The organism is Calothrix sp. CBUCES-K 9914 (genome assembly GCF_059640475.1).
On sequence record NZ_JBXXZH010000046.1, the window covers coordinates 1 to 46,760 of the forward strand.

The 46,760-nt window shown below is 39.4% G+C and carries 43 protein-coding genes and 1 tRNA gene; 22 read left to right on the plus strand and 22 right to left on the minus strand.

Annotation, left to right across the window (positions count from 1 at the left end; all coding sequences use genetic code 11):
* Window positions 1-182: 182 nt before the first annotated feature.
* From AC2JBO_RS12995 to AC2JBO_RS13005, 3 genes are all read right to left on the minus strand, one after another.
* Window positions 183-2,144 (minus strand): ATP-binding protein, encoded by a 1,962-nt coding sequence (locus AC2JBO_RS12995; protein WP_496954075.1) that lies wholly within the window; start codon window positions 2,142-2,144, stop codon window positions 183-185.
* Window positions 2,145-2,283: 139 nt separating this feature from the next.
* Window positions 2,284-3,486 carry an FAD-dependent monooxygenase gene (locus AC2JBO_RS13000; protein WP_496954076.1) on the minus strand — a complete coding sequence of 401 codons (1,203 nt, stop codon included), beginning with the start codon at window positions 3,484-3,486 and terminating at the stop codon, window positions 2,284-2,286.
* Between the two features lie 71 nt (window positions 3,487-3,557).
* Entirely contained in the window at window positions 3,558-4,022 is a 465-nt protein-coding gene (locus tag AC2JBO_RS13005; protein ID WP_496954077.1) for a DUF2141 domain-containing protein, read from the minus strand.
* A 259-nt stretch (window positions 4,023-4,281) separates the two neighbouring features.
* Between AC2JBO_RS13005 and AC2JBO_RS13010 the strand changes: the two genes are divergently transcribed.
* The 5 genes from AC2JBO_RS13010 to AC2JBO_RS13030 all read left to right on the plus strand — a co-directional run bounded on the left by AC2JBO_RS13010 (window position 4,282) and on the right by AC2JBO_RS13030 (window position 9,707).
* Window positions 4,282-4,443 (plus strand): hypothetical protein, encoded by a 162-nt coding sequence (locus AC2JBO_RS13010; RefSeq protein ID WP_496954078.1) that lies wholly within the window; start codon window positions 4,282-4,284, stop codon window positions 4,441-4,443.
* A gap of 98 nt (window positions 4,444-4,541) precedes the next feature.
* Window positions 4,542-5,780 carry an LL-diaminopimelate aminotransferase gene (locus tag AC2JBO_RS13015; protein WP_496954079.1) on the plus strand — a complete coding sequence of 413 codons (1,239 nt, stop codon included), beginning with the start codon at window positions 4,542-4,544 and terminating at the stop codon, window positions 5,778-5,780.
* 101 nt (window positions 5,781-5,881) lie between these two features.
* A complete protein-coding gene (locus AC2JBO_RS13020) occupies window positions 5,882-6,148 on the plus strand; it encodes an HMA2 domain-containing protein (protein ID WP_496954080.1) in 267 nt (88 codons plus the stop codon).
* Window positions 6,149-6,524: 376 nt separating this feature from the next.
* The gene (locus AC2JBO_RS13025) at window positions 6,525-7,760 is read left to right on the plus strand and encodes a site-2 protease family protein (protein ID WP_496954081.1); all 1,236 of its coding nucleotides are present in this window, start codon (window positions 6,525-6,527) and stop codon (window positions 7,758-7,760) included.
* Between the two features lie 15 nt (window positions 7,761-7,775).
* A complete protein-coding gene (locus tag AC2JBO_RS13030) occupies window positions 7,776-9,707 on the plus strand; it encodes a tetratricopeptide repeat protein (RefSeq protein WP_496954082.1) in 1,932 nt (643 codons plus the stop codon).
* 62 nt (window positions 9,708-9,769) lie between these two features.
* Here AC2JBO_RS13030 and AC2JBO_RS13035 read toward each other — a convergent pair whose 3' ends face one another.
* From AC2JBO_RS13035 to AC2JBO_RS13060, 6 genes are all read right to left on the minus strand, one after another.
* On the minus strand, window positions 9,770-10,546 hold the full coding sequence (locus tag AC2JBO_RS13035; protein ID WP_496954083.1) for a trypsin-like peptidase domain-containing protein: 777 nt from the start codon (window positions 10,544-10,546) through the stop codon (window positions 9,770-9,772).
* Window positions 10,547-10,581: 35 nt separating this feature from the next.
* Entirely contained in the window at window positions 10,582-11,841 is a 1,260-nt protein-coding gene (locus tag AC2JBO_RS13040) for a M28 family peptidase (protein WP_496954084.1), read from the minus strand.
* Between the two features lie 145 nt (window positions 11,842-11,986).
* Entirely contained in the window at window positions 11,987-13,225 is a 1,239-nt protein-coding gene (locus AC2JBO_RS13045) for a sensor histidine kinase (RefSeq protein ID WP_496954085.1), read from the minus strand.
* Window positions 13,226-13,422: 197 nt separating this feature from the next.
* Entirely contained in the window at window positions 13,423-13,698 is a 276-nt protein-coding gene (locus tag AC2JBO_RS13050) for a hypothetical protein (RefSeq protein WP_496954086.1), read from the minus strand.
* Between the two features lie 361 nt (window positions 13,699-14,059).
* Window positions 14,060-14,872, minus strand: coding sequence for a MinD/ParA family ATP-binding protein (locus AC2JBO_RS13055; RefSeq protein ID WP_496954087.1), 813 nt, complete (start codon window positions 14,870-14,872; stop codon window positions 14,060-14,062).
* A gap of 12 nt (window positions 14,873-14,884) precedes the next feature.
* On the minus strand, window positions 14,885-15,940 hold the full coding sequence (locus AC2JBO_RS13060; RefSeq protein ID WP_496954088.1) for a Tll0287-like domain-containing protein: 1,056 nt from the start codon (window positions 15,938-15,940) through the stop codon (window positions 14,885-14,887).
* A gap of 392 nt (window positions 15,941-16,332) precedes the next feature.
* Here AC2JBO_RS13060 and AC2JBO_RS13065 point away from each other — a divergent pair, with 392 nt between their 5' ends.
* The 6 genes from AC2JBO_RS13065 to AC2JBO_RS13090 all read left to right on the plus strand — a co-directional run bounded on the left by AC2JBO_RS13065 (window position 16,333) and on the right by AC2JBO_RS13090 (window position 24,889).
* The gene (locus tag AC2JBO_RS13065; protein ID WP_496954089.1) at window positions 16,333-16,806 is read left to right on the plus strand and encodes a hypothetical protein; all 474 of its coding nucleotides are present in this window, start codon (window positions 16,333-16,335) and stop codon (window positions 16,804-16,806) included.
* 24 nt (window positions 16,807-16,830) lie between these two features.
* Complete coding sequence (locus tag AC2JBO_RS13070) at window positions 16,831-18,198, plus strand: hypothetical protein (protein WP_496954090.1); 1,368 nt, start codon at window positions 16,831-16,833, stop codon at window positions 18,196-18,198.
* A 12-nt stretch (window positions 18,199-18,210) separates the two neighbouring features.
* Complete coding sequence (locus AC2JBO_RS13075) at window positions 18,211-19,638, plus strand: vWA domain-containing protein (protein ID WP_496954091.1); 1,428 nt, start codon at window positions 18,211-18,213, stop codon at window positions 19,636-19,638.
* Between the two features lie 119 nt (window positions 19,639-19,757).
* Window positions 19,758-20,903, plus strand: a complete 1,146-nt coding sequence (locus AC2JBO_RS13080; RefSeq protein WP_496954092.1) for an ATP-binding protein — start codon at window positions 19,758-19,760, stop codon at window positions 20,901-20,903.
* A gap of 333 nt (window positions 20,904-21,236) precedes the next feature.
* A complete protein-coding gene (locus AC2JBO_RS13085) occupies window positions 21,237-24,056 on the plus strand; it encodes a DUF5682 family protein (protein WP_496954093.1) in 2,820 nt (939 codons plus the stop codon).
* 65 nt (window positions 24,057-24,121) lie between these two features.
* Window positions 24,122-24,889: a gamma-glutamyltransferase gene (locus tag AC2JBO_RS13090; RefSeq protein WP_496954094.1), complete on the plus strand. Its 768-nt coding sequence runs from the start codon at window positions 24,122-24,124 to the stop codon at window positions 24,887-24,889.
* Between the two features lie 124 nt (window positions 24,890-25,013).
* On the opposite strand, the gene AC2JBO_RS13095 is transcribed toward AC2JBO_RS13090, so the two are convergent.
* From AC2JBO_RS13095 to AC2JBO_RS13125, 7 genes are all read right to left on the minus strand, one after another.
* A complete protein-coding gene (locus AC2JBO_RS13095; protein WP_496954095.1) occupies window positions 25,014-25,391 on the minus strand; it encodes a cupin domain-containing protein in 378 nt (125 codons plus the stop codon).
* Complete coding sequence (locus AC2JBO_RS13100; RefSeq protein ID WP_496954096.1) at window positions 25,345-25,653, minus strand: element excision factor XisH family protein; 309 nt, start codon at window positions 25,651-25,653, stop codon at window positions 25,345-25,347. Before AC2JBO_RS13100 ends, AC2JBO_RS13095 begins: the two co-directional genes overlap by 47 nt.
* Window positions 25,654-25,732: 79 nt before the next feature.
* Window positions 25,733-26,059 carry a hypothetical protein gene (locus tag AC2JBO_RS13105; RefSeq protein ID WP_496954097.1) on the minus strand — a complete coding sequence of 109 codons (327 nt, stop codon included), beginning with the start codon at window positions 26,057-26,059 and terminating at the stop codon, window positions 25,733-25,735.
* 237 nt (window positions 26,060-26,296) lie between these two features.
* Window positions 26,297-26,464: a hypothetical protein gene (locus tag AC2JBO_RS13110; protein WP_496954098.1), complete on the minus strand. Its 168-nt coding sequence runs from the start codon at window positions 26,462-26,464 to the stop codon at window positions 26,297-26,299.
* Window positions 26,461-27,762, minus strand: coding sequence for an NAD(P)/FAD-dependent oxidoreductase (locus AC2JBO_RS13115; protein WP_496954099.1), 1,302 nt, complete (start codon window positions 27,760-27,762; stop codon window positions 26,461-26,463). Before AC2JBO_RS13115 ends, AC2JBO_RS13110 begins: the two co-directional genes overlap by 4 nt.
* 225 nt (window positions 27,763-27,987) lie before the next feature.
* A complete protein-coding gene (locus AC2JBO_RS13120; protein WP_496954100.1) occupies window positions 27,988-28,449 on the minus strand; it encodes a MarR family winged helix-turn-helix transcriptional regulator in 462 nt (153 codons plus the stop codon).
* 153 nt (window positions 28,450-28,602) lie between these two features.
* On the minus strand, window positions 28,603-29,106 hold the full coding sequence (locus tag AC2JBO_RS13125) for a 2TM domain-containing protein (protein WP_496954101.1): 504 nt from the start codon (window positions 29,104-29,106) through the stop codon (window positions 28,603-28,605).
* Between the two features lie 227 nt (window positions 29,107-29,333).
* Here AC2JBO_RS13125 and AC2JBO_RS13130 point away from each other — a divergent pair, with 227 nt between their 5' ends.
* The 4 genes from AC2JBO_RS13130 to AC2JBO_RS13145 all read left to right on the plus strand — a co-directional run bounded on the left by AC2JBO_RS13130 (window position 29,334) and on the right by AC2JBO_RS13145 (window position 33,094).
* Window positions 29,334-29,567: a hypothetical protein gene (locus AC2JBO_RS13130; protein ID WP_496954102.1), complete on the plus strand. Its 234-nt coding sequence runs from the start codon at window positions 29,334-29,336 to the stop codon at window positions 29,565-29,567.
* A 491-nt stretch (window positions 29,568-30,058) separates the two neighbouring features.
* Entirely contained in the window at window positions 30,059-30,211 is a 153-nt protein-coding gene (locus AC2JBO_RS13135) for a hypothetical protein (protein WP_496954103.1), read from the plus strand.
* Between the two features lie 610 nt (window positions 30,212-30,821).
* Window positions 30,822-31,808, plus strand: coding sequence for an RNA polymerase sigma factor, RpoD/SigA family (locus AC2JBO_RS13140; RefSeq protein WP_496954104.1), 987 nt, complete (start codon window positions 30,822-30,824; stop codon window positions 31,806-31,808).
* 554 nt (window positions 31,809-32,362) lie between these two features.
* A complete protein-coding gene (locus AC2JBO_RS13145; protein ID WP_496954105.1) occupies window positions 32,363-33,094 on the plus strand; it encodes a hypothetical protein in 732 nt (243 codons plus the stop codon).
* Between the two features lie 97 nt (window positions 33,095-33,191).
* Here AC2JBO_RS13145 and AC2JBO_RS13150 read toward each other — a convergent pair whose 3' ends face one another.
* Window positions 33,192-33,776: a thioredoxin family protein gene (locus tag AC2JBO_RS13150; protein ID WP_496954106.1), complete on the minus strand. Its 585-nt coding sequence runs from the start codon at window positions 33,774-33,776 to the stop codon at window positions 33,192-33,194.
* An 85-nt stretch (window positions 33,777-33,861) separates the two neighbouring features.
* Here AC2JBO_RS13150 and AC2JBO_RS13155 point away from each other — a divergent pair, with 85 nt between their 5' ends.
* The 3 genes from AC2JBO_RS13155 (at window position 33,862) to AC2JBO_RS13165 (ending at window position 37,366) form a co-directional block, all read left to right on the plus strand.
* Window positions 33,862-34,266 (plus strand): NIL domain-containing protein, encoded by a 405-nt coding sequence (locus AC2JBO_RS13155; protein WP_496954107.1) that lies wholly within the window; start codon window positions 33,862-33,864, stop codon window positions 34,264-34,266.
* Window positions 34,267-34,352: 86 nt separating this feature from the next.
* Window positions 34,353-35,723 carry an MATE family efflux transporter gene (locus AC2JBO_RS13160; RefSeq protein ID WP_496954108.1) on the plus strand — a complete coding sequence of 457 codons (1,371 nt, stop codon included), beginning with the start codon at window positions 34,353-34,355 and terminating at the stop codon, window positions 35,721-35,723.
* Between the two features lie 626 nt (window positions 35,724-36,349).
* On the plus strand, window positions 36,350-37,366 hold the full coding sequence (locus AC2JBO_RS13165; protein ID WP_496954109.1) for a CHAD domain-containing protein: 1,017 nt from the start codon (window positions 36,350-36,352) through the stop codon (window positions 37,364-37,366).
* A gap of 538 nt (window positions 37,367-37,904) precedes the next feature.
* On the opposite strand, the gene AC2JBO_RS13170 is transcribed toward AC2JBO_RS13165, so the two are convergent.
* Window positions 37,905-38,705, minus strand: a complete 801-nt coding sequence (locus AC2JBO_RS13170; RefSeq protein ID WP_496954110.1) for a tetratricopeptide repeat protein — start codon at window positions 38,703-38,705, stop codon at window positions 37,905-37,907.
* Window positions 38,706-38,800: 95 nt separating this feature from the next.
* Window positions 38,801-39,919 (minus strand): Holliday junction branch migration DNA helicase RuvB, encoded by a 1,119-nt coding sequence (gene ruvB / locus AC2JBO_RS13175; protein WP_496954111.1) that lies wholly within the window; start codon window positions 39,917-39,919, stop codon window positions 38,801-38,803.
* Window positions 39,920-40,047: 128 nt separating this feature from the next.
* On the opposite strand from ruvB, the gene hisF reads away from it, so the two are divergent.
* From hisF to AC2JBO_RS13190, 3 genes are all read left to right on the plus strand, one after another.
* Window positions 40,048-40,821 (plus strand): imidazole glycerol phosphate synthase subunit HisF, encoded by a 774-nt coding sequence (gene hisF, locus AC2JBO_RS13180; protein ID WP_496954112.1) that lies wholly within the window; start codon window positions 40,048-40,050, stop codon window positions 40,819-40,821.
* Between the two features lie 96 nt (window positions 40,822-40,917).
* Complete coding sequence (locus tag AC2JBO_RS13185; protein ID WP_096684664.1) at window positions 40,918-41,106, plus strand: hypothetical protein; 189 nt, start codon at window positions 40,918-40,920, stop codon at window positions 41,104-41,106.
* 163 nt (window positions 41,107-41,269) lie between these two features.
* Window positions 41,270-41,342: transfer RNA gene (locus tag AC2JBO_RS13190), tRNA-Ala, on the plus strand.
* Between the two features lie 394 nt (window positions 41,343-41,736).
* Here AC2JBO_RS13190 and AC2JBO_RS13195 read toward each other — a convergent pair.
* Window positions 41,737-42,837, minus strand: a complete 1,101-nt coding sequence (locus AC2JBO_RS13195) for an AI-2E family transporter (RefSeq protein ID WP_496954113.1) — start codon at window positions 42,835-42,837, stop codon at window positions 41,737-41,739.
* Window positions 42,838-42,995: 158 nt separating this feature from the next.
* Window positions 42,996-43,187: a hypothetical protein gene (locus tag AC2JBO_RS13200; protein ID WP_496954114.1), complete on the minus strand. Its 192-nt coding sequence runs from the start codon at window positions 43,185-43,187 to the stop codon at window positions 42,996-42,998.
* 280 nt (window positions 43,188-43,467) lie between these two features.
* Between AC2JBO_RS13200 and ftsH the strand changes: the two genes are divergently transcribed.
* Complete coding sequence (ftsH, locus tag AC2JBO_RS13205) at window positions 43,468-45,408, plus strand: ATP-dependent zinc metalloprotease FtsH (RefSeq protein WP_496954115.1); 1,941 nt, start codon at window positions 43,468-43,470, stop codon at window positions 45,406-45,408.
* A 215-nt stretch (window positions 45,409-45,623) separates the two neighbouring features.
* Here the strand turns inward: ftsH and AC2JBO_RS13210 are convergent, their stop codons facing one another.
* Window positions 45,624-46,571, minus strand: a complete 948-nt coding sequence (locus tag AC2JBO_RS13210; RefSeq protein ID WP_496954116.1) for an aldo/keto reductase — start codon at window positions 46,569-46,571, stop codon at window positions 45,624-45,626.
* Between the last annotated feature and the right edge of the window lie 189 nt (window positions 46,572-46,760).

Consider the following 46,760-nt stretch of genomic DNA (forward strand, 5'->3'; position numbering starts at 1 on the left):
ATGTAGATGTTCGGACTTTTTACCGCAATCCGGGCATACTGCGCTTTTAGTCTTTTTACTTACTGATAAAATTAAGACGGAACCCTCTTGTAGACTTGATTCTACCACTACGTCAGATAAATTTAATAGTTGAGTAAGGACTCTTTTCATAATTAATTTTACTTAAACGCTGAATAAATATTCTAATATTTTAGCACGTTAAGTACGCAAGAGCCGGAATTCTGAGGCGCCGGCTGTTTATCCTCAATTGACAGTGCAGTTAAAGCAATAATCGGAATTTGAGAAAGTTCGGGCACTTCTCGTATACGCTGTATAGCAGTCAAACCATCAAGTTGTGGCATTTGGACATCCATAATGATTAGCTGAGGTTTATACAGTTTCGCTAGCTGAATAGCTTCTAAGCCATCGCACACAACTATTGTTTGATAAGCTACTTTTATGAGAAATTCACTTATTAACTCAGCGTTTGTAGCATTATCATCTACAATTAAAATTAAGGGTCGATTTAAAGATATATTTGAATCAACATTACTGGTATTCTCAACCACGATATTGGGGATTAGAGGTTGGATAGAATCATTAGTGTTTAAATTATGAGTATTAATATAAGGTAGGATAACAGTGAACGAACTTCCCTTACCTACTTCGCTAGAAACTGTAACGATACCATCATGCATGTGCGTGATTTTTTGTACTAAAGCTAACCCCAAACCTGTGCCAGAGTATTTGCGAGACAGCGAACTCTCAATCTGCATGAATGGTTGAAACAATTTACTCAGATTACTATCATCTATTCCAATACCAGTATCATCAACTCTAAAATAAATTTGTTTTTTTAATTTATCAGTATCAACAACAAGCTTGACGCTTCCACCATTTAATGTAAATTTTACAGCATTGCTTAAAAGATTGATTAAAACCTGGCGTATACGTAGTTCATCAATCCAAATTTTATCTATATTTGGAGCGATTTTGAACGATAAATCAATTCTTTTCTGACTTGCTTGCTGTTTAATAAAACACCAAATCGAACTACATAAAGTATTGATATTTACTAAACTTTTATTTATTTCTAGCTGACCAGACTCAATCTTTGCTAAATCTAAGATATCATTAATTAATTCTAAAAGGTGCTGCCCACATGTCTTAATACTTGATACTGCCTTTTTTTGTTTTATCGTCAAAGGCGCATAAACTTCATCGAGCAAACCTTCTGATAAACCTAAAACTGCATTTAGAGGTGTACGTAGCTCGTGACCCATATTTGCAAGAAACTCGTCTTTCATACGAGTCGCGCGAGCTAACTCCTCTGTTCTTAGCTCTAATTTTTGCAAAGCTATTTCTAAACACCTGTGAGTACTTATATCTTTCACAGCAGCTACAGCAAAAATTTTACCGTTGTAGTTAATTTGCGCTCCTCTAACTTCACCATCAAATGCGCTACCATCTTTACGCATACCAGTAACTGTATTATAGTATTTTTGTCCCGTCTTGACCATCTCAATGAACTCAGCAAAAACACCATGCGAACTCTCATGTATATACTGAGTCATCGGAGTAGCAAGTAATTCCTCGTATGAACAACCATGCATTTTACAGCTTGCAAGATTTGCTTCAACAAGGCGCCTTGCTTCTATGTAATATACAAATATACCATCACTTACAGTATTACAAATACTCTGCATAATCATACTGTAATTTTCTTGTTCGAGCAAAATATCTTTTAAAGCTGGAATAATACTTGTTTTACTAATTAACCCCTCTATTTCTGCATTTTCATCTAGTATCAGCAGATAATCAGTTTGATGATCAAATTTATCTAATATACAACTAACATTTTTGATTTGCGCGCGTGACAGTGTTACCAAAGGTTGAGTTACCGTATCTGCAACCCTTACAAATTCTAAATTTTTCCCTGCTGCTATTAAATTAACTATATCTATATCTGTTAATAGCCCTATAGGAATGGAGTTATTTAAAACTACTGCATTAACGTGCGTTTGTTTCGGCGCATCTTGATATATAAAACTAATAGCCTCTGCAACAGATACATCAGAAGCGACTGAAGGACAAAATTCGATTACCTTGTCTAATAACATCGGCAGATGATTAGACCGTATTGCCGACAAAAATTCAGCGTACATCCTGATAAAATACTTTTTAGTAGGTAATACAAATAAGAATTTTAACCTATTTTTTCTAGATTCACTGTGTAATTAAAAGTATTTCTGTTACATTGCCTTGCGATTGATATCAAATATCCAAAATGAGTACAGGGTTACGTTACACTTTTAAACTAACTTGAGTAACACCGACACGCATCTCATGCTGACGTTTTACCCAGTCGCGGCGAATTTTTCGACGCAACAAGCGGGCGCCCATAAACATGATTGGACGTAAAAAACTATACTTCCGCAAAATTTCTGCTTGGTCTGCTTCTTCAGATTGTAATTGCTGCGCGCGAATAATTTCTGGTTCCCGTTCGGCTTGAATGTTAGTAAGTGCTGCATCAATGTTGGCACCTGTAGCTTTTGCTTGTAATAACGGTACAAGATGATTAGCAGTGACAATGACATCACGTAATGCAACATTTATACCTTGCGCGCGGATAGGTGACATTGGATGTGCAGCATCACCTAAGAGTATTACACCAGGTGCGTACCAAGAAGGACAACGACCAATAACAACAGATAGTTTGATTGGTCTAGAGATAGTATCTGCATGGGTTAAAATATGTTCAGCCATCCAAGATGGGGCGACTGAAGCAAATATAGGTGCCCATTGTTCAGGATTTTGATCGATTGAGTCGGATGAAAACAATATCCAAGACAAATGTAGCTTACCTTCTTCGGCGCCGTGAAAAAGACCAAAGCTTCTATCTCCGTTGGAAACGGCGTAAAATATATTCTCGGATACAAATTTCGGACTATCGGCAAGTTTAAACCAGAGAATATCTATATCTTTGGGTTGTTTCTCTAGATGCAAACCCGCGCGTTGACGTATAACAGAGTTACGACCATCTGCCCCAATTGTAATATCAGCAAAAATATCTCTACCATCTCCAAGCTTGACACCTGCAACCCGGTTATCAACCCGCAATAAATCTTTAACTGGAACTCCTTGAATAAACTCAAACTCTGAATATGTTTGAGCTTGTTCAATTAAAGCTGTAAGTAAAGGTGGTTGTGATACTAATGTACATGGTGGAAAGTTAGGCTCCATCGGTTCAGCAACACGAAAAAGTGTTTTTTTGCCTAATATCACTTCCCAAGCATCAAATGAGCGGTGTGGTATTTGCTGTAGTATCTCAGATAAACCCATTTGTTTGAGGGCGTCTAAACCACTTGGCATTAACCCTTCACCGCGAAATACTCGATGAAAGTCTGTAGCTGCTTCGACTAACGACACAGTAATGCCACGTTTGACTAAAAGTAAAGCCAGCGTGGCGCCAGTTGGACCTGCCCCTACAATTACGACTTGCGGCATTACTGCACCTCCTTTTTTGATCTATTATATTCCGGGTGGTAATATAATTTGCTCTGCGTGGATAATCTGAATCAACCACCAAGTAAATATTGCAATTGAATTTGGATATTTGTGTTTAGTCCTGCAACAAATACAGTCGAATCACCGAATTTGGGTGGACCAAAACGTATGACTGGGTTGTTGGAAAAACCAAAACCTCCTGTGGGGATGCCAAGAGGATTGCGCTTGAGGGCGCCATTACCAATGGTATCATGAATTACGGTAACAGCATAAGTTCCTGCTTTCAAATTAGCAAAAGTAACTGTTTGAGAAGTTTCTGTAACTTTTACACATTGGGAAACCACCGCAAATTTGCCATTATCAGGAAACCCTTTACTATTGGCAAAAACATTTAGACAAATCTGTCCTTTTAGACTTTTGATTCCATCAACACGCACTGATAATTTCCCATTAAAGCTAGCTAAAGCTTGAGGTACTAAAATTGAACTGGCAATTACAGTAGAGATTAAAACTACCACTTTTAAGTATTTCTTCATTACTTATACCAATAGAGTTAAAATAAATTTCACGGCTTACGTGTATAAAACAGGACAGAAAGCTAAGTTACATTAACATTGTGAATAACTTACATGCACGCTATAATTTGTACTACAAAGCCTGGTTTTCTGTTAATATAAGAGAAAACTGTAACAAAACGTGCAAATTATGTCATTAGCATCCACTGGTCAACCATTAATAATTATGACATAACGTGGGTTAAGTATAGCAGGCAGCCGTATCACTGTTTACGATGTTATGGATTTTCTAAAAGCTAGCTACTCACCAAAATTGATTCGTGATAAGTTTAATCTTACAGACGAACAAATTAACGCAGGGAAGAAAAAAATCGCGAACACTTTGCTCAAATTGCTACTACACGTCACAAACCCAGAACAGAAGCGCTCTGGGCAAAACTAGAAAAGCTATTCTGCTTTGAACATACTAAAAAGTTGATAAGCATAGGATTGCGAAGCGCGGTAAACTAAGTTTCTTAGGTGTCTTAGCTATCCAACGAAATGGCAACAATCAACGATAACTACCTCAAACTCAAAGCTGGGTATCTGTTTCCAGAAATCGCGCGTCGGGTGAATGCGTTTGCACAAGCAAATGAGTCAGCTAAAATTATACGGTTAGGAATTGGTGACGTTACGGAACCCTTACCTGAAGCTTGTCGAACTGCGATGATAAAGGCAGTTGAGGACATGGGGAACCGAGAAGATTTTAAAGGGTATGGTCCAGAACAGGGGTATGCTTGGTTACGAGAAAAAATTGCCCAGCACGACTTCCAAGCGCGCAGGTGTGATGTTGACGCTTCGGAGATATTTATTTCCGACGGTTCTAAATGTGACTGCGGTAATATTCTAGATATCTTCGGGAATAACAATACTATCGCGGTGACAGACCCTGTATACCCTGTATATGTGGATACAAACGTCATGGCAGGACATACGGGGGATGTGAATGAAAAAGGTGAATATGACGGTTTAGTGTATTTACCTATTTCTGCTGATAATAACTTTACTGCCCAAATACCTTCGCAGAAAGTTGATTTAATTTACCTTTGTTTTCCTAATAATCCTACAGGCGCCACTGCGAGTAAGGAACACCTAAAAGCTTGGGTTGAGTATGCGCTCAGGAACGGTTCGATAATTTTCTTTGATGCAGCTTACGAAGCGTTTATTAGCGACCCGAATATTCCTCATTCTATCTACGAAATTGAAGGCGCCCGTGACTGTGCCATAGAATTTCGGTCTTTCTCTAAAAATGCTGGTTTTACTGGAACTCGATGTGCTTTGACAGTTGTACCCAAAACGCTAATAGGAAAAGCTGCCGACGGTTCCGATGTGGAAATATGGAAACTGTGGAACAGGCGCCAGTCTACCAAATTTAATGGAGTTTCCTATATAGTGCAACGCGGCGCCGAGGCAGTTTACTCAGATGAGGGTAAAGCGCAAACCAAAGCTTTGATAGACTTCTACATGGAAAATGCCCTTATCATCCGTGAGAAACTTACCGAAGCTGGCATTTCTGTATACGGTGGTGTAAATGCCCCTTACGTTTGGGTCAAAACACCAAATAACTTATCTAGCTGGGACTTCTTCGACAAACTGCTGCACACCTGTAACGTTGTCGGAACACCTGGCTCAGGTTTTGGCGCCGCAGGTGAAGGGTACTTCCGAATTTCTGCATTTAATAGCCGCGCGAATGTAGAGGAAGCAATGAAACGTATTACCGAACGTTTTAAAGTCTCATAATTTTAACTGATGTAACAGACCAATTATCTGTTACATCTACTCATTGTTAAACGCATTATTATTTAATTAAGCGCATTAATATAGCAATCAGCAAAATTATCATGTCTCAACATCACACACAAGTAGTAAGTAGCACTCCTGGACGAACCAGATTTAGAATATATTCTGAAGATCGTAACCAAGAAGAAATGGAGCGTATTGTTGAAAATTTACAGGCGCCACCTTTTGTTGATAGTGTCGAGTACAACGATAAAACAGGCAGTATCCTTGTTCATCATGATACCAGTGAGGAAGCACTTCAGGCAATTAAGGATATCATGCAAAACTTAGGCATTACTTTTAATGATGTTACAGGCGCCAGTGAGTAGTGACTAGATGGATATCTTATAGATAAGCCCGAATAATAATCAAAAAAATACTTATGTACTGTGCATAAACTTAAAAACACTCCATATAAGTTAGTAGAAGGCTAATTCAAGTCTTCTATCAATTTACAATCTAGGAGATTAAATTTATGAAGACTACAGATAAACCAGAGCTAAAGCAGATGAAGAAATTTGTCATCCGTGAAGCTGAAACTCTTAAAACAACGCGACCATCAACTTACGGTAGTTGCTGTTGCCGAGTCTGTTAATTATAAAAACATCTGACTCACGTTTGATTTGTTTATACATTGATTTTTGCAATTTTATATAAAATCGCTACTTTAACAGTAGCGGTTTTCACTAATTTGGAAGAATATTAATGAGATGTACGAGCGATTCTCTGGTTGCGGTTTACCCGTTTAGCAGGCAAATTGATGGTGAAGAAGTTGTTATCGGGCGTTTAGAAACAAATTCTTTTTTAATATTACCATTTGATGCTGTAGAAATACTAGATTATTTGGCATTGGGAAAGACAGTTGGCGAAAGTCAATTAATTTATCAAGAAAAGTATGGTGAGTTGCCTGATATTGAGGATTTACTCCATATCCTTGAAAGTAAAGGTTTTGTAAAGATTTTATTTGAATCGGAAGCAAACTATAATGTTTTAACATCTACACTCAAACCATCAGCATATCCGACTGCAAAAATAAATTACCACTTTGCTAACTTTCCTCAATCACTTGCTCAAAAATTATTTAGCCGTCCAGTTTTAATTGGTTGTTGTATTCTCTGCGCTTTAACACTTCTTGTTATTTTTAAAGACCCTACGCTTATTCCCAGTTGGGAAGCTTATTATTTTCCTGAAAATACTACCTTAATGATTGTAGGGTTAGCTGTTATCGATTGTATAGTAATATTTCTACATGAAATGGCTCACTTGGTAGCAGCGCGCGCACTTGGTGTTTCTTGTCGCATAGGTATTAGTAACCGTATGTGGATGCTAGTTGCGGAAACAGACATGACTGGTATTTGGAGCGTTAACAGAAAGCAGCGTTATCTTCCATTTCTAGCTGGCCCGCTTTTAGATATAGTATTTGCAGCTATTATTACACTCGTATTGTTTGCTCAAAAACATGGCTGGATTATTATGTCTTCAGTAGTTTATCAACTGAGTCGCGCGGTGTTATTAAACTACTTGTTAGGTTTGTTATGGCAGTGTTATTTCTTCATGCGTACAGATTTATATTATGTGATTGCTAATTTCTTACGCTGTAAAAACTTGATGAAAGATACTGAAGTATTTATTCGTAATCAAGTCAGTTGGCTAATTCGTAGAGTGCGTCGAGTTGACCAATCTCATATCCCTGCAAAAGAAAGAGTTGTAATTCGCTTATATGCTGTTTTATGGTTAGTAGGGAGAACTATAGCACTGGCATCTTTAATTTTTATTACATTGCCTTTAATGTGGCACTACTGCATAAAACTATTTGTAGTTTTAAATGCTGGTTTTTTCGCTAATCCTTACGCATTTATTGACGCACTTTTTCTAATATCACTTGCTTGCGTACCTCAATTAATTGGTCTTGGACTTTGGATTCGTAGTTTTCGTGCATAAAATAGGTAAAATTGTATGATTTTAAGTATTGACTCGATTAACAAGACTCAACACTTGCTTCAAGAAGTTGGTCAGGTAATAGTATTGAAAGCAGCGTCAGGTGAACGCCGTTATCAATTCTTACAGCAATGTCTTCAAGAAGCTCATGATGTTGTTGGAACGAAAGCTTTATTGTTGAATTGCGATAGAATTGGCGGTCCTTGGGCTGGCTTAAATGATTTATTAACCGCTATAATTCCCCAAGTTCAAGTACAAGCACCTGATTTAATTGTAAAGTATGATTACGAGTTAACTAGAGTTTTGCCAGCATTACGGCGTACTATATCCGCGCGTTATCCAAACTTAACAGATATTGCTATCGAACAAGAGCAAATTCGCAATTACCCCGCAGACCGAGCATTGCGGGTTATCCACGGTATTATTGATTTTCTTACTGCTTGGTTTGAACGTTGCCAAACTTCAAAATTGATTATTGCTTGCGATAACTATGATTTATCTAGTGGTTTGCTAAGAATATTTTTTGCTCAATTGATGCGTCGTCGCGCGCAAAAGTTGAACTTAACTTTGATAGTTACAGTTTCTCCCACTATAACAACTGTAGCACTAAAAGATGTTATCGGTAAGTTTAATCAAGATTGTTTGCAACACGTTAGCCTTAATTTACCCATTACTGAAGAATCAGAAATTTCTGGACAAATGGCAATAGCTGTTGAGCTTGAAGAACAGTTGAAGAATGACCTAATTGAGCAAGAGATTCATTTACCAAGATTGATTAAATATTTACTCGATACTAACGAGCCTTTCAAAGCTTTGAAATATCAAATTAAAGCAGCCACAATCTATAATAGAAAAGGTTTTTATGAAGAAGGGTTAAGTTTTGCTCTGGATGCATTAGTACAGTTAGAGCGTTATTGTCCTCAAGACTTGGAAAAACGCTGGTTAATTGATTCAATGTTATACACTAGCTACGTCGCGTTGGATAAACCTCTGAAAGCATTAGATGTAATGGAACAAGCCATGCAGCGAACAAATAACCCTGACAATTTATTTAGGGGCTGTTTTATGATGGCAATGTTATACATTCGTGAGTTGAAAGAAAGAGATATTGAAGCAGCAGAATTATACATAGAACGGGGTTTAAAAGAATTAGCTTGTAGCAATATGCCATCCGACTTAAAAATTTTTCATACAAGTTTTAATCGTAATGGCTTGGCATTAATTCGTTACCGTCAAGGTAGATACCAAGAAGCTATCGACCTTTGTCAGTGGTGTTATGAGCAAGTTAACACTTTTATTCAGCCAGACGAACATCTCCTTTATCGCTCGGTCTTACTTTTTAATATTGCTCAAGTTTATGATTTTACTGGCAATTATACAGAAGCTATTAATTACTTTACTGCTGCAATGGCAATTGACCCAAATTACTCTGAATATTACAACTTACGAGGTAACTTACATTTTAAGATGGGTCAAAAAGAAAATGCTTTATCTGATTATCTAAAAGCCATTGAGTTAAGCGCACCTTATCCAGAAGTTTGGGCAAATGTTGGGCAGTGTTATCGGCATTTAGGTGAATTTCAAAAAGCAGTAGATGCTTATTCCTATGCTCTTGATTTGCAGCCTAATGAATTCTCGGTATTAGTAGCACGTGCCCAAGTATTAGAAATGTTAGGTGAAGTCAATAAATCGTTAGCAGATTATAGTACAGCGTTAGCTATTGATAGCAATCAGCCATTTGTTCTTGCAAATCGTGCTATCCTCCACTACGAAGCTGGGCGCCATCAAGAAGCCTTAGATGATTTAAATCAAGCGATTGCACTATCACCTGAAACTGCCGACTTGTATCAAAATCGAGCAATTGCTTTTACTGCTTTAGCAAAAGATTCAGAGGCAGCACAAGACTTAGAGACTTATTTGCAACTTACGTCTATGACTCAACTATTTTGAAAATATATACAGGCGGGGGGACAGGCGAGACACCTATCCTACGATTTAAATTATTTGTTACATTAACTTGCTTGTGATATTAATTGGTTTGCTATTTGCTGTGCTTGGTTGATGGGGATGGCAAAACCTAAACCTTGGGCGCCTTGAATTATTGCGGTGTTGATACCAATAACTTGTCCGCGTTGGTTTAAAAGTGGTCCCCCAGAGTTGCCTGGGTTAATAGCAGCATCGGTTTGGATGAAGTTCACATTACGACCACGGGCGCCGATATCACGACTAGTTCGACCAGTACCGCTAACAATTCCAACTGTAACAGTATTATCTAAACCTAGTGGGTTGCCTATTGCTATTGCCCACTCACCCGGTTTAAGTCTGTCTGAGTTACCTATGTTAACAACAGGTAAATTTGAAGCTTGAATTTCTATAACTGCTACATCCATACGTCGGTCTTCTCCCAAGACTCGACCTGGATATCGGCGCCCATCTTTAAGAGTTACCGTTACTCGGTCGGCGCCATCGACTACATGAGCATTCGTAAGAATTAAGCCATCACGTCTAAATATAAACCCGGAACCTGTACCGCGCGCTACTCGTGTACTGTCAAAGCTATTTGAACTAGTAAAAGTGCGTGAAGAATCAATACGTACAACGGCGGGTCCAGTTCGCTCAACTGCAGCAGCAATAAAATTATCATCACCTGCAACTGGAAGCGCTGAAGTGTCGGCGTAAGGCTGTTGTGTTAAAGCTGGAACAACTTGCGGCCCAGCAAAAGCAGCTATTGCTCCAAATGTCAATAAAGTAATGGTAGCTATTGTACTTTTATTAGCAGTAAAAGACATTGCAAGTATCCTAGTGTGAGTAAGTAAGTAAAGTATTAATTAGTAACTAAGCGTTTGAAAATATCCAAACCAGCCTGAGTAGTTTCATCAAGCAATTTTGGATCAACGGTTTTATCATTCGGTGTATGGTAGTTTGGCTCCATACCTCGATAGAAAAACAGAATAGGTACACCTTTGGCAGCAAAAGGAGCATGGTCACTGGCGCCGTTTGCGTAGCTGGCGCCAAATAACTCAGCTTTCGGTTCAACAACTTGTGCTATTTTGGTTAATTCTGAACTACCACCAACTAGCAATTTGTCGTTTACTCCAACCATATCAAAGTTCATCATGCCTTTTAGTTCGCTAAGGAACTGTGGAGTTGCATTCTCAACAAAAGCGCGCGAACCATGCAACCCGTCTTCCTCTCCATCAAAAGCAATAAACCAAGCTTGACGCGCGAGCGGTGTTCCAGACACTTTGCGCGCAATATCAAGCACGACTGCTGTTCCCGAAGCATTATCATTTGCTCCTGGGGCACCTTCCACTGAGTCAAAATGACCACCCAGTATGACTTTGGGTTGCGTAACACCTTCTTGATAAGCGATGACATTACGCCCTGCTAGCTCTATATTTCGACCATTTGCATCTAGGTTGACATTTAGCGGTGCCGTTTGTGTACGTGCAATTAATTTATCACCATCATCACCCGATATTCCCAAAACAGGTATTTTTGATTCTTGGGTCAGCGTACCGTAAGAAAGGCTACCCGGTTTGTTATTGACTATAATTACCCCAACTGCACCAGCATTGACTGCATTGCTAACTTTTTCGCTAAACCGAATTTCTCCACGTTTAACTATTGCAATTGCTCTTAGTACGTTAACTCTAGCAAAATCGCTTGTACGTCCAAAGTTGGGTACTGATACCAATCTACCTGATAGCTTACCAGGCGCCGAACCTTTAAACGCACTTGCTTTGATAGTTGTCCCATCTACCGTTAAACTGGAACCTGCATCTCTAAATTTTGTATAGGTAAAATTTTGAATCCTGGTTCTGTAACCAGCTTTGCGATACTGTTGCTCTATATAAGCGCTTGCCTTCTCGTTAGTTGGAGTACCAGCAACGCGCGGCCCGATGTTAATTAAATTTTGTACATCTGTATAAGCTTGATTATAAGTTTGATTTTGAGTTCTTTGTTTAACTGCTGGTTGCTGTGCCGTTGTAACGTTTTGAACCGCACAAGCAGCAGGTGTCAGTAATAATGTTGTTGTCAGTACAACCTTTAGCCATGATTTTTTTTGTGGTTTTACGGACATAGAGAGTTGTCAGTGCTTGTTATACATATAGTGTGTAAGTTAAATATGACAAAAAAATGTCAGCATCTGTTTTAAGATAATCGTAGGGTGCGTGACGCTACTAGTCCTATAACTACGTTGAAATTTTTTCGTAGCGTCACGCACCCTACAAAAGTGGTAATTGAATCTGAAAAGTTGATCCCTGTCCTAAAACGCTATTTACACTTATGTGTCCTTGGTGTGCTTGTACTATTTGTTTAACAATAGCTAACCCTAAGCCAAATCCTCCTGAGTTTCTTGTCCGTGCTTTATCTACGCGGTAAAATCGCTCGAATATATGTGGCAAGTCTTCGCTTGGAATACCAACACCATCATCTTTAACTTGAATAACGGCGCCGTGTTTTTGAAGTAATAGTCTTAACTCTACACTTTTATCAGTGGGAGTATATTTAAAAGCATTATCGAGCAGGTTAATAACAGCTTGTTTGAGCAAATCAGCATCAGCTTTTATATATACAGGCTTTTCTGGAAGTTGCACGGTAAAATTAGAATGGTTTGTTTGCTGCTGATATTCAAAAGCCAGTGTTTTTAGTAGTTCGACAAGGTTTACATTCGGTAATGTTGCTAAATTAAGGGCGCCTTCGTGTCGTGATAAGAATAGTAAATTACCAACTAAGCTACTCATCGACTTGGCTGTTTTTGTGATATTCTCTAACCTAAATCGCTGTTCGGTTTCATCGTATGGTGGCATCAGCGCTACTTGTGCATTACTTAACATAGCAGCAATAGGCGCCCGCAGTTCATGAGAAGCATCGGCGGTAAAACGCTGTAATTGGTCGTAAGCTCGACGAGTTGGTTGCATTGCCAGTCCTCCAAGGAACCAACCTGTTATTCCAATAATGATAAAAGTTATGGGTAAACCGATAGCCAGAAATAACCTATACAAGTTTAGCGTCTCTTCAAGCGAAGTTAATGGGGTGGCTACCTGTACATACCCGATGACTATATATTTATCTTGATATTTATTTTGGCGAACAGTTAATGTGACTTCTCTTAGACGCTGCTTTGTTTGAGCTATATATATAGTTTTAAAACCTGGAGATGCAGTTAATATCAGGTCGGATGCGGCGCCTCGGTACTGAATTAATTGACGCTGGTTATTATACAATCGTATATAAGTTAAATCTCCATTAGTGGGTAGAGGGTTCTCCAGATTATCTTGATTGGCGCCGTTGTCAAGCGGTTTATTGACAAGATTCTTTGCTCTATTGAATAAACTATCATCAAATGCTTTTAGCTGCTGCTGAACCCCAAAATAATAAGCAACCCCAGCAAAGACAACAAGGATACTCCCCATTGACAGAGCGAATAAGTAAGCTAAGTTGCGACGACTGCGAGTAAACATAGTCTATTCAAAATATTGGCTATTATATAGAAATATGTTTATTGATTATCATAAACAGCCAATTCCACAACTTGTTAAAGATTATGGCGCCTGGGCAGATATTTTACTACATGAACAAGGTTTAAGGTAAATATATGCATAGACATAATCCCCCCTTCCACGCGGATGGTAGTGGGGGACTACAATCTTACAAAATTTTACACAGCGACTAATTTCGGCGCCGACTTACTTAAACGCATTAATTCATCTTCGCTAGCCAACTCATCCTCTGCCACCTCTTCACAGTAGCCTTGTGGATAGTCAAGCATAATGGTGTAATTCCAAATATAGTCTTCATCAAGCCTTAGTCCAGTAACCCTTCCTATTATCCATTTACTCGAATCACAATTACTTTTTATTGCTACGCGGGCGCCGAATGTGTGCTTGGGTGTTTCGGCGCAGATATGAGAGAACTTGATTGTAATATTGTTCATGGTTGGATATGATGAAAATACTAAGTATTGACTTTCAACTCAGACGTAAACCATAGTTTATAGGCTTACAAAATCTTTAGCAATCAGTTACGTTTTCAAGTTAGATTTAGTTGCAATGCTTGTTGTTTTGTTATATCTATTATACCATTTAAGATACCTGACAAACGCTTCATAATAGTATATTCTGTAAAGAAATGATTAATTTATCAAGCTTGTTATATTGAAGAAAGAAAATTGGTGCGTGAAGGCTACAGGTCTTATAACTACGTTGGAATTTCTTGGTAGCCTTCACGCACCCTACAACGTCAAATAAATTACATACACCATCCGTTACATCCGTTACATCCGTTGCTAAAAGGACTTATCGAAACGAGAATGGTTTTGCTGCTGGTTGCTTATCGGTTAATTGTTGTGCAATTAAGTTTACGGTTTTTGTCCAGGGATGCTCTGGATAACGCAACGAAAATATATCGCTACTTGCTAATTGAAACATTTCTTCACATACAGGCAAAATCCCTGCAACCGGAGTGCTATAGTTTTTTTGTACTTGTTTACGCAGTGCTTCTTGATTAACGCTTGATAATACTTTGTTTACAACTAAAAGCATTTTGGGGACTTCTAATTTCCGCGCGACATCGATAGTAACAGCGGTTCCTTGGTAGTCTTGCTTGTCTGGACGCAGGATAACTATTAGTACATCTGAGATAATTACAGATAGCAGCGTTTCTTCATTTATTCCTGGGTGTGTATCTATGAATAAGTAATCGAGTTTAAGATGCTGTATCAGGTGACGAAACCCGTCATTGAGTAAACGCGCGTCATATCCCTCGCGTATAATCTTAGATATTTCGTTAGTTTTTATGCTCGATGGAATTAGATAAATCTTACCTCGGTTATTATTGAACCATCCTGTTTTTTGTCGAGTTGTAAAAACCGAACTAACATCATAAGTCGCAGCTTCGAGATTACAGCGTCCCCATAGATAATCATTAAGAGTATATTTGATTTGGCTATCATCTAAACCAAAGGGAACGTGAATACCTGGTGATTGAATGTCTGTATCTACAATACCCACACGATATCCAGCGCGCGCGGTCAGCGTTGCCAGGTTAGCGGTAATATTAGATTTACCTGTACCACCACGGAATGAATGAATTGATATAATTTTAGCCATTGTTAATTTCTCCTATTTATCCCACTGATTGCGAATTTCTTTTGCTGTTTTTTGAAGGTTTTTAAAATAATCGCTTTCTTCGATCTCAGCTACTTCGCGCTGACGTTTACTCTGGTCAATTTCAACTTGTAACTGCTGTAACTGTAACTGGTATTGCTGCTCACGCGCGTAAATTTCATGCACCATATTAAGGAAAATTCTTCCCAAATACCCAAACTCATCACTGCGTTTCGCTATTTTTGTCAAGGTGGAACGTTCTACACTGCGAACCTCGCTTGTACTAACCGTATCTTGACTAATATAAGAAGCAAGTTGAGCCATAGGTTTTAAAGGTTGAATAACTCTCCACCTAAGTAAATAGTTAATGGAGCCGATAACTAATGCAAAAATTATGATAAAAATACTAATAAACATCAAAAGTGCTTTGCGCGCGTTCTCAAACACTTCGCTCGCAGGAACATAAATTATCTGAGTTCCAATAATTTGGTTTAGCTTCCAACCGTACCCATTCTTATCACCGTACAGCTTCACGTGACTTTTCGGCGCCGTTGACGGTGAAGTATGGCATTTTAAACAAGTTGCATTATTAACAACGAGCGGTTGGGCACTATAGAACATTTCTTCACCGCCTGTAGCCCGAAACCCAGATAAACTAGTATTAGCACGGTTCTGCTCAAACTTATATATCAAATTCGCCTCGAACAAATCCGCTTTATCATGGGGATTAGTTGGGTTTAATGTCGCGTCTTTATATACTAAATCCTTATATTTCCAATCCTGCTTAAACTTCTCAAATACCCTCCTCCCGCTCAAACTTGGTACAGTCTCCGGAAAAAAACGCTCTGCTGGGTTTGTTACCGAAGCCAGCAACGGTGCTATATCATTACTCGTATAACTTTTAACCGCATTAACTAATTGCATAGCCAACTGCGCTCGGTAAGTCATTTCGACAGTAGCCCTATTTTCAAGAGCTTTCGACAACGACAAACCACCGATAAAAATTCCAATAATAAAGATTATTGATAAAATCAGTGTAAATTGAGACGCTAGATTTAAACGACGTACCATTTTCTTCAGCACTAACAGTCTGTATATCTCTATATCTGGCGCCTGACAACTTATGCAAATTAAGGTGGAAAGAATAACACAGGATACCAACTTTGTCGGAGAATTTCAGCGGTAAAGCTAGAAACTAACCATTCTTGAAAGACCCGATCAATCGCGTCTCTACCGAGGCGCGTATTCAACTGAACATGATAGCATCCGTTACATCCGTTGCCAGGTTTTATTAAGTTTTTTAAGCAATACTTGACTAGCTCGATATTTTTTAGTATAAATGTATCAAGTAACTTTACTTAATTAAAACTTTCAAACACCAGAAATATTCAGTGTGATTATGGTTGTTTTCGCAACTGTAACTTAGACATCATTGTATAGAGCAAACGGGCTTGTAAGGTTTTATGCATAAGTCTTCTTTCGCTAGTCACGGTAATTACACTTCCGGTAAGCGTGATGTCAAACAGGTTCCTTTCGTTGAACTCTTTGATGGTCGGTTACAGGGTGTTGTGTCGAGTGGTTCTGATATTCAACGGGTTTACGTTTCGTCCTTTGAAGCCAAAACACTTGATTATTATTGCAGCACCAATAATAACCGTCCTTGTGGAGGGTTAAGAGGTTATCCCTGTAAGCATTTACAAGCTTTACTTGCAGAAGCTATTGCTGCTTATGGAGTTGACCAAGTTAGTAATTACCTAAAGGTATCTGAAAAAAGTGCAGGTCAGATTAATTCTATAAACGATATCCTCTCTCGTAAAGGTTCTGAGAAAAAGGAACAGAAAAGTCAGGTATTTAGCCGTTTCCTCAATTATTTACGCTATTTGGAGCTAAAAAGCGCGAATATTCCTTTACCTGAGATGACTTGGTTTGCGGAATAAGATATTTAGCAAGATATTAAATATATGGCTTTATTTAACGCACTGAATCAACTACCTGATGGTACAGAAGCAACTTTAAATTTGATTGATGACTTAGACCAGTGTTTCCTTGCTGGTTTTGCTAATTTAGCGAACGAACATTTGGATACTTTAAATGTTTTACAGCGTGTGTTTACGGGAACACCTCTACAACAATCTGTAAGTGATGCTTGCAATGCTATTCAAAGTTCTGAATATATAGAGAAGCACTTTGCAGTTTTGGCTTGCGCGCGTGCTTCGTTACATGGTTCATTATTTGATACATTACAACAACATGCGAGAGGTTTGTTAGGTCGGACAGAGATAGTTGAAATAGAAATTGAAAAAGATGATAGTCAAGTTCCAGCACATTTAAAAGTTTGGTTAGAAAGTGTGCGTCATTGGTTAATGGAAATTGCTTTAGTTGGTTACGCGCGTCTAGAGCGTGCAACATTGCTTCCTTTCATGGCAACTCTAGAGTCAATTCAAAGTGAACCATTACTTTGGCGCCAAGCTGCAATACTAACAGGATATTTTAACGAGTTAATAAGCGCAGTTCCCGTTGCAGATAACACGACAATTCCTATCTATCGTTGGGTAGATTTATGGACACAGTTAATGGTTGGTGCTTTACAACCGACTTTATTACCAAAACCAAAGCAAGTTTCTGGAGACTTAGAAGTTTTGGGAATGGACTTGCGACACCATGCAAATGTAGTTAGTTTTACTGCTTATGGTCTCTTAAATTATGACACTGTTTCCACATTCGTTAGAATTACCCAATCTGCTTATAAAGTAGATGTCATCAACGGTGAGCAAACTTGGTTATTATTTAACTCAGCGGCGCCTTTATTAAATGCGTTTGCGAACAATCAGAGTTTACGCTTGGATGATGTACCTTTGTTACCAACAGGAGATTTATTGTACTCAGGTCAAGGTAAAGTTGTTAAAGACTACAACTTGATGAATAAAGCATCGACATTTTTCACTGATAACGCTACTAATTCATTTGTACCTTGTGTAGTAGTGCCGTCAGATAGACATCCTATACAGCTTGCAGAACCAATATTTTTGAGTAATTACAAAGTGAATAACACTCATTTAAGTTGGGGTGATGCGGGTACGTTAGCAATTGCCACGAAACGCATTAGTAGTTTATCAGAATTGAATATAGAGACAATTTCCAAATCATCGCAAATGTTTGGGTTATTACGGTTTGATGCGGGACAGTGGTCAGTGCAACCACTAGCAGTGACGGTACAAAATAAAACTATTTTTACAGGGCAAAATGCAGCAAAAATAATCAAGTCACCGCCAAAAACTAGCGTTGTTGGCATGTTACAAGAACGAGCAAGTCGTTTACTTCGTGGTTGAGGTGATATAACAATGGACACAAATCAAATTGCCCAACGTCGTCAAGTTATTTACTGGCGCCTGCTTGGTAGTATGTTCGGCTTAAAAGAACAAGGTGCCAACTTTGAGCAGATGTCGAGTGAGATAGTTGACGAGTTAGGTTTACCACAATTAATTCTTGATCCAAATATAAGCATTGAGAATTTATTACATCGTTATCCAGAGTTAGAAGCTAATTTTAATAACGAGATATTACCTCACGAAGATACACAAGAGGAAGAAACAGCTACATTACGTCGTGGAATTGTTTTTTCCAAATTGTTACTAAATGCTTTTGGTCCCAATACTCAATGTAGTGTAATTACAGCACAACAATATGCGACTTGGCTCAAAGATGTCAGCTACTTGGAAAAAGCACTTGGTTATAAACCAGGGAGTATGCGAGGGCAAATAGGTGCTGGAAATAAAGGACAAAAGCAAGGAACAAACCAAAGTTCCGATGGAAACACACCATCCCCAACGGGTGCAGGAAGTGGAAAGGGTGAAGGTTTTACTGTTACAGAAGAACAATTACGCGCGACACTAAAAGCCTTAGAAGGTGAGATAATTGAGCGGATGGCATTACGCGAAGTTCTCAAAGATGACAAATTAGCGAGTCAACTAACACCCTCAATGTCATTAGTCGAGCAACTACTACGCGACAAAGCCAATTTATCAGGAAACGCGCTCAAAAACGCCAAACGTCTCATTCAAGAATATATTAACGAACTTGCAGAAATTCTAAAACTCCAGGTAGCGCAAACCGTCTCCGGCAAAATAGATTATTCAGTACCACCCAAACGTGTATTTCGTAACTTAGACTTAAAACGCACAATTTGGAAAAACCTGACAAATTGGAACCCTGAACAACAGCGTTTATATGTAGACCGTCTTTATTATCACCATACAGCAAAAAAGAAAACGCCAACGCGCATGGTAGTTGTTGTTGACCAGTCAGGTTCAATGGTGGATGCAATGGTGCAATGTACAATTCTTGCTTCAATATTTGCTGGACTTCCTAACGTTGACGTACATCTAATAGCATTCGACACACAAGTACTCGACTTAACACCGTGGGTAAATGACCCATTTGAAGTGTTATTACGAACTCAACTGGGAGGTGGTACTTATATATACGGCGCCATGCAAGAAGCTGCACAGAAAATATTAGAACCGCAAAACACGGTTTTAGTATTAATTTCCGACTTTTACGAAGGAGGTAGCGACCAAGTACTATTTGACTACATTAAATCATTAAAAGAATCAGGTTTACATTTTATACCTGTGGGAGCAGTAACTAGTTCTGGATATTTTAGTGTTAACCAATGGTTTCGCAATCAGTTGAAAGAACTTGGTACGCCAATATTAACAGGTAGCCCAAAGAAGCTGATACAGGAATTAAAAAAAGTAATTGTCGCGTAAGAGGAATGAACCACAAAGACACAAAGAACACAAAGGAATAAAGAACAACCCTCTTTCTTCGTGTCCTTTGTGCCTTTGTGGTTATTCATCCTAATTTCAATTAAAACGAGGAAATAAAAATGGCAAAAGCAAAAAGTAATACAACCAACACCGTTACAATACTACGACAACCAGCGGAAATTAAATATAAAGAAGAATTAGAATATCTTGCCTCTATAGACAAAGGCGCCAAACCCTTCTCCTGGCGCCTATCTCCACAAATGGTACGCACTTTTATATTGGGCAGTACACCAGCACAAAAACTTGACCGTCAAATACAACAAAAATGGTATGGTGATACAGCTATTGCCGAACGCGCGATAGTAACGCTTGCTTCTGATAGAGGTTTATTATTAATTGGCGACCCAGGTACAGGTAAAAGCTGGTTAGCAGAACTTTTAGCAGCAGCAATTTGTGGCAACTCAACATATGTAGTCCAAGGTACTGCAGGAACTACCGAAGACCAAATCAAATATTCTTGGAACGTCGCAATGGTTATTGCTGCGGGTCAGTCAATAGACTCATTAATTCCTTCACCATTAATGACAGCAATGCAAAGCGGAGCAATGGGTAGGTTTGAAGAATTAACGCGCTGTACATCCGACGTGCAAGACGCATTAATATCTATATTGAGTGAGAAATATGTCTCAATTCCCGAACTCAAAGCTGATAATATCGCATTTGCTCAACCGGGATTTAATGTCATTGCCACAGCAAACAGTCGTGACAGAGGTGTAAATGAACTTTCCTCAGCATTAAAACGCCGCTTTAACTTTGTTCACATGCCAGTAGTCACTAACAAAAAGCAAGAGAAAGAAATTATTTTATTCCGCACTCAAGAATTAATGAGTCGTCACGGTTTTGATGTAGACGTGCCACCAACACTATTAGATGTACTCTTACAAACATTTGCCGACCTCAGAGAAACCACAGCAGACGCCAGTTCCGACGACCAGCGTTTAGAATCTTCATTATCAACCGCCGAACAAATAGGTGTACTAGAAGATGCAATTCTTCATAGTCGCTTCTTTGGCGCCACTTCTTTAGAAGCAAACACACTCGCACGTTCATTAGTAGGTACATTAGTGCGCCGTTTACCAGAAGACGTATCAGTAATGAACCAATTTTGGCACGCAGTAGTCGAGAAACATAGTAAAGAGAAAAAAGGAGAATGGGAAAACTTTCTTGAAGGTGGTAAACAAGCAATGGAAGTAATGAAAAAATAACCCTAAAATTAATCCCCCTAAATCCCCCTTAATAAGGGGGACTTTAAGAGGAATTTTAACACCTTTAATAATAGTAAATTCAACAAAATTTTAGCCCCCCTTCCACGCGGCTACCGTGTACACACATCTTTTTATAATTCTTACATTCCTTCCCTTTGCCTTCTTTGCGTTCTTTGCGGTTCGTTAAAAAAATAACCGCAAAGGACGCAAAGGCGCAAAGAAAGAAAAGTTACTTTTAGAGACTTGTGTGTACACAGTAGCCTTATTAAGGGGGGTTGGGGGGATCAAAATAATTCCCTCTGTGTACTCTGTGTCTCTGTGGTAAAAAAGAAAATGCTTAACCTCCCCACTCTAAACACCCTACAACAGCAACTGCTCAGCGCCGCCGAAAACTTTGCAACCGACGCTCAACCCCTAAGCGACTTCCTAACAAACTTAGTAAAAGACGTAGAAACAGCAACAACCGAACCGTTAGAAATATTCCCAGTTTGTCACCACTCCCCATCTTCTGCACTACAAATGGTGCAGCGTTTACGTAAAAAGGCACCCAAAGTAATTTATCTAGAATTATGTGAAGATTTATTACCAACGGTTGAAAATTTACGCGACTGTAAATTACCCGTTGCACTTCAAGCATTTGCCGCAGAGTCAGAGACATTTTCACCCAAATTAATGCCTCTTAGTATAGTGGCGCCACTAACCGAAGCATCAGCAGAATATCAAGCAATCGCTTATTGTTTACAGCATCCTGAGACTGAGTTAGTATTTGTTGATAGAGCAGCTGATTTTGTCTTTCAATGGGATTCTAATAAACTCGAACAAGAAGAACAAGAGGAACCTGCTTCAGACGAAGCGAAAATGCACGGCGCCGCAGTTGGAGTGGAAGTTGGTAGTCTTGTTCCTACATACGAGGAATTTCTCACATTTTTATTAAGAAACTCGAATACACGTCACTTTGCTGAGTGGTGGGATCAATATGTCGAAGCTGCAATTATTGGCGCCAGTTATGATACTTATCGTCAGGTCATGTTTCTTATTGGTAGCTTAATGCGGCGTCTGGGAACAAGAAATAAAGATATTGAAACTGACCGCTTGCGTGAGCGGTATATGTGGACTCGTATTAAACAACACTTACATTCAAGTAAAATTAAACCCGATGAAGCTTTGTTTATATGTGGCGCCGCCCATATAGTTAAAGATGTTGAAGAATACGGCGTAGCTAGTGATACTTTATGGGAAATACCCGAACGTACTCAAACAAAATGGCTATATGGTTTGATTCCATCAAGCTTTGCCGCTATTGAATATCAATTTTACCACCCAGCCGGAACTGTTTCCCTAGCAGAAGCAAGTTGGAAGAAAAGTTTGAAAGTAGCAAAGTTAAAACCCTTCATCGTTGGAAAGGAAGAAAAAGCAGACAAAGCGAACAAAGAGGATAATGCTTCTGTTGAACCAGTAACAACTCCTATTGAACTAAGCAGCTTTTTGATGCGTTCACCGGAGTTTGTAGAAGCAGACAACGAACAACTGTTGCAATGGTGTGCTGATATTGTAGCTTTAGCACGTAAAAATGCGTATTTAGCTAGTACAGCAGATTCCATAGCAATATATCAAACTTCAATGTTACTTGCGGGAATAAGAAACCGCGCGTATCCAACACCATATGATTTTCAAGATGCTGCTATTACCTGTTTAGAAAAAGACCGCACACCGAAAAAACGCAATATTCAGCAGCTTTGTCAAATTTTACTTGGTGGTGACAGAATTGGTACTGTTGGTTATGCTTCATTACCACCATTAGCACAAAATATCTATGACCGTTTGGAACCTTTAAAAGTTAACTTGCTCGCGCAAACTAACCAACGTGCGCTAATGGACTTCAAGCAAAAACCCGAATTATTAGCCTGTTCACATGTACTATGGCAAATTCATTATTTATTGGGTACACATATTGTACAGCCAATTATGGGTGAGCGTAGCCTTGGATTTAAACCTGTGCAAGAATCTTGGGAAATTCGCATTGGTAAATACCAGCGCTCTATAATAATGCTGGGGTACGAAGGGGTAACAATAGAACAGGTATTAGGGCAAAGACTCAAACAATCTGCTTTTGATAGTACTGCAAAAACAAGTATTGTTCTCAAAGCTGTTGAAGATAGTATTTTATATCTTCGCAGTCCGCGTTTAACGCAAGAGTTAGGAGAACATGCGATTTCATTACTCAAACAAGAAACCGGAGTAGAAGAGGCGCCAGAAGTTTTTGAAAGAGTTCGACGTTTGGTACACTATTATCGCGCGACACCAACAGGTTTACCCAACTGGATAGAAAATTTTGTTACGACAGGTTACAGTCATTATGCGACGTTGCTACCCCAAGCGTTTGCAGATAGAGGTACTACACCCGAACAAATTACTGGAATGTTAGGGTTTATTTTCACGCTGGAAAGTTTAGCGTTGTCGTTGGGTTGTAACCGCAGTCAGTTATTAATAGGAGTGAAACTTGCAAGTCAGGGACTCGATGACCCTGCCAAACTTGGTTTACTTTGGACGACCGAATGGTTACTATCACTGCGAACCATAGAACAAATTCGTGACTTTTTTAATCAAGTCATGGATAACCCAATGCTTATAGGCGCCTTTCCAGACTATCTGAACGGGTTTATATTATCCTTGACCTTTGCTCCCCGCATTAGCCGATTTGTAGTAGAACTATTAAGTAAAGTCTTTGCCTCAGTACCCGACACTGCACTATTACCGTGGCTACCCACCCTTATTCTACGCCTGCGCCCACACGCGCAAATCTTGCAAACACTAATTAAAGAAGCATCAACTAACTTCCCCAAAACTCTTGATGGCTTCAACAACTGGCAACCAGCATGGGTAAAACCAGATGTAGTTAATACAATTACTACAGTGGCGCCTCAAGTCAGTGAACCTCTAAACGAACAACAACTTCAAGTCCAGCAATTATTATTTAATCAAAAAATAGTAACAGACACATTTGCACAGCTACTAGGAGTAGAAAAAATTACCTGGCAACTAAATGATACTAACGAAAATAAAACGAATTTATCAGAAACAGAAGCACAGATTCAACAATTAATAATGTCTAAACCAGCAATAGTGCTGTATTTAGCAGATTGCGTTGGCTAAAGCGATTACAAAAGATAGTAATCTAAAAAATTATATGCTTTCAAACGCATTTCTTCTGAGAATCCATGTTTACCAGGATAAATTTGTCGTTCAAGCTCGCCAGACAAAAATGCATCTTACAAATCGAAGCAATAAAACTAGCTTTTGCTGATTTATATAAATATGTTGCTGATGAACGTTTTTTTACTACACCTACCGAGCATTTTCTTAACCCAAACTATGCAGCAGGGCGCCGTAATTTAATTACAGACACAGCTATCTCACTTGCTTCCCCTGGACTACCAACGGGTGGAACAGTATATTTAGCAACTGCGGATAATGACTTAATGGTATCTTTTATACAATCAAATTATCACGGCTTTGGTAGTGGAATACTCACACATAATACAGGTATTGCATTACAAAACCGAGGTTATGGATTTACGTTAGAATCAGGACACGCGAATCAATACGCACCAGGTAAACGTTCATTACATACAATAATTCCAGGTTTTCTCACTCAAGACAATCAACCTATTGGACCATTTGGAGTCATGGGAGCAGCAATGCAACCCCAAGGACATTTACAAGTAGTAACCAATATGGCTGATTATGGCATGAATCCGCAAACAGCTTTAGATGCTCCTAGATGGCGTTTTAATATTGGTTCTCAAGTATATCTAGAACCGAGTGTTCCGCAACTCATAGCTCAACAACTTTCAGCGCGCGGTCACGATGTAGAATATAGTTCAAATATTGGGCTTTTCGGTCGTGGTCAAATTATTTGTAGACATAATGGGGTTTTGATAGCTGCAAGTGATTACCGCGCGGATGGGTTAGCAAGCGTTTTGTAATACAGCAATTATTTATGTGTAGGGTGCGTTACAGCTTGAAAAAATTGGCACTAACAATAAAAATTAAACTGGCTCTAACGCACCAAAAACATTTGTCAATTATACAAATGTTCCAAATAATATATTAGTGTTCAGCAGCTTCGGCAGCAACAGCTTCGGCTTTGGTTCGGTGCAGCGTTCCTGGTTCTTCCTCTGGTGGTGCATAAACAGTGTAGAGTTTGAGTATTGTGGAACCAGTATTAATAAAATTGTGCTGTGTACCTGCTGGAACTACAACCAGTGAATTAGCTTGAATCTTACTACGCTCACCGTTCAATACAGCTTCACCTTCACCTTCAACAAACACCAAAACTTGGTCAACATCGTGGGATTCTTCGCCAATATCGTCTCCCGGCTCAACGCTCATCAATACGATTTGACTATGTTCATTTGTTAATATCTCTTTGCGGAAAAAGTTATTTTCTTTCGCCAATCCAAAGATGTCTTTGTTGAAGATTGTCATCTCGATTACTTCCTGTGTTGTATTTGTTACGGCTACTTTCGTTGCTTACTGCAATTATATAATATGTATAAGAAATAAAACTTTTTATTTCAACCGCTATTTTATCATTATCGCGTTCAGCAGCAATTGCATTATCTGCTGCTAAATCTATCTGTACTTTAATTGTTTCACTAATGGGAATCGTTAATGGGTCACCAGTGATTTTCCAACCATCCTTAATTAAAGCATTCTTGACTTGTTGATAAAAAGCGTCTCTAGCCATATCTGTTAAATTAACATATGAACAGGGTATAGATAAATTACTAAGTATAACTTTTTACATTCAGCTTTACACCTTGTAACTACTTAATTCTATATTCTAATATATTTGCTAGTCCTACGATAAACAAAGCAATCAAAGATAAAATTAAGCATATACGACGTTTTGGATGTGAAGAAATAGCTAAAATAGTACCACTAGCCAATCCAACCAGCCCAAAACCTGCGATTGTCATAATAAAAAGCAAAAAAGTTCCGATATTATCCGGTGGTTTTGGTAGGTCAAATCTATTTTCGACAAGCTCCCAAATTATCAATAGCAACCAGAATAAAGCTGCTCCAATAAAGTCTCCTAGTAAAATAATAACAGGCGCCACCATTAATTTAGGTAAAGCCACGGTACTACTCATAAATCCAATTCCAATCAATCCCCCTGTGTAGAAACTCAAAAAGCTGTTAGCAAACCAAAATATCAGAACTGGCGCCATAGATAGTATTAATAATTAAAAGCGGTAAATATAATTACGCTTAATTTAGCTTAAATTCCGAAATATTTTTTGTAGTAGAGACGTTACATGTAACGCCTCTACTAGGGTTTGACCTTTCTTTTAATTAAGTGTTACCATCCAACCAAGTACTGGGTATAATTACTGTTCAGTAGCTCCGGCAGCAACAGCTTCGGCTTTGGTTTTGTGCAGTGTACCTGGTTCTTCCTCTGGTGGCGCATAAACAACTAATGAATGTATTGACTGGATTAGTGAAAAACAAGCTAGACAAGTAGCAAAATAATACGACGTTGATGAGTTAGTTCTCAACTTCTCATCTGATTTTCATCTTCCGAATATACACTTCTATTAGCAACGTCTCTATACTTAGCTAGATAATCTTGTCTAAAAATCATACGAATAGGATGTTCGCGCGCAAAATAACTCCATACCCAAGTGATCAAAACATTCAAACGGTTATAAGTTCCAGGCAAACACATGAGGTGAATACCTAACCACAAAAACCAAGCTGGAGATCCTGTTAATCTTACTTTACCTATATTTGCAACTGCTGCATGGCGCCCGATAATTACCATCGAACCTTGATGTTGATAGCGTAGCGGTTGCGGATTTTTACCTTTGATTTGTCGTAATATATTATTAGCTGCTGTTATCCCCTGCTGTATTGCTGCTGGCGCCACCATTGGTACATATTTATCTTGTAACGATGCTAAATCTCCAATTGCATAAACTTCGGGATATTCTGGAACTTGTAGCGTTGAAAATACCTTAACCTGATTGTTACAGTTTGTTAATAATTCTGATTTATCTGGCTTTGCTCCCTCTACTCCCGCAGTCCATACTACAGTGTGACAAGGAATAACGCGCGAGTCCTCTAAATGAACCGCGTTTTCTGTCACCTTAGTTACACGAGAATTTAATTGTACCTCTACTCCTAACTCTTGCAATTTACGTGTGGTGTAAGCACTCAAACTTTGAGGCATTTCCGGAAGCAGTCTACTGCCTGAATGCAACAGTAACACTCGGACTCTATGAAAATCTAAACCTGGATAATCTTTTATTAATGTACCGTAAATTAATGTTGCGACTTCACCCGCCATCTCAACCCCAGTGGCACCTCCTCCGACGATTGTAAACGTTAAATGCTGCTGCCGTCGAGATATACGCGCTTCAGAATGCGCTACCTCAAAACAAGTCAGTAGATGATTACGTATATTCACTGAGTCTTTCAATGATTTAAGGCTGAACGAGTGTTCACAAGCACCGGGTACACCAAAAAATTTAGAAGTGCTGCCACACGCCAAAATCAAGTAATCGTAGGCAATTAAACAATCGTTAACTTCGACAATCTTACTTTCTAAGTCGATCTTTTTTACTTCGCTAGTACTAAATTTTATATTGTTATATTTTCTAATTAAATTCCGAATCGAGCAAACAATATTGGATGGCGCCAGTCCACAAGTTGCCACCTGATGGAGTAATGGTACAAAGGTATGGTAGTTTTCTCGATTAACTAACAGCACTTCACAATTAGTATTCCCCAAAGCACGGGTCGCCGACAATCCAGCAAATCCCGCTCCTACGATCACTACTCTTTGACGTGCCATTACCCCCCCAAATACCAAATGCTTTAAAACACTTCTAAACAATAGTAATTGTTATGACGAAAATTTTATGTGCTATAAAGCAATTTCGCAACCCGGAAATTTCTAGTATATATAGCGACTACAGCCATTACAATAAGTACTATTACTTGTCTATGCAAAACAAAATAATACACGTATTAAGTAAAAGTCAGGGGGGCGTAGGTTAAAAAATAGGTATAAGCGTGACTACGGGAACAAGTTTCTCATTTTTTCAATGGCTTGACGAATATCCTCAAGGTCTTGCATCTCAAGGGTAGCAAAGCACTCTTTGAGGTACTCGGTGTGTGCGGGAAATACTTCTTCAAACATTTTTTCACCCTCTGGAGTTAAAACAGCCAAGAAGCTGCGACGGTCATTTGGGGGTACTTCACGACGTACTAAACCTTTTTTTTCTAGACGGTCGATAATGCCAGTCAATTCTCCCTTAGTAGTAAGAGTCTTTTGAGCTAGCCTATTAAAAGTCATCCCAGAATAATTACCCAAAGTGCAAATCACATCAAATTGCGACGAAGTTAAACCGAGCTGACGAATATGAGCATCAGAATAACTGCGGTATGCATGATATGCGGAAACAAGCGCACTGAGGGTAGAATGAAACGCTTCAGACGCGGCAGTTTCTACAGATTGTTTTCCATCGATTGCGGTCACAGGTTTGATTATAGCGAATGGTCAATTCAAGCATGGCTGGTAATCAATAGGCAATAGGGAAGAGAAAATTGAGACTTTCCAATTCTCCATAACCACCTAGCTATTAAAATATTAGCCATGATTTATTATCCACTAATTGTTATGTATTAATCACTATCCATTTACAATTCTAATAAACTTGTTGACCAAACTATTGAATGATTTCTTCAACTGGTGTCTGCGGTTCCACTTCTCGAACTCTAACTCATATTCTTCGCTATTCTTGTTAAAATTATTCCAGCCATCTAAACCAACCGCTAGCACTGATATTAGTAGCGGATACAGTGCCCAAGAAATACTCCAACCACCAACAAAATCAACTAGCAACAAGAACCCATTTACTATAGCATAATTACCTATACGCTTCCGAAATCGTTTTTGACGATAAGTATTAAACGCGAGTCGTTGCTGCGCTTCTCCCTGCTGTATTATCCAGTCACTCTCTGCAAGTTTGAGTAAATCTGGAGAAATTTCCAACTCTGAAGCTATTTCCTGTAGCTGATCATAGGTAAATTCCTTCTCTTGGGTCGAAGCTTGACGCGCAATCGCAAGATGGAGAATCTGCTGTATATCTTCTTGGGTATAAGAGCGTATATATTTTTGTTCCGAGGGCGCCATAGTATTAAATCCTAAGTCCAGATAGTATAAAGTGGCGTATATGGGTTTACGTTATTCAATAATGTATTGTTCTATTATTCTTAGCGTAACACTGACAACCCAAAAGTCGTGCGCGTGGATTCCACAACTATTTATATACGAATTGCCGTAGTTCTAATTAAATATGTAGCTCAACTGCGGCGCCGTAACCAAAGCAGCCAAAAGTATTCTTTTAACAAAAATATACAATGTGTGTTAGTAGTTTTAGTAGTTATATAATTCCTACTCACCACTACCAATTGCAAAAGGTGGCGCCACTGAGTTACGTAACTTACAAAGTACAGAAAAATTTCTCTACAAAGGTCATTGAAGTGGCGCCAGGTCAGCGGTTTGATGTTGAATTAACTACTTTATCTTCAAGTGCGGCGCCATTAACTACATTTATCTATGATAGAGGCACAATAGAGACGCTCCGGTTCTAAGCGTCTGTGACAGAGAGAAATTTCTACAATTAAATCGGAAAACCGTAATTTGGGAAGAGTAAAGAGTAAAGATTGCGGTTAACTTTTTTCCACTTTCCCAAATTAACGGATCTGTTAAGCACGGTACAAATATAAAGTAAGATTTGTGACAAACTCGTGACAAAATCAGTAGATTTCGCGGAAAACACAAAAACTTTATAAATTGATAGCAGTGCTTCATATGAATTACGTAAGCTTTCAGGAAGATTCTTTGTTAACTGTTGGTAAGAGTACAAGAGATACACGCTTGTGAAATGGCATTTATTTGGATATATTCATCTATAACGAGCCGGATATAGTTAATATTGTCTATGCGTCAATCCCGGAACCGCTATCTGTGAACGAGGATCAACGGAACCGTTAAGGGGCGCCTGTGGGATCAAAAAACGTTAAGACATATTTCGACTGGTAATATCGAAGCAAATTACCGTCGTGTGTGATTGTCACACGTTTTGCCAGAAGATTATTTTGCAATCCGCCAAAAGTGGTATCTTGGTTCAAAAACAGGTTGGGAATGGCTGGTGTCTCATGACTCTCAACCTTACACAGCTTTTAACAACGCTCTGGAACCAGGAGCAGCACAAAAAGCGCAATTGAATCTTTAGTGGGAACTGTTTTTACTCTAGACCATTCTGAAGGCAGAGAAGTTTTTTGAGAAACAAGAGTAAAAATGTATAGTGTAAAAACAGATCAACTACACACGCACAATTGCCAATTCCGTAATTTCTCAAGTTCGTGACATCCCCCCATTCTCCCAGGTTTAATATACGGTTATCCGGATAAGAGCAAAAGGTAGAACTAAGGGTTTTCACGTCAATATAGATATATGGAGGAGCGAAGAATTACTATATTTTTTGGCAAGTGCTTATTTTTGGACTATAATAAAAAGTTTTAGCTATGCTACTTTACTATCAATAAAATTTGTCGTAATATTTAGATAAAGCAAAACTCATACTGACTTCATATTTTTACCGTCGCCGCCAGCGACTATGGGATATAAGAATTCTCAAACGAATGAACAGCGTGCTTCTGAGCAGTATTAAATAAATGGAAAGGTGGGGAACTTATATGGATAACCGCTCGTCTTGACAAAACCTGTATAGACTAATTGTCACTGTGGTGTTCAGTAGCTGCGTAATATACTAACTGCCTTTCCCAATGTAGCTTAATGATTCAAGAATTATTCTTTAACGGGAGTAGAGGAACAGCGCACCAATGCCTATAGTAAACATTTCAACCGAAGAAAATACGAACGCCAAATTCACGGCTGATATGGTGCGAACCTATCTGCGCGAGATTGGTCGTGTACCGCTATTAACCCGTGAGCAAGAAATTGTCTACGGGAAGCAGGTGCAACAAATGATGACGCTTGTTGAAGCCAAAGAAGTCTTGGACAAAAAGCTTCATAGAGAAGCTAGCCTCACAGAGTGGGCTGAACATGTCAAGCAATCTGAAGCCGAAGTCAAGCAGACCGTACACCAAGGTAAGCGAGCCAAGCAGAAGATGATTGAGGCGAACTTGCGCTTAGTGGTAGCCATAGCTAAGAAATACCAGAAGCGGAACATGGAATTTCTGGATTTAATTCAGGAAGGAACGCTTGGTTTAGAGCGAGGTGTGGAGAAATTTGACCCAACTCGTGGTTATAAGTTCTCGACTTACGCTTATTGGTGGATTCGCCAAGCTATTACGCGCGCTATTGCCCAGCAAGGGCGTACTATTCGCTTACCAATTCACATTACCGAAAAACTCAACAAAATCAAGAAAGTTCAGCGTGAATTAGCTCAACAGCTAGGTCGTTCACCAAGTCCTGCGGAAATTGCCAAGGAACTCGAACTAGAGCCAGCACAAATCCGTGAGTACATGAATATGGCTCGTCAGCCAGTTTCTTTAGATGTACGAGTTGGTGATAACCAGGACACCGAGTTGCAAGAAATGCTTGAAGACGAAGGTCCATCACCTGAGTATTACACGACTCAAGAGTTTCTACGCCAGGATTTAAACAACTTACTTTCTGAACTAACTCCTCAGCAACGTGAAGTTCTTGCTTTACGCTTTGGCTTAGAAGATGGTCACGAGTTATCGCTTGCCAAAGTTGGCGAACGTTTAAATCTTAGCCGCGAGCGCGTCCGTCAGTTAGAGCATCAAGCTCTTGCTCACTTACGCCGGCGCCGAGCTAATGTCAAAGAATATGTAGCTAGCTAAATTACGGGTACTTAATTTAATCACTTTACCCAATTTCTATTGCAAAATGGCGCCTCCTTTATAAGGAGGCATTTTTTATTATATACTTTCTCTGTAATTACATAGTGATTATTTTTACCATAGAGGCACTGATGGCACAGAGAAATAAAACATTGCTGTTATACCGTCAGCAATAGGATGATGAAAATTAAAGAGCTAATTTTGTGAAGAAAATCTAAAGAATCTAAAGTTAAATTACTAAGAATAATTACTTATTCAATCAAATATTTGATGAGCCATTGCTTTTTTGATAAGAGCGACTTATGGAGTGAAATAATTGTGTGATGTTGAGCGAAAACAATGATATTTTAAGAATTATAGGCAAAATAATATGAAAACTTTAACTTATAAATTTGTTGTTCTGAGAGAATATAAATCAAACTTTAGACTGAGTGTCTACGTACAATAACTTAGGTATAATTATGCAAGGTAATAAAATATAAAATAAAATTACACCAAAAGCTTTGGTTAAAAGCTTTGAAAGTTAAATAAGATTAGTGAGGAGGATTTATAGGGTGCTTAAAGATACACAAAACAAAAAATACCTTGGTCGTTTACTTCCTAGTCGTCGTTGGGGATTGCCTTTATTAGGATTAGCGTTAGCACTAGGTATTGTTGCTGAACGTACAAAACCTGTATTTAGTAATCAATTCGATAACGATCCTTATTCCTACAGAGTTACACTGCCAGATTCGGGAGCGACTTTTGAGACATGGAGAAACGAACCAGCGAATAATACGAACAATAATATCGCCTCCGCACCAAGAAGTCAGGCGCCTGAAGAGAATTTAGAAAATTTACCCAATTCCCAACAGTCGATGATTACTGCTATTGTTCCAGATGTGCAAATGCCTCAAAACAAACCCACAAAAACTAGCAATAATTATCCTCAGAAAGATGGAGTATACCTTTACGGACAATCTCCCCAACCTGGACAGCTAGGACAAGGTTATGTAGTTTTTCAAAAAAGCCAAGGTCGTGTCGTTGGCGCCTTATACATGCCAGACTCGGAATATAGCTGCTTTAACGGAACCGTTGATAATAGAGGTGAGCTAGCAATGACAGTCAACGGTTATCAAGGTGAAGGTAGTCAGACTCAAGTTGCTACAAACAAAGATGTTCCCAAAATTAATGAAGACGGGCCAACGAGCTACGCTTATTCGCTAGCGCTACGTGATTACTACCAAATTGACAAAATTAGCACAATCGACCACCAAATATTGAAGAATTGTCAAAATCAGCAATAATTTATGAGTGCGCTCGTGCGGTCGTAGAGACGCGCGTTGGTAGACGCTTCAGTTGAAAAGCGTCTCCACTACACCTTAGTAAATGTTTGATTTACAGCTAATTTACAACTTGACTACCGTGACTGCGGGGGTCTTCATTATTACCAGCAGGCGCCACAGGTGCAGAAAATTTAGAGACTTCTCCGCTTGCTTGAGCATAAGGTAAAGTCGAGTTAGCAGCCAAGGCACTAAGATTATCAGCCATAATCGCACGAGGTTGGTCTCCAATCGCTTGAGCGACTGCTTCCCCATCTTTATTAAGGAAGACGAAGTGAGGTATACCGTCTACTCGGTAGCGCAACATTTCTGGCAACCACTTGGTATTATCTACATTTAGCATCACAAAGTTGAGCTTGCCTGCATACTCTTTTTCCAGCGCAGCAATATCCGGCGCCATTTTTTGGCAGACAGTACACCAGTTTGCGTAGAACTCAACCAAAGAGGGTTTGCCGTTGGAAATAGCTATATCAAGTGGTGTAGACTGTTTGTCTAACTGTGTCAGCGTTGCGCTGGTTGTTTCTGTACGCAAACCTAAAATTAAAGCAACGCTCAGAACAATTGCGACAATCGCAATTAGAAAATTTCTGACGCGCGTTCCTGGTACAGCGCTTTGCTGCGTATTAATTTGCTCTTCACTAGCCATAATGGAATTATTAAAAGTTATTAAGCACTGTCATGATTTAGTTTAGCGAATATATATAGAGGAAAAAGAGCAATATAAAAAAACTATGAAAAAGCGAGTTACTCTTACCTTTCCCAAACGCGCGGTACAAATGCCAGTCACATACCGACTTGCAAAAGATTTTAATGTCGCAGCAAATATCATCCGCGCGCAGGTGGCGCCAAATCAAATCGGTAAGCTGGTGGTAGAACTTTCGGGTGATATCGACCAGTTAGACGCAGCTATCGACTGGATGCGGTCTCAAAACATTGCTGTATCATTAACACTTGGCGAAATAGTTATCGATTCCGACGTTTGTGTTGACTGTGGGTTGTGTACCGGAGTTTGCCCTACTGAAGCGCTGACACTCAACCCAGAAACTTATAAGTTATCATTCACGCGCGCACGCTGTATTGTTTGTGAACAGTGTATTCCCACTTGTCCAGTGCAAGCAATTTCGACAAATTTGTAATAAATGGGAAATTATACTCCTCATTATTTAGTTAGAACTGGTTTTGATAATAAAAGTAAAAGTAAACACAGATATATTTAATTACAATGGTGCATTTACGTAGCAAGCCTATTGATTCAAATACTCGTACAGAAATTAATTCACTGTTACATTTGTCTATTCCTTTAGCATCAGCACAAATAGCTCAAGCTGCTACAGGTTTCGTTGATACTGTGATGATGGGTTGGTTGGGACAAGAAACTTTAGCTGCTGGAGGTTTGGCAACAACTACATTTACAACACTGCTTGTAACTGCAACAGGTGTTGTTGTCGGTGTCAGTCCTCTAGTTGCGGAAGCGTATGGAAGTGGGAATAACGCAAAAATTCAGCAAGTCGCAAGACAAGGATTTTGGTTATCTTTATTTCTATCAGTACCTTTAATGTTACTACTTGCACATACTGATTCAATAATGCTGCAATTTGGGCAGGCGCCTGGTGTTGTAAGAATAGCGAAGACTTTTATTGATGTTATTCTGTGGGGGTTTTTACCAGCTTTAACATTCGCAATGCTCAAAAGTATTATATCTTCACTATCCCAAGTCAGACCAATTATTATTATCGTTGTAGTTGGCACTCTTTTCAACGCCCTTGGTAACTATGTATTAGGATTTGGGAAGTTAGGGTTTCCTGCACTAGGACTATCAGGAATTGCAATAGCAAGTGTATTATCTCAATGGCTGATGTTGCTGCTTCTGGTTATTTATGTACTCAAACATAAACAACTGCGAACTTTCCAGCTATTTAAAAAGCTATATCAATTTCAACCTAAAGTACTGCGTGAAATGATATCGATAGGGGCGCCGATTGGTATATCATTTGCTTTTGAAACGGGTTTATTCAGCGTCACAACTTATTTAATGGGATCATTGGGTACTGATACACTTGCTGCACATCAAATCGTATTCCAAACCATAGTAGTAATATTCATGGTTCCTTTAGGAATGTCGTTTGCTACAACAATTCGAGTTGGATGGTGGAATGGACAAAATAATGCCGATGGAGTGAGACGCGCGGCTTATAGTAGTATGTGTTTAGGTGCAATATTTATGACTGTGATGGCAGTAGTATTACTATTATTTCCACGTCAAATCATAAGTCTTTACTTAGATATTATTAAGCCAGAAAACGCAAAAATAATACCGCTCTTCACATCAATGCTAGCTGTAGCAGCAATATCACAAATCTTAGATGGAGTGCAAACAACAGCACAAGGCGCCTTGCGTGGACTCAAAGACACGCGCGTACCAATGTTATTAAGCTTTGTAGCATTTTGGGTATTCGGACTCTTTAGTGGTTACTTATTAGGATTCAAACTAGGTCTAGGTGGTGTGGGTTTGTGGATAGGGCAAGCTATTGGTGTAGGTACTTCTGCTGGAGTGTTTATTTGGCGCCTGCGTCGCTTAATAGCAAAAGTATAACTTGCAACGGATGCAACGGATGTTTGATTTTAAATAACTAGATTTTGTTTGTAACTGATAAATTATCCGTTACATCCGTTCATCATCCGTTGCCATTCCAACTTATATTTCAATCAAGTTAACCAATGAAATCGCATGTGCTTCCTTTTATTGGGTTGCTCTTGTTCTTGCCACTCGTGACTAACCTAGCTACAAATGTTTTTCGGGTGAAAGTAAAACTGCCACAGTCTCTTCCCGGTGTTCTTTGAAACTTTCACTAAAGGTCAGTAGTATTTCCTGAATTGATTGATTAGTAGACATTTTCTGTAACTTCAAAACTATAAAGCTAAAACATCGTGTAATTTATTTTACTTATTCATCTAAAGAATTAATATTAAGAGATACAATAGCATTTAAAAAAATCTTTAATATTGATAAATATTATAAAGTAGATATACGACTTGAGATAGATTTAAAGTATTCTGCTTTTTAAATACTATTATCTGTTATGTAATAAATTATTTGTAGCAATAAACACAAATAATTTTTCACATACAATGGAGCAAAGTGTCTGATAATGATGCAAGTTCCAAATCAAGCTTCCATCATGTTAGAACTTTGAAAAAAAACTAATCAGGCGTGATTTTATGACATTAGCAACCCAAACTGTCGTCAAAACCCTAGGAGACTATGCTTACCAGGCAATCCAAAAGCACTTCAAGAAAACTTTGAAGTGGGAAAAGACGGTCAAAAAGGATGAAGACCCGGAAGCGTTGCATCAAATGCGTGTAGGAATGCGGCGCCTACGCACTGTAGTAAGTCGGTTTGGATTCGTCGTCAATTTGCCCAAAGCTGTTACAGACCGTAACATTGGTAAAATAGCACGGTGCCTAGGTAATCTTAGAGACTTGGATGTACTCAAGGAATCAGTAGAAAAGAGTTTTCAGCCTCATTTACCGCCTCAAGAAGTTAAGCACTTGGAAAAAGCATTCAATGCTATCGACAAGCAACGTGAGCAAGCATTCGCTGATGTAAAAGAAACTCTCAAAGATACACGTTACAAATCGCTCAAAACTTCACTCGACCATTGGCTAGAAGAACCAAGATACCAAGAATCGGCGCCGTTGGCAATCGATTTAGCATTACCTGACTTGCTTTTACCAGAAGTAAGTTACTTCTTTCTGCATCCAGGTTGGCAGTTCGGAATGTCATTGGGAAATAATAACGGTGTTTCCACGTCAACCTCATTATTGAGAAGTTATCCAAAGGGAATGACTAGTCGAGAGGTAGAGCAAAATTTAGATTCTAACCACGAAGTTCTGCATAGTTTACGTAAACAAGCTAAACGTCTACGCTATCAAATGGAATTATTCATTGATTTTTACGGTGAAACCTACGGAGAGCATCTTACCGAAGTTAAAAATATCCAAGATATATTAGGAGAAATTCACGATAGCGACGTTTTAGAAGACTGGTTAGTTGATGTGTTTGGTGAAGACTTTACGCAGAAACTGCCAACCTTTACAAGTTTGTTAGTCGATAAACGTCATCAATTATGGCAGCAATGGGCACCTATTCAAAGACGCTATACGCAGTTAGACACCAGAAATCAACTACATCTAGCAATCTTAAATCCAATATTAAAGCAAATAGAAGATAATTAGCTTAATCTATCACACCGATTGTAGAGACGTGTAAACGGGAGGTTTTCCCGGAGGGATTGATTACGTCTCTACAGGTTTACTATGATTTTCAATATTTTCGTTGGGTAAGTTTGTAGTTTCATCTAATTTTTTTTTAAAACTGTCAAACACACTGGTTAATCGATTTGTTTCACTATCAGTAATATATTTAGGTTTATCCATAAGAGTGTGAATATATTTTTTTATAGTCAAGATTGTATGCTATCGACTCGGTTATCCAAATCATGTACTTCGGCAACAACCTGCTTATTGAGCTTCCCATGCTCATTACTTTGGGCTACTGGTCTGTGTCAATAGTTTTACTGTGTAGGCACGTCTCGTATGTGCGGCAAAAGCCACCATACAACGCCTCAAAGTTAATGACATGAACCACTACCTTATTACTAATAGGCGCCATTGCACAAAGATTATGCATTTGATTAATATGTAATACTTGTAGCACAGGCAAGATGCCTATGCTACGTGAGAATACGATGTAGAGACGTTACACGTAACGTCTCTACTGTAATTTGAGGAATTTTTCTAATGCGCTAACCATACTGGGAGACCAACGACGCACATTTTTAACCCAGCTTATATCCTTGTAACGGGGATCAAGACCGACGGCAGCAACCCAGTTACTTTCTGCTTCTCCTTGTTGACCTTTCTCCCAAAGTGCTGCTGTGAGTGACGCACGCACGTCGGCAAATTTGGGATATTTACGGAGAATATTTTTCATTTGGTGGATTGCTTCGTCTTTCTCACCTGATTCGTACAATGCTAGAGCATAGTTGGCGCGTGCGAAAGCAAAGTTAGGTGCAATGTCTGCTGATTTTTTATAGTCAGCGATAGCTTCTTGCCATTTTCCTAAACCAGCTTCGGCATTACCTCGGTTGTTATACCCCATTGCGTCCGATGGGTCAATCTCTAACAAATGATTATAGTCAGCGATAGCTTCTTCCCAACGTCCTAAGCCTTCCAACGCTGTACCGCGATTTAAATAAGGGTCTGTAACGTTTGGCGCCAGTTTAACTGCATTATTATAGTCTATTAGCGCTTCAGTTAATTTATTCTGACTTACGCGCGAGTTACCACGATTACTCCAAACTGCGGCATTTGTAGGGTCTTGCTCAAGCATTTGCGTCCAATATTTTTCTGCGGTTGCAAAATCTCCTTTATCAGTAGCAGCAAAAGCTTTATCCCCCAGTTCATCGCGCAGTTGTATTTGCTCAGGAGTTAATGTACTCTGTGACTGCGCCAGAGCAGGTGTACTAGAAAAGAATAATAACAAGCTTAAGATGATAGCGATTAATTTAACCATTTGATTTCTGAGTGATTTTGTACTAATACGAATAAGGTGCGTGACGCTACTAGATTAATAGCTTCGCTGCAAGATTTTTGGTAGCGTCACACACCCTACAAAATCGATAACTGTTGGTTTGGTGGTTTGAAGCCCATGTGTTTATATGCTGCTTGTGTGGCAGTTCTTCCGCGCGGTGTTCGGCTTAAATAACCAATTTGCATCAGATACGGTTCATACACTTCTTCAATTGTTTGAGTGTCTTCACCTGTTGCTGCGGCAATAGTTTCTAGTCCAACTGGACCACCGTTGAATTGTTCAATTATTACACTTAACATTTTCCGGTCAGTCCAATCTAAACCGCAAGGGTCTACTTGAAATAGTTCTAGGGCTTCGGCTGCAACTGCTCTGTTGATTTCGCCACACTGTTTTACTTCAGCATAATCACGTACACGCCTTAGTAATCTATTAGCAATACGTGGTGTTCCGCGCGCACGACGCGCAACTTCTGCGGCGCCTTCTTCGTTGATGGGAGTATTAAGCAGTTGGGCACTGCGTATAACAATTTTACTAAGTTCGTGTGGCTCGTAAAAGCGCAGTTTTTGTACTAAACCAAATCGGTCGCGAAGTGGTGAAGTTAATGCTCCAACTCGTGTTGTGGCGCCAACTAATGTAAATTTACATAAAGGTATACTGCGAGTACGAGCGCTCGTACCTTTACCAACAGTTACATCAAGACGGTAATCTTCCATTGCTGGGTATAAAATTTCCTCAGCCATGCGCGATAGACGATGAATTTCGTCGATAAATAAAACATCCCCTTCTTTAAGATTCACAAGTAACCCAGCAATATCGCGCGGACGTTCAAGAGCAGGTGCGCTGGTAATTTTACAGCTAACACCCATCTCTGATGCGAGTATCATCGCCATTGTAGTTTTACCAAGTCCAGGCGGGCCATACAATAACAAATGGTCGAGTACTTCACTCCGTGACTTTGCGGCTTTAATTGCTATATCTAATACATCTTTTAAATCTTTTTGACCAATATAGTCTTCAAAACGGTGTGGACGAATACTTTCTTCTTGCTTCCCTTTTTCGTCAATTTCTGCTTCGGGTTGCAAAAGATTATTCTCTTTCGACTTTGGCGCCTGTGAGGTTGACTTTTTAGCGGTCTCGCGCCGTTTTGGTTGTTCACCGTCTGGTTGTGACTGATTTCTTGAGGAGATTATAGCCATAGTTGGGATAGGTGGTGATTAACTTGACTTGTACGGGGAATAATTTTTTCTTTTGTGTGCGCTCGTCAATTTAAAATTTATTTAAAATTTTAAGTCCGGGCAATTACTAAGGAGTGTAAAAAATTCTCATGCTAGCTAAAAGGATTCTACCGTGTCTGGATGTCAAGGCGGGACGAGTTGTAAAAGGAGTTAACTTTGTCAATCTTAAAGATGCGGGCGACCCAGTGGAACTAGCGAAGGTTTATAACGAGGCAGGAGCAGATGAGTTAGTATTTCTTGATATTACAGCCACTCATGAAGACAGGGGCACTATTATCGATGTTGTTTACCGAACCGCAGAGCAGGTCTTTATTCCTCTCACTGTCGGCGGTGGTATCCAATCCTTAGAAAATGTTAAAAATCTGTTACGAGCTGGGGCAGATAAGGTTAGTATTAATTCTGCGGCAGTGCGCGACCCTGATTTTATTAATCGTGCCAGTGACCGTTTCGGTAATCAGTGCATAGTCGTTGCTATCGATGCCCGAAGGAGGCAAAACCCAGAAAACCCAGGTTGGGATGTTTATGTTAGGGGTGGTAGAGATAATACGGGTATTGATGCTCTCACTTGGGCACAAGAGCTTGAACAACGAGGCGCCGGAGAACTATTAGTTACAAGCATGGACGCTGATGGTACTCAAGCCGGATATGATTTAGAACTCACGCGCGCTATTGCTTCATCCGTCCAGATTCCTGTTGTTGCCTCTGGTGGCGCCGGAACTTGCAAACATATTTACCAAGCACTGACCGAAGGTAAAGCCGAAGCTGCTTTATTAGCATCGCTGTTACATTACGGGCAATTAACTGTGAGCGAAATCAAACATTATCTCAGTAACAATAAAGTTCCTATCCGAATGTATAGCTGATTTAGCCGTCAAAATCTAACCACTCTCTGTGGTTAGACACAGTTATCCAAATTAGTGTTAAGCTTGATGAAGAAAAAATAACTTTTATTAACAAAAATGTTGATACCTATATTAGTTTTTGATGTAGCGCTGGTTGCCTGGTCGTTACACCTAATGGAAAAAGCTGTAGAACACAAGGAATTTTCACTGATGCTAGCGGGAACGCTGGTAGCAATGGCAGCAGCAGGAATGCTCGTTGTTTATTTCCTAATGGGTCACTGTATGAGCTATCTCTTACAGCTATAAGCATAAATACTGTTTGATATAATTGTTTTATATAAAAATTATTTGTCAGTACGATTAATAATTCTCATCAAATGGTAATCAGATATCAACATAACCGAGATTTTTAGTCGCGCACGTATTGACACAGCACTCAATATTCAAGATATAATGGTAAAGCAATTACGGGGTTATAGCTCAGTTGGTAGAGCGCTACGATGGCATTGTAGAGGCCAGCGGTTCGAGACCGCTTAACTCCATATTATTTGTATATTGTTTTAATGTACGTTGAAATTTTTTTCATTTATGATATTTTGCTTAATTTATAACGCAGATCAAACAAGTTTAATATGTTGACCTTCGTTATTTAATTGATAATTTTGCTCACCTAGAGACGCGATTAATCGCGTCTCTACGTAGATATTTTTTGACAAGTAGTTTCAAATAGCTGTCGCGCGCTCATATGTTAACTTCACTTTTTTATATAACTTGATCATTGATACTCAGTATCAGTATGTTATATAAAATAACCGTGAAAATAACATGAAAAAATTTTAATACTTTTTTAAGAATAATTTCGGAAGTCTCCTAAATTTTTTAGCAACCAATAACTCATCCGTTACATCCGTTTTAATCTGTTGCCAGCTTACCCTACTATCTATCATCACGCTTCGGGACTAGTTTTTCTTCATCATCTTCAGAAACTAGAACATACTCGGTTTCGCGTTCGTCTTTTTTGCCCCATTGGTCAAGTACATCTTTAATCAAAACTTCCTGCGTCCAGATTTTTGCTACCACAGTTAAAGGTAATGCGAGTAATAATCCCAGAAAACCAAAGAAAGTCAAGAAAAACAACTGGGCAATCAAAGTTACCGCAGGTAGCAGCGAAACTTTTTGCGCCATAATCATAGGTGTAATGAAGTTACCCTCAGTTTGCTGAATTAAAAAATATATACCAAATACAGCCACAGCTTTCCACGGTGCGTCCAAAAGAGCTATTGCGATTGCTGGAATAACGCTAATTGTTGGACCAAGGTTGGGAATTAAGTTCATGAAACCTGCTAGCACCGCTAAAGCTAACGCAGATGGTACGCGCAATAACAACAAACCAATCATGCTCATCGTACCAACATACAGCATTGCTGTACCGGCGCCTGTTACCCACCCTTCTAGTGACGTTTCACATTTATCTAAAATCCCATCAACTCGGCGCCGATAAAATGAAGGAAATAACCTAATAAATAATTTACGGTAAGCTTGCGGTTCAGCAAGAAACATTCCTGTTAAAACCAATACCAGTAAAATTTTGAGTAGAACTTCTAATGAACTAGAAAGAAAGGCGAATGAACTACCCAAAGCACGGTTAAGAAACGGCTGGGCTTGTTTGACCAAGCTATCTACATCTGGTATATAAGGAGACACTTGTGCTGGAATGCGAGTTTTAAATACATCAAGCCATTTGTTAAAAAGCTCTATCCCTTTTGGTACACGAAGAGTTAGTTCTTGGAACTGCGTGATAAAAGATGGTACTACTAGCAAGAAGAAACTAATGATAACTGCAAAGAAAATACCAACTGAAAGCAAAACAGCTAGACCACGCTTCAACCCTTTATGCTGAAACCACATAGCCAAGCGGTTTAATGTGGTCGAGATCACTACTGCGGCAAATATCAGCAGCAGCACATCTCGTATTTGCCACAGTATATATATAGAGATAAGAATGGCGATTAAACCAATCCACTGACCTAATTTCACACCCAACTCCCGAATACTAGCGAACTGTCATTGCTGTCAACAAAGCTTAAGGTTAGTCGATTTTAGCCCTTTCGCATAGCTTTTGTTACGGTTTGTTAGCTGTGGGTGCCCTGCATATTGAAATCAGGATAAGTGTATGTGCCAGTTCTAGTTTAACCTTAACTGCGTTTTGACCGAACTAAGCGGGCGCCCAGTAGTACCGCCATTATTAAGGTAGGAGATAATACTAAAATCAAGACATTTGTAGTTGTTGCGGGAATTAAAATATCTGGCTTTGCATATTTAATAAAAAATGACAAGAGGGCTGAGAGCAACATGACCTTGGCAATCCATCCAAACTGGTTTCCCATAAAATCAATTCTAATAAAAGTACGGCTATACGAATGTTGATGGACGGTAGACGCGAACACCGATACTGCAACACTTTCTTTAGAATAGAACTAATTCACAATCCTTTACAATGCTTCTCATAAATTTTATTAGCCAAACTAGTAAATTATATGTTTTGGCATAACTATATGTTATTAAACGTCGCAAAGCTAAAACAGGTAATGCTGCTGAATTGTTAACTTGATACCAGGCAAGCAAACTTGAGTAAAGCTAATTGATAAACTCTTGGAGGATATATTAATGCCAGTAGAGACGAATAATAACAAAAATAAGATTAAGCCACCGCGCGTTAGGCAGTTTGGTGGTAGTTTATTAGTTTTACTATCGCTGCTGTTAGTGCTGAACTTAATCGTTCCTAGCTTCTTTGGACCAAAGTTACCGCAAATTCCTTACAGTGACTTTATCGTGCAGGTACAAGCAGGTAAGGTAGATAAGGCAATTGTAGGTCAAGACCGAATTCAATATTCGATCAAAACTCAAACTCCTGAAGGTAAGGAAGTAGACCAGGTTTTTCAAACTACACCTGTAGCTATTGACCTCGACTTACCAAAGATTCTACGCGATAACAAAGTTGAATTTGCGGCGCCTCCTCCAGACCAAAATGGTTGGATAGGCACTTTGTTAAGCTGGGTTTTACCACCGTTAATATTTGTTGGTATTTGGGGTTTCTTCCTTAACCGTCAAGGTGGTGGACCTGCTGCTTTAACAGTTGGTAAAAGCAAAGCGCGTATTTACTCTGAAGGCAGCACAGGCGTAAAATTTAGTGATGTAGCGGGTATTGAAGAAGCCAAAGCTGAATTAGAAGAAGTTGTAGACTTCCTCAAAAACGCTGATAAATATACTCGTTTGGGTGCGAAAATTCCTAAAGGTGCCTTACTTGTTGGCCCCCCAGGAACTGGTAAAACTATGTTAGCGAAAGCTATTGCTGGAGAAGCAGGTGTACCTTTCTTTAGCATCTCCGGTTCCGAGTTTATCGAATTATTCGTTGGTGTTGGCGCCGCACGTGTACGTGATTTATTTGAGCAAGCCAAACAACAAGCTCCCTGTATCGTATTTATAGACGAGTTAGACGCTTTAGGAAAATCACGAGCAGGAAGTGGTGGTTTCTATGGTGGAAACGACGAACGCGAACAAACCTTAAACCAGCTACTTACAGAAATGGATGGGTTTGACGCTAACACAGGTGTAATTATTATCGCTGCTACTAACCGTCCTGAAGTTCTTGACCCAGCGTTACGTCGTCCGGGACGTTTTGACCGTCAAGTTGTTGTAGACCGTCCTGATAAAATTGGTCGGGAAGCAATTCTTAAAGTTCACGCCCGTAACGTGAAATTAGACCAAGATGTTGACTTAGCAGTTATTGGTACAAGAACACCTGGTTTTGCTGGCGCTGACCTAGCAAACTTAGTCAACGAAGCCGCATTAATGGCAGCACGTAACAACCGCGAAGCTGTAAAAATGGCTGACTTCAACGAAGCTATTGAACGGGTAGTTGCTGGTTTAGAAAAACGTTCGCGTGTTCTTAACGAAACCGAGAAAAAGACCGTTGCTTATCATGAAGTTGGTCACGCTATTATCGGCGCCTTAATGCCCGGAGCTGGTAAAGTAGAAAAAATCTCAATTGTTCCTCGTGGTGTAGGTGCTTTAGGATACACAATCCAAATGCCTGAAGAAGACCGCTTTTTAATGATAGAAGACGAGATTCGCGGCAGAATAGCTACCCTTTTAGGTGGACGTTCAGCAGAAGAAACCGTATTTGGAAAAGTTTCCACTGGCGCCAGTGACGACATTCAAAAAGCCACCGAACTTGCAGAACGTTACGTGACTTTATACGGTATGAGTGATCAACTTGGTCCAGTAGCGTTCGAGAAAATGCAGCAGCAGTTTATCGAAGGATACCCCAACTCACGGCGCCAAATTAGTCCAGTGGTAGCAGAGCAAATCGACCGCGAAGTTAAAATGATTGTTGACAATGCTCACCACATCGCCTTAAGTATTCTTAAAGAAAACCGTGAATTATTAGAGAATACAGCACAAGAGTTATTAGAACGCGAAGTTCTCGAAGGAAACGAACTACGTAATAAACTCGAAATAGCTAAGGCGCCTTACGATATGGCAGAGTGGTTGCGAAGCGGTAAATTAGACGAAGATAAACCCTTGATGCAAACCTTAATGAATTAACGTAGGGTGCGTGACGCTATTACAACACTGCAACGAAGCAAAAATCATCTAGCGTCACGCACCAATTTTTTCTGTCTATTACAACACTGCAACGAAGCAAAAATCATCTAGCGTCACGCACCAATTTTTTCTGTCACAACGCTCTTGTCGGTGCGTGACGCTACAAGTCTTATAACTACGTTGAAATATTTTCGTAGCGTCACGCACCCTACTTTTTACTTCCATTGACGAGTTAGTTCTTCTAACTCTCCAATTTCATCGTCACTTAGTCGCCAACCGAGGGCGCCAGCATTCTGTACTACCTGTTCAGCAGTTTTGGCGCCTGCAATAGGAATTACGTTACCTTGACAAATTAACCAGTTTAAGGCTACTTGTGCAGGTGTACGATCATATTTTTCCGCTAATTGACGTAATACAGCTAGCACAGGCTCAATTTTTTGTAAACCTTGTTCTTTAAATCTTGGGTCTGCTTTTCTTGCACCCGTTGGAGTGGTGCCACCCGAAACTCCATATTTACCTGTAAGCAGACCTTGCGCTAACGGACTATAAGCCAAAATTGTTACACCTAATTCACGAGCGGCATCTGTAATACCCTTACTTTCCACTTGTCGAGTAATTAATGAGTAGCTAACTTGGTTTACAGCCAAAGGTACACCACGTTTAGCAAGTAATTGGTACGCTTCACGCATTTGCTCCTTTGAGTAATTACTGACACCAACTGCTGCAATTCTTCCTTTCTGCACTTCGTCTGCAAGCGCATTCATTAGTGTATGCTGGCTCATTAAAAAGGCAAAAGGCCAATGCACTTGGTATAAATCAACCCGTTCCAACTGTAGACGCTTTAAACTCGCTGTTAAAGCATCAGCAACCGCTTGACCGTTCAAACGCCACGGCATTGGACCATACTTGGTAGCAATTTGTACACCTCTATCGGCTTGCTTGAGAAATCGTCCCAAGAATTTCTCTGATAACCCTGTACCGTATACCTCTGCGGTATCAAAGAACGTTACACCTGCATTCAACGCTGCTTTAAACGCACTTTCAAGTTCGTCAGCACCGTAGTTGCTGCCGTAATTCCAAAACAGCTTATCACCCCAAGCCCAAGTACCTATACAGAGGGGAGTTACTGCTGGACCATTTTGCCCCAGTCTGATGGTTTCCACGTCAGTTTAAATTTTATAATTTACATTTCTTTACTTTTCTAGTCTATCGCTGCTTTGAAGAAAGAGACATAATTGAAGACACAATAATTCAACGTTCTCTATGGCTACTATTTGGCGCCTCCTGAACGCTCATATATTAGCTGGAATTAACCTTTGAACGATTACATTCAGAATCAGAGTTTGAGGGAA

Bases quoted from the DNA above. Each gene is read 5' to 3' on its own strand.
- AC2JBO_RS12995 (WP_496954075.1), bottom strand. From the start codon at position 2,144: ATGTACGCTGAATTTTTGTCGGCAATACGGTCTAATCATCTGCCGATG.
- AC2JBO_RS13000 (WP_496954076.1), bottom strand. From the start codon at position 3,486: ATGCCGCAAGTCGTAATTGTAGGGGCAGGTCCAACTGGCGCCACGCTG.
- AC2JBO_RS13005 (WP_496954077.1), bottom strand. From the start codon at position 4,022: ATGAAGAAATACTTAAAAGTGGTAGTTTTAATCTCTACTGTAATTGCC.
- AC2JBO_RS13010 (WP_496954078.1), top strand. From the start codon at position 4,282: ATGGATTTTCTAAAAGCTAGCTACTCACCAAAATTGATTCGTGATAAG.
- AC2JBO_RS13015 (WP_496954079.1), top strand. From the start codon at position 4,542: ATGGCAACAATCAACGATAACTACCTCAAACTCAAAGCTGGGTATCTG.
- AC2JBO_RS13020 (WP_496954080.1), top strand. From the start codon at position 5,882: ATGTCTCAACATCACACACAAGTAGTAAGTAGCACTCCTGGACGAACC.
- AC2JBO_RS13025 (WP_496954081.1), top strand. From the start codon at position 6,525: ATGAGATGTACGAGCGATTCTCTGGTTGCGGTTTACCCGTTTAGCAGG.
- AC2JBO_RS13030 (WP_496954082.1), top strand. From the start codon at position 7,776: ATGATTTTAAGTATTGACTCGATTAACAAGACTCAACACTTGCTTCAA.
- AC2JBO_RS13035 (WP_496954083.1), bottom strand. From the start codon at position 10,546: ATGTCTTTTACTGCTAATAAAAGTACAATAGCTACCATTACTTTATTG.
- AC2JBO_RS13040 (WP_496954084.1), bottom strand. From the start codon at position 11,841: ATGTCCGTAAAACCACAAAAAAAATCATGGCTAAAGGTTGTACTGACA.
- AC2JBO_RS13045 (WP_496954085.1), bottom strand. From the start codon at position 13,225: ATGTTTACTCGCAGTCGTCGCAACTTAGCTTACTTATTCGCTCTGTCA.
- AC2JBO_RS13050 (WP_496954086.1), bottom strand. From the start codon at position 13,698: ATGAACAATATTACAATCAAGTTCTCTCATATCTGCGCCGAAACACCC.
- AC2JBO_RS13055 (WP_496954087.1), bottom strand. From the start codon at position 14,872: ATGGCTAAAATTATATCAATTCATTCATTCCGTGGTGGTACAGGTAAA.
- AC2JBO_RS13060 (WP_496954088.1), bottom strand. From the start codon at position 15,940: ATGGTACGTCGTTTAAATCTAGCGTCTCAATTTACACTGATTTTATCA.
- AC2JBO_RS13065 (WP_496954089.1), top strand. From the start codon at position 16,333: ATGCATAAGTCTTCTTTCGCTAGTCACGGTAATTACACTTCCGGTAAG.
- AC2JBO_RS13070 (WP_496954090.1), top strand. From the start codon at position 16,831: ATGGCTTTATTTAACGCACTGAATCAACTACCTGATGGTACAGAAGCA.
- AC2JBO_RS13075 (WP_496954091.1), top strand. From the start codon at position 18,211: ATGGACACAAATCAAATTGCCCAACGTCGTCAAGTTATTTACTGGCGC.
- AC2JBO_RS13080 (WP_496954092.1), top strand. From the start codon at position 19,758: ATGGCAAAAGCAAAAAGTAATACAACCAACACCGTTACAATACTACGA.
- AC2JBO_RS13085 (WP_496954093.1), top strand. From the start codon at position 21,237: ATGCTTAACCTCCCCACTCTAAACACCCTACAACAGCAACTGCTCAGC.
- AC2JBO_RS13090 (WP_496954094.1), top strand. From the start codon at position 24,122: ATGTTTACCAGGATAAATTTGTCGTTCAAGCTCGCCAGACAAAAATGC.
- AC2JBO_RS13095 (WP_496954095.1), bottom strand. From the start codon at position 25,391: ATGACAATCTTCAACAAAGACATCTTTGGATTGGCGAAAGAAAATAAC.
- AC2JBO_RS13100 (WP_496954096.1), bottom strand. From the start codon at position 25,653: ATGGCTAGAGACGCTTTTTATCAACAAGTCAAGAATGCTTTAATTAAG.
- AC2JBO_RS13105 (WP_496954097.1), bottom strand. From the start codon at position 26,059: ATGAGTAGTACCGTGGCTTTACCTAAATTAATGGTGGCGCCTGTTATT.
- AC2JBO_RS13115 (WP_496954099.1), bottom strand. From the start codon at position 27,762: ATGGCACGTCAAAGAGTAGTGATCGTAGGAGCGGGATTTGCTGGATTG.
- AC2JBO_RS13125 (WP_496954101.1), bottom strand. From the start codon at position 29,106: ATGGCGCCCTCGGAACAAAAATATATACGCTCTTATACCCAAGAAGAT.
- AC2JBO_RS13130 (WP_496954102.1), top strand. From the start codon at position 29,334: ATGTGTGTTAGTAGTTTTAGTAGTTATATAATTCCTACTCACCACTAC.
- AC2JBO_RS13140 (WP_496954104.1), top strand. From the start codon at position 30,822: ATGCCTATAGTAAACATTTCAACCGAAGAAAATACGAACGCCAAATTC.
- AC2JBO_RS13150 (WP_496954106.1), bottom strand. From the start codon at position 33,776: ATGGCTAGTGAAGAGCAAATTAATACGCAGCAAAGCGCTGTACCAGGA.
- AC2JBO_RS13155 (WP_496954107.1), top strand. From the start codon at position 33,862: ATGAAAAAGCGAGTTACTCTTACCTTTCCCAAACGCGCGGTACAAATG.
- AC2JBO_RS13160 (WP_496954108.1), top strand. From the start codon at position 34,353: ATGGTGCATTTACGTAGCAAGCCTATTGATTCAAATACTCGTACAGAA.
- AC2JBO_RS13165 (WP_496954109.1), top strand. From the start codon at position 36,350: ATGACATTAGCAACCCAAACTGTCGTCAAAACCCTAGGAGACTATGCT.
- AC2JBO_RS13170 (WP_496954110.1), bottom strand. From the start codon at position 38,705: ATGGTTAAATTAATCGCTATCATCTTAAGCTTGTTATTATTCTTTTCT.
- ruvB (WP_496954111.1), bottom strand. From the start codon at position 39,919: ATGGCTATAATCTCCTCAAGAAATCAGTCACAACCAGACGGTGAACAA.
- hisF (WP_496954112.1), top strand. From the start codon at position 40,048: ATGCTAGCTAAAAGGATTCTACCGTGTCTGGATGTCAAGGCGGGACGA.
- AC2JBO_RS13185 (WP_096684664.1), top strand. From the start codon at position 40,918: ATGTTGATACCTATATTAGTTTTTGATGTAGCGCTGGTTGCCTGGTCG.
- AC2JBO_RS13200 (WP_496954114.1), bottom strand. From the start codon at position 43,187: ATGGGAAACCAGTTTGGATGGATTGCCAAGGTCATGTTGCTCTCAGCC.
- ftsH (WP_496954115.1), top strand. From the start codon at position 43,468: ATGCCAGTAGAGACGAATAATAACAAAAATAAGATTAAGCCACCGCGC.